Genomic DNA, 56,441 nt, shown 5'->3' on the forward strand with positions numbered 1-56,441 from the left:
CTTCCACACCGCGTAGCCACGCACGCCGTCCCATGTCTGCTGCACGTTGGGCAGGTCACGGGCTGACTGCATGGAAACCGGTGCATCCACAAACACCTGCCGCCCGCCGATAACCCCCATGCCGGCCCCCAGCAACCGCCCCTTTACCTCCAGAATCCCTTGCTGAAGGTCCAGCCGCTCGCGCTGTGTGCCTGCCTGATACCCGTAGTAATTGGAACCCCCGGCCACACCCCACAAAAACTCGGCATAGGCGCGCACATGTTCACCAAGATGCAGGTCTGCACCATACATGTTGCGCAACAGCACGCGGCTGGAATTGGTTTTGCCTGCTGTACCCATCATGGGCTGGTTTTCAAATATATAGCGTAGCCGTTCCTCTCCACTCAGGGAGAGCCAGATACTACCTGTATTATTCAGGCGTATGTATTTAAGACGATTGAACCAGTCCTTGTTTCTTTTTGCCAGCGGAACATTTGCAAGATCGCTCCAGTCCTCCGCCCAGCGGACCTACCCATAGCCTGCCATTGTTCCAAAGCCGCTGGCTGCCTGCTTGCCTGCGTTGAACACCCCCCAATCCTGTGTATGCGGGATACGCTCCGCAGCTTTTACGGGTTTGGGGGTGTTTTTTTTCTCTACCGCCATAATGGTCTGGCGCGCACTCGGGGCGGTATCCTGTGCTGGAACACTGACTGTCTGCGCCAAAGCGGGGTGTATCCCCACAGTGCCCAGCAGCACAGCCGCATGAACCGAGATTGGCCAGCTCTGAAAAAGGACGCACCTGAGGTGCTTACAATTCTTGTTCATGGTCACGTCTTATAATCCATAGCTAAAAGGGAAATCAGGAAATTGCGGAAAAGCCGGTCGTGTCAGTCCCCTGTGCGCCCGCTGGTTTGTTCCAGCTTCTGCGGCAGATGGATACACAGACAAGCGCCACCAGAGCAATACCGGCAAAAGCCAGAAACCCCAGACTATAAGACCCCGTGGCCTGCCGTGCGGCACCCAGCGAAGATGCCAGGTAAAACCCGCCAACCCCACCGCTCATGCCGACCAGCCCGGTCAATATACCCACCTGTTGCGCAAAACGTGTGGGAACCAGTTGAAAAACGGCACCATTTCCCAGACCCAGCACCAGCATGCCCACAAAAAAAGCGGGAAACGCCAGCCAGATCGTAGGCAGTCCAAAACCGATCAGGCCAAAAATAACGGTTGCCGCCCCGTAGAGTATGCATAGCGCGCGCTCGCCCCCAATACGGTCTGCCAGCGCGCCACCCAGCGGGCGGATAAAAGAACCTGCAAACACAACCAGCGCGGTGCAGCTCCCCGCCACTGCGGGGGAAAGACCATACTGGTCATTAAAATAGATGGTCAGGAAGGAGGCCAGCCCGACAAAGCCGCCAAATGTTACGCCGTAAAAGAACATCAGTGCCCAGCAATCGGCTTTTTTCAAAACCGGGAGCCATGCCACAAGGCCGGCACTCGGGTGGCGGGGCGGTTCTTTGGCAAGGTAGATAAAGGCACACAGCACAAGAACAAGCGGCAGCGTGGCCAGCCCGAACACGTTGGTCCAGCCATAAAGGGCCGCAAGCCCGGGCGCGAACAGGGAGGCAAGTGCCGTGCCGGAATTACCAGCCCCGGCAATACCCAGCGCCGTACCCTGATACTGCGGAGGGTACCAGCCCGATGCCAGCGGCAGCGCCACCGCAAAGGAAGCCCCGGCCACACCCAGAACAAAAGCCACCGGGAACAGGCCGATATAACTGTGTGGTGCCAGCATCCATGTTGCCGCAAGACCGGCAATAACAAAGGACTGCATGCCTATGGCAACGCGGCGCGGGCCATAATGGTCAACCAGTGCGCCAGCAACAACCCGCAACAAGGCCCCTGCGAGCACTGGCATGGCCACCAGCAGCCCTTTCTGGGCGGAATTCAGGTGCAGATCATGCGATATGGCTATGCCCAGTGGTCCAAGCAGCACCCAGACCATGAACGACACATCAAAATATAGAAAAGCGGCAAGAAGAGTGCGGGGATTACCAGCTTTGAGGAAACCTCTATCCATAATACCTATACCTAGTGCCGGACTGAACGTCAGACACGCCCACTATGGGCAAGAAGGCCATCATTGGCCCCCAATGTAGATATCATCATGACCTTATGGATCGGATGCCTGCGTTGACATCTACCCTATCTGTTTCAAGGATGACGTCATGTTATTCCGATGTCAAAATGTTTTTATGCGCAGACTGCCCTTCGCTGACCACTGTTCGGTTTTTGCCACACCGAAGGCGCATGTCTGACAAAACTGCAACTTTTCCGCATAGTCTGGAAGGGCCATAGAAGAGTCTGGGAATAATGCGTGTCCTGCACTCTGTTTTTCTACGAAAGTTCACCCTGTGCAATCCTGCGCAACCTGCTTGCATCACGCACAGCCAGCATCTGGCGTGAGCGGGCAAGGAGCCCCGCTTTCTCCCACGCGGTCAGCACGCGGCTGGCGGTATGAAGCGTTGTGCCAGCCAGTTCCGCCACATCCCTGCGGCGTAGGGGCACACAGATCACACCGGTCTCAGCCTGCACGGCACCACTCTGCTCAACCAGCATGAGCAGGGCATGGGCAATGCGCTGTTCTGCACTCTGGGTTGCCATTTCACGCAGGCGATTTTGAACATTGGCAAGCCGCTGCCCGACCATGCCGATAATGTTGATCGCAATTTGCGGGTGGTTCATGGTCAGCGCCAGAAAATCCGCTTTTGACCAGCTTGCAATATGCGAAGGCATCGCTGTTTCAGCGTCCGCCGGGTAATACCCTTCGGTAAACAGCGCGACGGTGCCAAACATTTCCCCCGGCGCAATCATGCGCATCAGTGCCTGCGCGCCATCGCTCCCGATCTGGCGGATACGCACAGCCCCCACAAGCACCGCATAGGCACGCTGCGCCTGCGCCCCCTGCGTGAGAACACTGACCCCACCCGGTAAAACATCAACCCGCGCCAAAGAGATAACATGCGCCTTGACCCCGGACGGCAGTCCCTTCACCAGATCAAGTGCGCAAATGGCCTTGGCCGTATCCTCTGGACGCGTTTTTTGCTCAGACATGCCATGACCTTTACACCCCTTATGCCGCGCAGGGTATTCCTGCCATGCGCACGATCAGAACAGTGACCAGCCATGACTGCCTGCCACGGCACCAAAAATGGTCACAAGACCCAGCACCAGCAGTACAGCATGCACGCGTTGCAGGACGGCAAAAGCAGCCTCCGGGTCGCGCTTTGCCCAGACGTTAAAATGCCGGTGGAGAACAAGAGGCTCCGCAACAAACAGAACAAGGGCAAAAACCAGCCACAGCCCCACCATAGCGTGCATCCACCAGAAACCGGGTTCAGAAAAACGGGACCAGAGGTCCATTTTCATGACCATAAAAAGCCCGCTCAGCCCGACAAGCACCACAGCACTGCGCGCCTGCCACACAAAACGGCGCTCAAAAGCCTGAAAAGCCGCAAGTCTGTCAGGCCCGAACACACCATGACGCAGGGCAGGCAAAGCCGCTGTGGTGGCCATTGAGACCCCGCCAATCCAGATCACGACCCCAATCACATGCAGTGCTCGGGCGATTGCCAGCTCGTCCATCCATTCCTCCTTGGGAAAGTTGCCATTTTTATCAGTCAAACCGCATTTCTAGTGCATTCTTGCCCTGCCGGGTTTGCGCTGGCGCAACCTTTCTGCCAGTCGCATCAGATAGAATATGCTCAACACCCAGTTAAGGAGGCCCATGTCATGAGCAGACCGCCACTGAACGAAGACGGGCTGACGATGCTTGTCGAAGCCTTTTACACGCGTGTCCGGGCCGATCCTGACCTCGGCCCCATTTTTGAAGATGTCGTGACCGACTGGCCGGAGCACCTGCAGACACTAACGGCTTTCTGGTCTTCCGTCATGCTGGGTACCGGGCGCTACAAAGGCCAGCCAGTACCGGCGCATATGCAGTTCCGTGACAGGATCACGCCAGAACTGTTCGATCGGTGGCTGGCCCTGTGGCGCGAGACCACATCCACACACATGCCAGCAGATGTTGCCGCCACTCTTCAGGACAAGGCGGCCAACATTGCCAGAAGTCTGCAATTTGCCCTCTCTTTTTACGCCAGACGTGCTGTACCCCAACACAACACAGTGCCCTGACGCAAAACACTTCAGAAAAGTCACGCCCATGACCGAAGTCGAGCCATATCGTTCCACACCCGTGTTCGATCAGGACACGCTGCCTGCCGCCTTGCGCACGCGCCATAATACCAGAGCAGGTGTGTGGGGAGTGATCCGGGTGCTTGAAGGAGCCCTGAAGCTCACTTACCTCGACCCGCCATCCGAACTCCTGCTGACACCACTCACCCCCGGTCTGATCCTGCCGCAGCAGCCACATTTTGTGACACCCGTCGGCACCATGACAATGAGAGTGGATTTTTACGATCAGTCACCACCCGATGCTCTTTTTTCCCGCCCCGTTCACATATGAGCAACTCCGCTCATACGCGTCATGCTCCACCCGCTCCGCGCGGCTCTGCGCGGCTCTGGCCACCGGCTGCCCTACGGCACCCATTCTACAGAATTGCTTGTTCTATCACCATCTTTCAGGTTTTATTCCTAAAGATGCAGGCGCATATGGGTGCGCAGATCATTACACCGCCTGGCATACTGGGACGCCTTGGATGCCGTGAAATAATTGATCAGAAACGCACCCAGCAGGGAGCCGAACGAAATGACGGTCAGCAGTTCCCCTGTAAACAGGATGGGGGCATCATAATGCAGGGCGGAATACCACAGCAGCCCTATGCTCAGCACCGCGCCACAAAACCCGAGTACGCCGGTTGATTTGAGCAAGGAGTCCTCAACACTTTCAAACGCCGATGTCTCCCGCCACAGGTCGAACAGCTTGCGGTCCACATCATCCACGGCGGCGGCGTGTTCCTTGATTTCGGCTTCGGTACGCTTATTGGGGTTTTTACGATGAATATCGAGTTCCTGCCGCGCCTTGGCAAACACGCGCCGCCGCTCCTTGATGGCGGGCAGGCTGATGTCCACAAAGCTGAGAATAGCCACGTTAAGACCAGCCGATAACTGCACAACGGCCTGAAAATCGCCCCATGTCACACTCATTTTCTGGCACCTTACCCCTGGCTCACCTGCTGATCGGGCTTCTTTTTATAAAGCAGGGTGCGGGAAATAAAGGGGGAGTGCGGGCATGTCCGTCATGCCCGCACCCCTACCACACCATCCCCTATGGCAACGGTGCGGTCTGGTACAACGAAACACGCAGCCCCCCATGGGGCACGGGGGCTTCGGGCGGCAAAAATGGCAGGCCGGTCCCGTGGGCAAGTTTTGCCTCGGTCGTGACAATAGCCACACGCCAGCCCGGAAAATGCGCCAGCATGGTCTGCCCAAACGCACTGTAAAGGGGGAGCAGGCTCTGCTTGTCCCCGATGCGGGTGCCATAGGGTGGGTTGGCAATAACCAGCCCCGCAGGCCCCGGTGGTGGCCGCAGGGCGCTGATTGGGGTCTGTGCAAAGGTTATGTAGTCCTGCACACCCGCGCGTTCGGCGTTGGCGCGGCTCATGGTTATGGCGCCCGCATCCCGGTCGCTCCCATAAAAATGGACCGACGGTGTGCGTTCGCTTTTAACCGCGCGCATCTGCTGCCATGCCTGCGCATCAAAGGTCGCCAGTTGTTCAAAGGCAAAATGGCGCGCCCGGCCGGGGTTAAGGCGGGCGGCAATTTCGGCGGCCTCAATCACAAACGTACCCGAGCCACACATGGGGTCCAGCACTGGCTCCTGCCCGTTATAGCCACACTGGCGCAGGAACAGGGCCGCCATTGTCTCCCGCAGGGGGGCGCGGTTAATCGCCTGTTTGTAGCCGCGCCTGTGCAGCAGATCGCCCGATGTATCCACGCTTATGGTGCAGATATTCTGCTCAATCCGCGCACGCACCAGCACCGGCGCGTCATCCGCCTGTGTGGCACCCAGCGTCTGGGTAATGGCTTTGCCTATGCGTTCAGCCGCAGCACCGGCATGGTACACGCGTGAGCCCGCACAGCTTGCCTCCACCCGAAAGGGCACATCCGGGCGCAGAACGTCCTGCCACGCAACCTGCCGCGCGCGCCGGTCGAGCTGGGACAGATGCAGAGCAGGAAAAGACGCTATGCGCGCCAGAACCCGGCTGCTCCCACGCACCCACAGGTTTGCGCGCCAGACCTCCGGCCACCCGCCGCGGATAACAACCCCGCCGGGCACGGCCACGGGCTGCCTGAACCCTTTAAGCCGCACCTCCGCGCACAACACGGATTCCAGCCCCGGCACGGTGGCTAAAAAGATCTCAAAGTCCTTGTCTTTCGTCATGACGCCTGAATGACAGGAAGCCAGCCCAACGGCAACTTTATCCTTGCCCCATCCGTACGCGGGTCTGTGCGCAAGGGGAGTTGAGATACGGTCAAACCCGTGTATAATTATTGCGCAACCGAACGATTGAGCAGGAGCTTTTCATGAAAAAAACCATTCTGGCTGTGCTGGCAGCGACTGCGGGCCTGTCTGGCCTTGCAGGGAACGCACACGCAGCAGCCGATGGTGCGCAACTGTTCGCAACACACTGCGCCATGTGCCACCAGAGCACCGGCAGCGGCGTGCCCGGGCAGTTCCCTCCGCTTAAAGGCCGTATCAACCAGATTGCAGCCACCCCCGAGGGCAAAACCTACGTCATTCACGTCATGCTCAACGGTCTGGCAGGCAGCCTGAAGGTTGGTGGCATGTCCTATATGGGCTACATGCCCTCCATGGCCGCCATGTCGGATGATGATCTTGCAGCACTGCTGAGCTATGTTTCCGCCCTGTCGGGCGATGCCTCCGCCCCGGCCTTTACTGCGGACGAAATCAAGAACGCACGGGCAACCCCCTTCCAGCCGGGCCAGATTCTGGAAGAACGCAATACGCTTAACGCCGCCCACCCGCTGCCATAAGCCGCTGCCCCATTGCGGGCAGACCACAAAAAAAGCCTCCCGCAGCACTGTGCGGGAGGCTTTTTTTGTTGCCCCCGGCCCGTTCAGGCACCGGGGGTGCAAAATGGTTTACTGGGCCGTGTAACCACCATCAATCACCAGTTCGCTCCCGGTCATGAACTTGGATTCGTCAGACGCCAGATACAGAATACCGTAAGCAATATCGTCCGGTTCACCCAGATGACCAAGCGGGTGCAGGTCCACCAGCTTCTGGCGTGCGTCTGCTGCATCCTTGGTCAGCCCCTGCACCATGGGGGTCCAGATATAGCCCGGATGCACGGAATTGACCCGAATCCTGTAGCCCGACTTGGCACAGTGCAATGCGGCGGATTTGGTAAACAGGCGCACGCCGCCCTTGCTGGCGTTATAGGCTGCAAGGGTGGGGTCGCCGACCAGCCCTTCAATGGAGGACAGGTTGATAATGGACCCGCCCCCCGCTTTTTTCATGGCTTCAACCGCATATTTGGTGCCAAGGAACACACCATTGAGGTTGATGGACTGCACACGCTGCCAGTCTTCCAGGCTCGTGCTTTCCACCGTGCCATTATAGGCGATACCGGCATTGTTGACCGCAATATCCAGTTTGCCAAAAGTCTGCTCGGCCAGATTTACGGCATTCTGCCAGTCCGCTTCCTGCGTAACGTTGAGTTTGACAAAAAGGGCCTCGCCCCCGGCGGCCTTGATTTCGGCTACCGTGTTGTGCCCCGCTTCTTCCTGCAAATCGGCGACGACAACCCTGGCACCTTCCTTGGCCAGCAGAATTGCGGTGGCCTTGCCAATACCGTTGGCGGCCCCTGTCACAATGGCGACTTTTCCTGCTACGCGGGTCATGTATCTGCTCCATGGTTTGTTCTGTCCTGTCATGACAAACGCAAACCGAAGCCTTTGGCCTTGATGCCCGTCAAAAAAATTATTTTCTTCACCATATTTTCAAAAAATCAGGCTTTTACCCTTCACTCCCCGGGTAAGTCAGGCACAAGACCAGTACGGACCTTGTTCATATCCCGCTTTTTTGCGCGTTCCATGCCGCCAGTGCCCGTGCGCGCGCCACGCCATGGTCCACAATGGGGCTGGGGTAGCCGGTCGGCTGCAACAGGGTTGCCTGCCATGGGGTATGAATATCCGGACCATGCAGCCCCGCCAGTTCGGGCACCCATGTCCGGATATACACCCCATCGGGGTCGAATTTCTGCGATTGCAGGATGGGGTTCATAATCCGGAAAAAAGGTGCCGATTCCACCCCGGTCCCGGCATTCCATTGCCAGTTCATAGGGTTGCTTGCGGGGTCATGATCCACCAGCGTATGGGCAAACCAGCGTTCGCCCTCGCGCCAGTCAATCAGCAGGTGTTTGACCAGAAAGGACGCCACAACCATACGCACCCGGTTGTGCATAAGACCTGTCTGCCAGAGCTGACGCATGCCCGCATCAACCAGCGGGTAACCCGTGCGCCCCTTTTGCCAGCATTCCAGCCCCTTAGGGTCTACCCGCCATGGCATTGTATCAAACTCGGGCCTGAGGTTGCGTGTGCTCATATCCGGGTGTTCCCATAGCAAGGACCACGCAAATTCCCGCCACCCGATTTCGGAGAGAAATTTAGCCCCTCCATCCTGCGCATCTGCCGCCGCCACGGCGTGCCAGATCTGTGCGGGTGTTATCTGGCCCGTGCGCAAAAAGGGAGAAAGCTCGGACGTTGCATCCCTGCTGGGAAAATCCCTGTCCTGTGCATAGTTTTGCAGGGCATGGGCCATAAAGTCATGCAGTTGCGCATACGCGTCCTGCTCGGCAAAAGCATGGTAGGGCTGCATGGCCTCCGCCCAGCCCGGCAGGTTCTGCACCGCGGCATCGGGCAATATCTGTGCGTCTGGCAAAGCCGTGCATGGTGCAAACGCCATACTTGGGGGAACCGGCAAGGGGGCCGGGTAATGGGCCGTAGCACTGGCCGCACGCCAGAATGCACCAAAGACCTGAAAAGGCTGCCCGGCCTTGCTCCGCACGGTCCATGGCTCATGCAGCAGGCTGCCCGGCGTACTGTGCACCACCACACCCATCTGTTTAAGCTGGGCCTTGAGCCGGGTATCCGTCGCTTTACCCGCCGGGTCGTAACGACGGTTCCAGAACACCTGCGTACACCCGCCTTCACGCACCAGATCAGGCAGAATCTGCTCCGCCTGCCCCACAAACAGATGCAGGCGGCCACCATATGCGCGCAAGGCATGGTCCAGCGCCTGCACACTCCGGGTCTGCCACCAGTCCAGAGCCGTTGTGCAGGCCGCGCCAGCAGGGCGCACATATACACACCACAGGGGCTGGCCGCTCCGCACGGCGTTGGTCAGGGCAAGGTTGTCGGCCAGTCGCAGGTCATCGCGGAACCAGACCACAACGGGGGGTAGGCTGGTCTTACCCACACCGGCACCTGCTGCGTACATGGTGACCGCGTTAGTTCACCGGACCATCGGACAGACGCACAAGCACCTTGACCGGGTTGCCGTTATCATCTGGTCCTACGTAAAAATCACGCCATGTGTTGCGCGTAAAGATCCATGTTTTGGCAAGGTTAACCCCAAGGGCGCTGCTTTTGCACGGCGGGCTGCCATCCCCCGGCTGACTGTTGGCACACTGGGCACCGCCCCCGTTAGTAGGCAGGTACACATTGGTCTCCAGCGTTGCCGTGCGACCATTCAGGCGGATTGTGCCCTCCACCCCGACTTTTTTACTGACCTCCAGCGGCGCCCCCCCCTGCGGCGGTGCGCCCTGCACCACAACATCGGAAAAATTGGCAGGATTAACCGAGCACACCTCAGACGCCGCAGTGCTGATTGTGTGTTCCACATCGTTCACGGTCACCACCACATGCACATCAATAATGTAAACCGGGCCGGACACACACAATGTGCTCTCACCATCATTGGCGGCATAGGGCGATCGGGGCACAGAAGCCGCCTGGGCGCTGACGGCAGGCAGGAACGCAGCGACTGATGCAATAAACAGGCAGGATGCCACAACAAAAAGTTTCCGCTTCATCACCACTGCCGCGCCCTTTATCCACCGTTTGTAAAAAAGCTGTCCTGAATACCACGCGCAATCTGGCATGAATGGCCGAGAATAAACAGTCTGTCCGCGCGCGAGAAGCACTTACCCGCAGCATAAACAGGGGAGAACAGCCCGGATGGGTCTAACCCAAAACGGGAAAGTGTCTAACCCGGCCTATAAACCGCAGTTTCTGGCTATTTTTACAGGGAAATGGTGGACCCGACGCGATTCGAACGCGTGACCTTTGCCTTCGGAGGGCAACGCTCTATCCAGCTGAGCTACGGGTCCGTTGGCCCATCTCCTAACCTAAAGCGGGGGGCGTTGCCAAGCCTTTATCTTTCATATCCGCCCGAACAGGCCAGCACCGGCAGAATAACCCCTGCAAGGCGCCACCACAGAACTTAGGGAGGAACAACACCATCCAGTCTGGCAGGCAGGAACCATGCCGGGCTGCGCCCACCCAGCCCACTGGCGCCCTGCTCCTGCGCCAGCCATACGGCGGCGGTTATATCGCCCCCCGATGGCAAAAAACGTTCTGGCTGGTTGATCCAGCTGGCAATATCCCCCTGCGCCCGCGCGCCGCGCCGGTCACGCAGCAGCAGGTGGTGCCCTCCGGTTATCAGGTCCAGCCGGGCTGACGGCGGCAGTTTCCCCCATGCCTGCGCCATGGCCTGCGGAGGCACAAACTGGTCCTGATCTCCATACAGGCACAAGACGGGGCCACGCACCTCTGGTGCCGCACCCGCTGCGCTGCGCATGAGGGCCACCAGCCCGCGCAGGGCTTCCAGCCGGGTCTGGCGCAGGGTGAGCGGGTCATAATACAGGCGGATAAGGGCTGCGGGGTTGTCGCTGGCCACAACATGCACCGGCAGTTCGTGCCCCGTTACAAAACGCTTGGGAAAAAATGTGGCTAGAACATCCAGAGGAATATCCGCCCCCACTCCAAGGTCCCACACAGCGGGGGCCAGCAGTATGGTCCCCGCGACCTTGGGAGCATCCGGGCCGGACATGAGCAGCATCAGCACAGCGCCCCCCATGCTCTCCCCCATAAGGTAAAGCGGCACGTTGGGGTGGGTCTGGCGGGTCTGTGCTTCCTCCTCACGCGCATCGGCAACCAGTTGGGCACTTCCTGCCCAGCCCCCACGCAGGGGAGCCGCCCCAAAGCCACGTATGTCGGGGGCGACAAGCGTAATCCCCTGCGCTGCCAGAGCCGGGGCGGAAGACTCCCATGCGTCCCTGCTGTCATTAAACCCATGCAGGGCCAGCACAACCGCGCGTTCACGCCCATGGGCCTGCCACACCCGCACGGGTATGGCCGCACCATCGTGCAGGGTCATCACCCCATCAGGCGGAACAAGGCGGGCAGCGGCGGCATACCGGGGGGGAGGAACAGGTGCGGGGGGTGGCACACTGGCGCAGCCTCCAAGCAGAGTCAGCCCACATGCGAACAGGGGCAAAGCCCTGCTCCAGCGCCGAAGCACGCCTTTGCTCACGCGTATGGGAAAAGATGCCTGCTGCACAACCACGGCTACAATGCGTATCATCCTCCCAGACTTTGCGCCACACCCGTACCTGCCAACCTGATACGAGGCTTTTTGAATCCATGCTTATCCAACCGGCAAACCCCATCCCCCGCCCCCGTCTGGGGCATGTGGAAACCATTCTGGTCGATCAGCGCAAAATTGCCTGCGATGGCGGGCTGGGCCAGTTGGGCCATCCGCGCGTCTGGCTCAGGATCGGTGGGCACCAGACGGTGTGTCCCTACTGCTCACGCCTGTTTGTGCTCCAGCCCGGTGCAGCAGCCGACTCCGGGCATTAATCCGGCGGCGGGCACACGATCCATTTCCCACACAGCCAGGCTTTGCGTATGCTGGCCCTCTGGACCCATACCTGTGCTGAAAGCTGACGTTGATGCGCCGCTCTGCCACCCACCCTCCTGCCCCCAAGGTTGCGTGCTCCGCACCAGCGGCTGCCAGCACGCATGCACCCCGTCCCCTGTTTTTGCGTGGTTCTGAACGGGTGGCACGGCTGGCGGGAGGACTGGCGGGAGGACTGGCAACGGGGCTGGCTGGACTACTGGGGGTAGCACTGGCCTGCACCGGCAGCCTGCCCCATGCCGCACAGGCTGCGCAGAGTGCGCCTGTGGTCAGTGCCCACAGCACCGCCACCCTGATTACGGACGCCAGCACCGCCAGCGCCACTGCCCCGCTCCATGTTGCCCTGCGCCTGCAACTCAGGCCCGGATGGCACACATACTGGCTCAACCCCGGAGATGCGGGGGACCCTGCCAGCCTGAGCGTCACCGCATCGGGCGCATTACAGGGCACCGCCCAGACCATTATCTGGCCCACCCCCCAGCGCATAAGGGATGCCTCCCTTATGTCCTACGCCTATACGGGGGATGTTGTGCTGCCGGTTACGCTGCACCTGCAATCCAGCACGGCAGACGTCCATGGCTGGACAACCCTGAACGCGCAGGCAAGCTGGCTTGTATGCGAGCAGTCCTGCATTCCCGAAGACGGTACGTTTACCCTGACCCTGCCCACAGGGGCTCCGCTGGCCTCTGCTCAGGCATCTCTTTTTGTGCAGGCGGCCCAGCATACGCCTGTGCCTTCCCCCTACCCGGTTACAGTCAGCCCTGACGGTGTCCTGCATGTGCTGGCACCCGGCCTGAACCGGCAATCCGTGGGGAATGCGTGGTTCATGCCCCAAGAACGCGGGCAGATTGCCGAAGCCGCACCACAGGCCCTGACATTTGATGCCAATGGGCTGTCCCTCCGCCTTGAACCCACAACAGGTTTTGCCAGCAACAGGCCTCTGGCGGGTATTCTGGTCCTGCAGGCACCAGACGGAGCCGAACGCGCCCTGAGCATACAGGCCACCCCACAGGCGGAGGCACCAGCCCCGGCACAGACCGCTGCCTTGGGTGGAATGCCACGCGCAATACCGGCGGCAACTCCACCATCAGGCACACCCCAACCCACCCCCACACTGCCCGAAGAGCAAGGTGCCGCCAGTCAGGCCAGCCCCGCCCCCGACACAGCCGCCCCTACAGGTAACGCACTGGCTGAGGGTGGCAACACAACGGGCGACCTGCTCCGCTTTATCGTACTGGGGTTACTGGGCGGGCTGGTGCTGAACCTGATGCCCTGTGTTTTTCCCATTCTGGCGATGAAGGCGCTGGCCGTGGCCCGTATGGGCCAAAGCGAGCGCAAGCACCAAAAACAGAGTGCCATAGCGTACGCTGCCGGGGTTATTGCAGGTTTTACAGCCCTTGGCGCACTGGTCATGGCGCTGCGGGTTGGGGGGAGTGCTACGGGTTGGGGGTTCCAGTTCCAGTCCACCGTGTTTGTGAGCATGATCACCTGGCTGCTGTTTGCCATGGCGCTCAACCTGCTGGATGTATTTGCCTTTCTCCCCCCCGCTCTGGGCAATGCCGCCCCCCGCCAACACGGGCTTGCGCATGATGTGCTGACCGGCCTGCTGGCTGTGGTTGTGGCCTCCCCCTGCACGGCCCCGTTCATGGGGGTTGCCATTGCTGGAGCCCTTGCAGGCCCGCCGCTTACCGGGCTGGTGGTGTTTGCGGCCCTTGGCGTTGGGCTGGCAGCCCCCTACGTGCTGCTGGCCTTTAGCCCCGCACTGGCCAGCCACCTGCCGCGCCCCGGTGCATGGATGGACTATTTACGCCAGTTTCTGGCCTTCCCCCTGCTCGGGACCTGCGTGTGGCTGCTCTGGGTTGCCACGGTAGAGGGAGGCGCCACAACAGTATTGCTGCTGTGTTCGGGCATGGTGTGTCTGGCGTTTGCTGCATGGGTGTATGGCATTGCCCAAAAGCGCCAGCGCCACATGGGCCACAGCCGGAGTTGCACGGCCCTGTATGGTGTGGCCCTGCTGGGGCTGCTGGGGGCCATGGCGCTGCTCCCTGCCCTGCAACAGCAGGCGGCACAGCAGCCCGGCACGGTGCAGGCTTTACCCAGCGGGACAGAGGCTTTTTCGCAAAAGCGGCTGGACGCCCTGCATGCCGCCGGTAAACCCGTGTTTGTGGATATGACAGCGGCATGGTGCATTACCTGCCTAGTGAACGAGCGCGTGGCCCTGAACACCGATGCCACAAAAGCCGCCATGACCCGCTACGGCGTAACGGTCCTGCGCGGGGACTGGACCCGGCGAGACCCGGCCATAACGGCTTTTCTGCACGCGCATGGGCGCGACGGTGTGCCGTTTTATCTGTTTGTGCCCGCACAGGGTGATGCCGTGGTGCTCCCCCAGATTCTGACACAGGGACTGGTGCTCCGCACCATAACCCCCAAACCCTGAGAGCGGCGGCACGGCTCCGGCCTGCACCAAGCCCCTGCCAGCAAAGCTGCGGAAGGCTTAATGCGTGGTGGAGGAAAACAGGTTGATGACCACCACACCGGCCAGAATAAGCGCGATGCCTGCAATGGCCGGGGCATCAAGCGTCTGTTTTAAAAACACCGCGCCAATAACCGAGATCAGCACAATGCCAACGCCCGACCACAAGGCGTACACAACGCCTGCAGGCAGGGTTTTGAGCGGGATGGACAGGAAGTAAAACGCACACCCATAAGCCAGCAGGCTGATGGTCGCAGGCAGCCAGCGCGCAAACCCCTGAGACGCGGCAAGACAGGCCGTGCCAATCACTTCCGCCACAATGGCAATGCCCAACAGCAGCAGGGGTTTATGGGTCATCCCCACAAACCCGAAGCAGGGGTGGCACGCCAGACGTTATGCAATGCGCTCAAGACCACCCATATAGGGGCGCAGAACCTCCGGCACGGTTATGGACCCATCCTCGTTCTGGTAGTTTTCCATCACGGCAATTAAGGTACGCCCTACAGCCAGCCCGGAGCCATTGAGGGTATGCACAAACGCGGGGGCGCTACCGGCCTGCGCACGGTAGCGTGCATTCATGCGGCGGGCCTGAAAGTCGCGCGTGTTGGAGCATGACGAAATCTCGCGCCAGGCGTCCTGCCCCGGCAGCCAGGCTTCAAGGTCAAACGTCTTGGCCGCGCCAAACCCCGTATCCCCCGCGCACAGCAGCATGCGACGGTAGGAAATGTTCAGTTTTTCCAGCACTACCTCTGCACAGCGGGTCATGCGCTCGTGTTCGGCGTCACTCTCCTCCGGCGTGGTCACGCTGACCATTTCCACTTTTTCAAACTGGTGCTGGCGCAGCATGCCGCGCACGTCCCGCCCGGAGGCCCCGGCCTCGCTACGGAAGCACTGGCTGAGTGCGGTCAGGCGCATGGGCAGGGCGGAGCCATCCACAATATCCCCCGCGACCGAAGCACTCAGCGGCACTTCGGCTGTGGGAATAAGCCAGCGACCATCCTCCGTTCTAAAGGACTGGTCGGCAAACTTGGGCAGCTTGTCGGTGCCGTACATGGCATCATCATTCACCAGCACGGGCACCTGTGTTTCCGTGTAGCCATGCTCCGTGGTGTGCAGGTCGAGCATGAACTGGCCCAGAGCGCGCTCCAGCCGTGCCAGTGCGCCACGCAGCACCACAAAGCGCGAGCCCGAAAGCTTGGCCGCCGTGGCAAAATCCATCTGGCCCAGAGCCTCGCCCAACTCAAAATGCTGTTTGGGGGCAAAAGCAAAGTCGGGTCTGGTGCCCCATGTCTGCACCACCACATTTGCGGTTTCATCCGGGCCATCAGGCACGCTCGGGTCCAGCCGGTTGGGCAGGGTGGCCAGCAGGCTGGTGGTCTGGTTGCCCAGAGTGTCCACCGTCTCCTTCAGCCCTTCCATGTCCGTGCGCAGGCAAGCGCCCTCGGCTTCCAGCCCGGCTGTGTCTCCCCCTGTGCGTTTGAGGGTGCCTATCTCCCGCGCAAGGGTTTTGCTGCGGGTCTGCTTGTCCTGCAAAAGGGTCTGGGCCTGCCGTTTTTCCTCATCCCATGCAAGAAGCTGCGCAGAGACGGGGGCCATGCCCCGGCGCGCCAGATCTGCATCAAACGCCGTGGGGTCGGCTCTTAGGGCGCGGATGTCATGCATGGATCAGGGAACCTCCTGCTCGGGGTTGGTCGTATCCGCCAGCGGCCGTTTAGGCTCGATCAGGCGGGCACACAGAATGGAAATTTCGTAAAGCAACACCAGCGGCACAGCCAGACCGAACTGGGTAATGGGGTCGGGCGGCATAAAAATGGCCCCAAGCACAAACGCGCCTACAATGGCGTAGCGGCGGAACTTGCGCAGCATGGCGGAGGTCACAATACCCACACGGGCAAGCAGGCTGAGCACCACCGGCAGTTCGAATGCAATGCCAAACGCCATGATCATCTTCATGACCAGAGACAGATATTCCGACACCTTGGCCTGAAGTTCGATCTGTACCTGATCGCCCCCCGCACCCGGCGTCTGGAACGACACAAAAAACCGCCATGCCACAGGGAAAATAAAGTAATACGCCAGCGCTGCCCCGGCCACGAACAGCACAGGCGTTGCGATTAGGAACGGCGCAAAAGCCCGTTTTTCCGAGCGGTAAAGCCCCGGCGCAATAAACATCCACGCCTGTATGGCCACGATGGGAAAAGACAAAAACGCCGCCCCGAACAGGGCCACCCGGATATAGGTAAAAAACGCCTCGTACAGTGCGGTATAAATCAGATGGGGCTGTTCCCCCCGCTGGCGCATGATCTCGCCTAACGGACGGGCCAGAAAGAGGTAAATATCACCCGCGTAATGATAGCACAGGGCAAAGCACACAATAAACGCCGCCCCCGACCACAGCAGGCGGCGGCGCAGCTCCAGCAGATGCTCCAGCAGAGGCATGGGCTGATCGTGGATCGGGTCTTCCTGATGAGGGGCGTTATCGCTCATACCTGCGGGTCCGTTGTCGTGCTGGCGGGTCCATGTGCTGCCGTAACGGCCTGCGTTCTATTCTCTGCCTCTTCCTCCGCTGGCTCCGCGCCCGCTGGTGCGGGCTGCTCTGGCGTGGAGGGTGATGCAACGGTCTGCTCCGTACCACCGGGCTGGTCCTCCAGCCCGGCAATAACGCCGGGGGCCACGCTATGGCCTGCATGCATAAGCCGCACGGGAGGGAGGATGGCAGGTGGATGCAGCCGGTCCTGCTCACGCAGGATGCGGCGCACGATAATGGGGGGCAGTTCGGGAGGGGCACTGTCCACCTGCCGGTCCTGCACACTCTCCTGCCATGCCGGGGCGGAGCCGTAGTGCTCATGGCCCATAGGCGTGGTGGCGTAGTCCGCTGTTGCGGGGGCGGGGCTTGCCGAGCGGGGTATGGCATCCAGCGCTCTGGGGCCGGAGGGGACAAAACGCTCGGTTACCGGCGGGGCGGATACAGCCCTGTTCAGGCTGCCATCGCCATCCAGCGCCTTCATGATCCGGCCACGCACGTTCAGGTTTTTCAGGTCCCGCACATGCCCGCTCACCTCGGACAGGTCAGCCTCGCGCACCACCTCATCAAGCTGGGACTGGAACTCGCTGGCCAGCGCACGGGCTTTTTTAATGCCTTTTGCAAGCCCGCGAATAGCAACCGGCAGGTCCTTGGGGCCAATAACAACCAGAGCCACCGCGCCGATCAGGGCGAATTCCGACCATGCAAAATCAAACATACCAAGCCCCGTTCACGCCCACCCCATGCACCCCACAACATAGTCCTGCAACACAGTCAGGGCGTGCATCTCTATCACGGACCATCGGGGGCGGGAACCGCAACCTGTGCAACCTGCTCATCTGCCGTGCCGGGTGCAGGCCGAACTTCTGTCTCTTCCCCGGCCTGCTCCGGGGTATCACCCGGAGAGTGCGCGCCCTCATCAGACTCCTGCCCCGCGGCCTGAAACGCCATAGCCGACTGAGGCAGCCCGCCCTCCCCCGGATTTTGGGGCACATCTACCATAAGCTCCTCACGCCGTGGCATGTCGGAGAGTGCACGCAGGCCAAAATGGCGCAGAAAATCAGCCGTGGTGCCCCACAGGACCGGCCTGCCCGGTACCTCCTTGCGACCACGCGGGGCAATCAGTTCCGCTTCGATCAGGGTATCAAGCACATTCTGCCCAAGGCTTACGCCTCGAATTTCTTCTATTTCCACACGGGTGCAGGGCTGGTGGTAGGCAATAATGGCCAGTGTTTCCATCACCGCGCGGGGCAGCCGCCTTGGCCGCTCCAGCACGCGGGTTAACAGTGGCGCCAGATCGGGGGCGGTACGGAACTGCCAGCCACCGGCTACTTCTACGGGGAACACGCCCCTGCCCTCGTAACGGCGGCACAGTTCGGCCAGAACGGCCGCCACAAAAGCCCCCAGGTCTTCCTCCTCCGTGGGCATGATCTGCCTGCCTTCCAGCAGGTCTGCCAGACGGCGGGCACTCACGGGTTCGGTCGAGGCAAAAATAAGGGCTTCGGCCAGCCTTACGGCCTCATCCGGCACAGTCAGGGGGGCGGGGGTGGTCATGCGTCCTGCTTCTTTTCTCTGATGTGCCTATCTCTGGTGTGCCCAGGCGTGGCGTCCTCTGCGGGGATGGGGTCTTCCTCCGCTTCGGGCTGCGGGTCTGTGGTCTCTGCCTGCTCATGCGGGCGGAGCATGATCTGGCCAAAGATTTCATCCTGCCGCAGTTCAAGCCGCCCGGTCTTGGCCAGTTCCAGCCCTGCGATCAGGGTACCAGCCATGGCGGCGCGGCGCTGGCGCAAGGCATCCTCCCCCTCCGCCTGACCGGGCAGGCTGTCGGGCAGAAAAGCGTCCAGCGTGCTCCAGCCCGGTGGGGTTTCACCCAGCAGGCGGGTCAGCCTGCTCAGCGCATCCTGCACAGTCCAGAACCGGATCGTGCGGGGAGCGTAAATCCGCCTGCGTGCGGTGCGCCTGACACAGGCAAGGTAAGCCCGCATAAGCTGGGCCATATCCAGCGCCAGACCGGAACGGTCCACCTCCACCAGACTTTCGGGCAGGCCACGGGCAAACACATCACGCCCAAGGCGGGGCCGCACATCCAGCCAGCGGGCCAGCTCGCCCATACAGGCCAGTTCTATCAGCCTTTCCTGCAACAGTTCGGCGGCTTCCTCCCCCTCCATGGCCAGTTCATCATCGGCAGGGAGCAGCAGGCGGGATTTGAGCCATGCCAGCCACGCGGCCATAACCAGCCAGTCCGCCGCCAGTTCCAGCCGGACACGGCGGGCATTTTCCACCACAGCCAGATACTGTTCGACCAGTTGCAGGATGGAAATCCGGGCGAGATCCACCTTTTGCGCCCGCGCCAGATCGAGCAGAAGGTCCATTGGCCCTTCAAACCCCTCCAGCCGCAAAAGCGGTACACGCGGCACGTGGTCCTGCACCGCATCATGCGGTGCAGTGGTTTGCAGGTCTGCCGGTTGATGGGCAGGAGGGGACTGTGTGCCCTCCCCTGCCGGATGCACAGTCTGGGTTTGCATCAGGCGTTCCACAGGTGGCGTCAGGGACGCACCACCATGCAGGCCATACCACGCTCACGCACCGAAGAGCAGAAATCCTTTGCATCCGCCACGGCACCAAAGCCCAGCACGCGCAGACGGTAGAACGTGGCGTTATTCTGCTCGGTGCGGACAAAAGCGGGGGTCACACCGCCAAACAGGGTTGGGTAACGGGTTTTAAGCCGTGCCCATTCCTTCTGGGCTTCTGCCTCGGTTTGCAGGGCTGCCAGTTGGACCTGATATTTGCCCCCTGCCGTGCCACGTGGAACGGTTGCGGCTTTTTTGGCAGCGGGTTTGGCGACAGGAGCAGCCTCTTCCTCCCCATCGGAAGCATCATCCGTGGGGACGGGCGCTTCCTTGAGTGCTTCGGGGGCTGCGGCCTCGGCTGCGGGAGCTGCCGTCCCCTGCGCGGGCAAGGTAGCGGAGGGCACGGGTTTAAGGGCCGCACCATCGGCCTGCGCGCCCCCCTGCGCCACGGGTCCGGGCGCTGGAGCGGCAGAGGCAGGAGCAGGAGCAGGAGCAGCCGGAGCTGTCGCACCCGCTGCCGGAGTGGTCCCCGCACTATCTCCCGTTATGGGGGCGGTGGCCCCGGCGGGGGAGGCAGGGGCTGGCTGACCACCATACTGGGCGGCAAGCGCTGCGGGGTTGGGCTGCTCCGGTGCTGGCACGGGGTGCCCCTGCGGGTTTGCCTCCGCATCGGGCAGGGCCAGCGTATCAAGCTGCATACCACCCGGATCAACCGGCTTGGTGCGCATGGCAACCGGGGGTGGCCCCATCACGGGAATACCGCTCTGGTGGTGGCCCAGCACCGCCCAGCCGCCAATACCCAGCACCAGCAGCCCACCCAGCCCGGCAGCACCGTAGGCCAGCCGCCGTGTGCCGGACTCACTGCCCAGAAAGCTGGTGAACAGATCCATCAGCCTGCTGCCTGTTGCCGAGCCCGTGGCGGGTCTGTCGTCATAATCCATGCTCATGCGCTCACGCGCACGGCTGATCCGTTCTTCCACCGTAGAGCTGGGGCGGTCATCCTCACTCATCAGCGCATTTCCTCCACCGGGTCCACACCCATCACCGCAAGGCCGGAGCGGATAACCGCCGCCGTAGCCGCCACAAGGGCCAGACGCGCACGCGTGGCTTCCACCGCACCGGCCTGCAGGAACCTCAGGGACGCATCATCACGCCCACGGTTCCACAACGCATGAAAATCACCCGCCAGTTCGGCCAGATAGAACGCAATACGGTGCGGCTCCCGCGCAAAGGCCGCGGATTCCACCATACGCGGCCATTCAGCCAGACGGCGCACCAGAGCCATTTCCGCGTCCGAGGTCAGGCTGTCCAGCGTGGCGGTGGCAAGGGCTGCGTTGTCCACTGCGCCATAAGCCCCTTCTTCTGCGGCACTGCGCAGCACGGAGCGGCAGCGGGCATGAGCATACTGCACATAAAACACGGGGTTATCGCGCTGCTGGGCCACCACAAGGTCCAGATCAAACTCCATCTGGGCATCGCTCTTGCGGGTGAGCATGGTAAAGCGCACGGCGTCACGCCCGACTTCGTCAATCAGGTCCCGCAGGGTAACGAACGTGCCTGCACGCTTGGACATTTTGACCGGCTGACCATCACGCAGAATATGCACGATCTGGCACAGCAGCACTTCCAGCGGTACGGTATCCCCCGTAAGGGCCTTTACGGCGGCCTTCATGCGTTTGACGTAACCGCCATGGTCCGCACCCCACACGTCAATCATGACCTGTGCGCCACGGGCGACCTTGTCCATGTGGTAGCCAATATCGTTGGCAAAGTAGGTGTTGGTGCCATCCGACTTGCGTAGCGGGCGGTCCACATCATCCCCAAAGCCGGTGGAGCGGAACAGGAGCTGTTCGCGCTCCTCCCAGTCTTCTGGCAGCTTGCCTTTTGGGGGCTCCAGCACACCGTTATACAACAGGTCGGCCTTGGCCAACTGGTCTATGGCGGCATCGGTTACGCCACGGGCCAGCACATCGGCCTCGGACGAAAACACATCGTGGTGCACGCCAAGGGCTGCGAGGTCTTCCTTGATCGCGCCCAGCATATGGGTCACGGCAAAGCCGCGCACGGTTTCCAGCCATGTTGCGGCCGGGGCTGGCAGGGGTGCTCCGTCCACGTCCACTTCGGCCAGCTTGTTGCCAAACTCCGCTGCCAGTGCCTCACCCACAGGAATAAGGTACTCGCCCTGATATTGCAGGCCACCGGGGGCAAGGGCCGAAAAATCGTCCTGCGTCACTTTGGTGCCCAGCACCTGCAGGTAGCGCCAGTACGCCGCCCATGCCAGCGCCTTGACCTGATTCCCCGCATCGTTGATGTAGAATTCCTTGGTCACGTCAAACCCGGCCTTGGCCATAAGATTGGCCAGTGCATCGCCCACCACGGCACCACGGCAATGGCCGACATGCATGGGGCCGGTGGGGTTGGCGGATACGTATTCCACATTCACCCGCACCCCCTTGCCTGCTGTGGACTGGCCATAGGCCTCACCCACAGTCAGCACCACGGGCAGCACTGCCCGCAGCACGGCGGGTTGCAGGGTGATGTTGACAAAACCCGGCCCGGCGGCCGCCACGGCGGCAATGCCTTCCACCTTTTGCAGGGCGCTGACCAGATCAGCCGCAATATCGGCCGGTTTGCGGCGCGCAGCCTTGGCCAGCAGCAGGGCGGCGTTTGTTGCCATGTCCCCGTGCGCGGGGTCACGTGTGGGGGTCAGTTCCACACGGGCCAGCGTTTCCTCCGCCACGTCGGGCAACAGTTCGCGCACAACGGCCAGAACATGATGACGGTAACGCTGGAAAACACACTCGGACATAGACGACTCAACCCCGTAATTGGTGCAGCAAACGCGTTTATCAGCCTGCAACGGCCAGGTCCGTCAACCGCCTATGTTCTTCCATGGCGTATCGATCGGTCATGGAAGCCACGTAATCCGCCACGGTGCGGTGCACGGCTGCCTTATCTTTATCCCCCACACGCTGCTGCCATTCGGCTGGCAACAGGTTGGGCGACTCCGTAAGGGTGGAAAACAGCTCCCCCGTGACGTGGCGGGCCTTGTGGGTCATGCGGTTGACCCGCCAGTGCCTGTACAGCTTGGCAAACAGGAACTTGCGGATCCCCTTATTGGCCTCATCCATGGCGGGGCCAAAGGCCACAACGGGCGCACTGGCGGCACGAATATCCTCAACACTGCGCGGGGCCAGATCAGCCAGCCGCGCGCGTGTGCACACCAGCACATCGGTCACCAGAGCATGAATGACACGGCGCACCATTTCGTGCCGGATACGCTGGTGGGTGCGGGTGTCGGTTTTTGGCAGGTCTGCCGCCAGTGCGCGGGCTTCGGCCAGAGCCTGCCCGACCAGTGGCACATCCACCAGATCATCCAGCGACAGCAGACCGGACTTTACGCCATCATCCAGATCATGCCCGTGGTAGGCAATGTCATCCGCCAGAGCGGCCACCTGTGCCTCGGCCGAGGCATAATCGTCCAGTTCCAGCGGGAACAGCGCATCCACCTCCGCCAGTCTGGCGGATGGCCTGCGCACGGGGCCATTGTGCTTGGCCAGCCCTTCCAGCGTCTCCCATGTCAGGTTCAGGCCATCAAACGCCAGATAGCGCCGCTCCAGCAGCATGACCTGCCGCAGCGCCTGCGCGTTATGGTCAAACCCGCCATACTCCTGCATGCGCGCGGCAAGTGCGTCCTCCCCCGCATGGCCAAAAGGGGTGTGGCCAAGGTCATGCGCCAAGGCCACGGCCTCGGTCAGGTCCTCATCCAGCCGCAGGTAGCGGGCCATGGAGCGGGCCACCTGCGCCACTTCCAGAGAATGGGTCAGCCGTGTGCGGAAAAAATCGCCCTCGTGGTTGATGAACACCTGCGTTTTATACTGCAAACGCCTGAATCCGGAGGAATGCACCACCCTGTCCCGGTCGCGCTGCCAGGGGGAGCGGGTCAGGGATTCGGGCTCCGCGTGCAGGCGCCTGCCACGCCCCTCGCCGGGCTGCACGGCATAGGGCATCAACTCATCGCGTTGTGTGGCTTGCAGCATTCCGCACCTCCTGACCTGTCCGGGCGGCACAATGCCCACGAACCATGCCCCCTGATCTTAGGCTATTGGAGGAAAGTTGACCATTGGACGCGTCTTGCCCCTTCAAACCTGCACGCGGGCGGATTATCTATGGGGGTATGATACAGCCAGCCCCCATTTTTTCCGTCTCCGACTCCGCTGCCAACCGCATTGCCAGCGTTATCGCCAAAAAACAGGCCAGTGCCACCAGCGGGCAGGAAGCCCCGGTTGCCCTGCGCGTAGCGGTGGAAGCAGGGGGGTGCAACGGGTTCCAGTATCAGTTCATCCTCACCCCGCCCGGCGGGCTGGCCGCTGATGACGTGCGCATAGAAAAAAACGGCGCACTGGTGGTTGTGGACCCGACAAGTCTGGACCTGCTGGCCGGGGCGGAGCTGATGTTTGAGGACAAGCTGATGGGGGCACATTTTGCCGTGGCCAACCCCAATGCGGCGTCCTCCTGCGGGTGCGGCACGAGCTTTTCCCTCGCATGAAAATCGCGACATGGAACATCAACTCGGTGCGTCTGCGGCAGGATCTGGTGCTGGACTGGCTGGCGCGCGAACAGCCCGATGTGCTGATGTTGCAGGAAATCAAATGCGAGACGCATCTGTTCCCCTCCGAGGTTTTTGCACAGGCAGGCTACCGCAGCGCCGTTGTGGGGCAGAAATCCTATAACGGCGTAGCCACACTGGTCCGTGGGGATTTTACGGTCACAACCGAGCATCTGCCCGGCTTTACCGACCCTGCCGCCCGGTATGTGGAGGTTTGCACCCAAGGGCTGGTGCTGGGCAACCTGTACCTGCCCAATGGCAATTCCGGCGCGGAGCAGGGGTACGCCTCCAAGCTGGAGTTTCTGGCAGCACTCACCGCGCGCGCACAGGGTTTTTTGCAGCAGGATACGGACTTTGTGCTGGCGGGGGATTACAACATCTGCCCCACCCCCGAGGACTGCGCCCCCGGTGCACTAGCCCCGGAGGACGCCCTTGTGCGTCCGCAAAGCCGGGCAGCATGGCGGCAACTGCGCTGGCTGGGCCTGACCGACGCCCTGCGCGCCCTGCACCCCCACGGTGCGGCCTATACGTTCTGGGACTATCAGGCCGGAGCATGGCCACGGGACAGCGGGTTGCGGATCGACCACATGCTGCTCTCCCCCCGTGTGGCCGAACGCCTGCAAACAGCACAGCCCGACCGGGAGGAACGCGGCAAGGAGCGCCCGTCCGACCACGTGCCGCTTATTGTCACGCTGGAAAATGGCGCCCACACACCCGGCTAGGCCCACAGGTCCAACGGGCAACCCTGCCGCGGGTGCCCACCTGCCCTGCACCATCCGCCCCGCCTGTCTGGCGGATGCCCCGCACCTGCCAGCACTGGAGCGCGACGCCGCACAGGCCTTTGCCACCATACCGGGACTGGCCTGGCTGGCCGGGGGTGATGTGCTCCCCCTTGCCGAACATACCGCCAGCATAGCAGCACAAGCCTGCTGGGTTGCGGCCAGTGCTGCGGGGCCGCTGCTGGGGTTTGTCACAGCACGCCCTTACGGGCCGGACCTGCATATTCAGGAAATGTCGGTCACGCGGGCGGCACAGGGCCAGGGGCTGGGCCGCCGCCTGCTGCACGCCGTGTGCATAGAAGCACAGAAGCGGGGATTGCTGCGCGTAACACTCACCACGTTTGTCAACGTGCCATGGAACGCGCCATTCTATGCCTCGGCCGGGTTTTGCCATGTCCCCCCTGCGGCACTGGACGCACGGCTGGCCAGCATACTGGCGCATGAGCACGCCACCGGCCTTGCCGCAATACCCCGCTGCGCCATGCAGTATGCTGTCCCTGCAACGGCTGAATATGTTTCAAAATGAAACAGTTGCGCCGCTCAAAGCGGGCATGCGCCATCACACTGCCGTGATAAGGCCGTGCCTTCCCCCCTTATGGCGGTACCAGCCCTTGCACGTTTGTTTTTTTTCATCACACTAACCATGCTCTGACGCACCGCACGTACCTGCGATGTGTGGCTGCGTTTTGTGCACACCACACCCAATGCCAAGGAGAAACATCATGGCCTGGAACGCACCGAAAGTGACGGAAATTCCGTTGGGCGCAGAAATCAACAGCTATGTCTGCGGTCAGAAAAAATAAGAGAGGGCATGCCCTCTCTCAGCCGTCAGGCGGGTTGGTGCCTCACCGGCTTTCCCCCTGACGGCTTTTTTGTTTAGAAAGCGTCGTATGCTTGATATTGTCGTCCTTGGCGCAGCCGCTGGTGGCGGTTTTCCGCAATGGAACTCCAACGCCCCTGCCTGCCGCCGCGCCCGCGCGGGTGACCCCGCAGCCCCCGCCCGCACACAGGCCTCCATAGCTGTTAGCGGGAATGGCACGTCGTGGTACGTGCTGAATGCCTCCCCCGACCTGCGGACCCAGATCAACCAGACCCCCGACCTGCACCCGCGCACCGGCCTGCGCTCCACCCCCATTGCCGGGGTTGTGCTGACCAGTGGGGAAATTGACGCCATTACCGGCCTGCTCACCCTGCGCGAGCGGCAGGCGTTTGAGCTGTATGCAACGCAGCCGGTGCTGGACCAGCTGGACGCCAACCCCATTTTTACAGCGCTCGACCGCACACTGGTGCCCCGTCTGCCCATGGTGCTTGATCGCCCGATTGCTCTGGACCCACCGGGCTTTTGCATCACCCCGTTTTCCGTTCCCGGCAAAGTCCCCCTTTATGCCGAAAAAGCGGAAAACCCGGCCGAAATCATGACGAATGGTGAAACCATCGGGTTGGAAATAACCGATGGTACCGCCCGCGCCCTGTTCATTCCCGGCTGCGCGATGATGACGGATGAACTGCGCGCCCACATTCAGGGAGCCGACGCCGTATTTTTTGACGGCACGCTCTGGACGGATGATGAAATGGTGCGCGCGGGCCTTGGCAGCAAAACCGGCCACCGCATGGGCCATATGTCCCTCGCCGATCAGCCCGATGGCACGTTCTGCGCTTTTGCGGATTTGAATGTGACCCGCAAAATCCTCATCCACATCAACAATTCCAACCCTGTTCTGCTGGCCGACAGCACCGAGCGCCAGCAGGCCGAAGCCGCGGGCTGGGAAGTGGCCTTTGATGGCATGAAGGTAAGATTATGACAGACCGTATTCTCACCCCCGATGAACTGGAAGCCGCCCTGCGCGCCATTGGCGCCGAGCGCTACCACAACCTGCACCCCTTCCACCGTGCCTTGCACGACGGCAGGCTGAACAAAGGGCAGGTGCAGGCATGGGCGCTGAACCGCTATTACTATCAGGCCAGTATTCCCGCCAAGGATGCTTCCCTGCTGGCCCGCCTGCCCACCACGGAACTGCGGCGTGAATGGCGGCGCAGGCTGGAAGACCATGATGGCACACAGCCCGGCACGGGCGGTGTTGCCCGCTGGCTCAAACTGACCGATGGCCTCGGGCTGGACCGTGCGTATGTGGAATCACTCGAAGGGCTGCTGCCCGGCACGCGCTTTGCCGTGGAAGCCTATGTGCAGTTCGTGCGGGAACGCTCCATTCTGGAAGCCATTGCCTCTTCCCTGACCGAGCTGTTCTCCCCCACCATTATCAGCGAGCGGGTTGCGGGCATGCTCGGCAACTACGATTTTGTCACCGAGGAAACACTCGCCTACTTCAAGCCCCGGCTCACGCAGGCCCCGCAGGATTCCGCCTTTGCGCTGGCCTATGTGCGCGAGCACGCCCGTACGGCAGAGCAGCAGACAGCGGTGCTCAACGCGCTCAGGTTCAAATGCAACGTGCTGTGGTCCATGCTGGACGCACTGGATTACGCCTATGTGGTTCCCGGACATGTTCCCCCCGGTGCATTCCGCCCAGGCCCGCAGGCATGACCGAGGCCACTGGCCCAACCTTATGCGAGACGACCGTGCCACGCTTTGCGCGTGGCACCCGCCTGCACTATGACCGCGTGCGGGAGGTCTGGTTTATTCAGGCCCCCGAGCGCGCTTTTCATGCCGATGCCATTGCCGCCGAAGTGCTGCAACTGGTGGATGGCGCGCGCCCGCTCCACACCATTATAGACCTGCTGGCCGAAAAATTTGCCGCCCCCCGCGCCGTTATTGCGCAGGACGTTCTGGCCATGGTGGCAGAACTGGCCACAAAGCAGGTGCTGCTGCCCGCATGAGTGCGCCCCCTCCCCCCATGAGCCTGCTGGCGGAGCTTACCCACCGCTGCCCCCTGCAATGCCCCTACTGTTCCAACCCGCTTATGCTCGACCCCAGAACGCAGGAACTGAGCACCACGGAATGGCAGCGTGTGCTGGACGAGGCGGCGCTGATGGGCGTGTTGCAGGTGCATTTTTCTGGCGGGGAGCCAATGGCTCGCCCCGACCTGCCAGAACTTGTGCGCCACGCAGCACAGGCTGGCCTGTATTCCAACCTGATCACCTCTGGCGTACTGATCCGCCAGGACACACTGCGCGCTCTGGCCGATGCGGGGCTGGACCATATCCAGCTCTCTTTTCAGGACGTGGACCCCGCCAGCGCGGACCGCATTGCCAACATGGCAGGCGCACACGCCAAAAAGCTGGAAGCAGCACGCCTGATTACCGCAGAGGGTCTGCCGCTCACGCTCAATTTTGTCATCCATCGCCAGAATGCAGAGCGTGTGCCCGCCATGCTGGAACTGGCCGAACAGCTTGGCGCCAGACGGGTGGAAATTGCCCATACCCAGTATTATGGCTGGGGCCTGCTCAACCGCGATGCTCTCCTGCCCGACCGTGCCCAGATAGAGGCCACGACCGAAGCCGTAGCCGCAGCCCGCACCCGGCTGGCAGGGCGCATGAGCATAGATTTTGTCACCCCCGATTATTACGAGGACCGGCCCAAACCCTGCATGGGCGGCTGGGGCCAGCGTTTTTTAAACATTACCCCCACAGGCAAGGTGCTCCCCTGCCACGCGGCGGAAACCATTCCCGACATCACCTTCCCCAATGTGCGCGAGGCAGGTCTTGCCGCCATATGGGAGGATTCCCCCATTTTTAACCTGTTCCGCGGCACGGAATGGATGCCCGAGCCCTGCCAGTCCTGCGCGTTCAAGGAGGAAGACTGGGGGGGCTGCCGCTGTCAGGCACTGGCGCTGGCTGGCAAGGCGGATGCGGCAGACCCGGTCTGCCACAAGGCCCCCGATCACAAACAGGTCACGCAGGCTATTGCCCAGCGCCCCCAAACGCCGCCCCCCTTCCGCTACAGGCGCTTCGGGAACGCCTGAAGCAAAAAGGGTTTTTACAAAACCTGCCACCACCTGACCTAAACAGCACCATAGCCACCACATGCAGGCTCAGGATATGCGAACGAATTGCATCGCAGCCGCACTTATGGCTAAGAGGCACCAGTAACCCGCTCGGACCCGAGCACCCCACCATTTGCCCGGGCCGCATGGCCCCACACCCCGGCCAAGGCGACCAACCCCATGCACCACCCAGCCGCACAGCATAACCTTGGCAAAGGCATTGCCTGCGGTGTTGGGGCGGGCGCGTTATGGGGGCTGGTTTTTCTGGCCCCCGAGCTGATCCGCAACTTCAGCGCGCTGGAAATGGCCTGTGGCCGCTACGTGCTGTACGGCCTGTTTGCCGCCCTTATGGTTGCACCACGCTGGCAGGTGCTCAGCCATACCGTAAGCCTGCGCACATGGTGGACGCTGAGCTGGCTCTCCTTTGCGGGGAATACGGCTTATTATGTGCTACTCTCAAGTGCTGTCAAAAACGGGGGCATTACCAGCACCACTCTTGTGATCGGCTTTTTGCCCGTGCTGGTGACACTGGTTGGCAGCCGCGACAAGGACGCCCTGCCCCTGCGCCAGCTTTTACCTTCCATCCTGCTATGCCTGACCGGGGCTGCGTGCATTGGCTGGCAGGCCATGCATACGCATGCCCATTCTGTGGCCCGCGCGCCTTTTCTGGGCTTGCTCTGCGCTGTAGCGGCCCTTGGCTCATGGACACTTTATGCCGTGGGAAATAGCCGCGCGCTCGTGCGCCAGCGGCATTTTTCCGCCCATGACTGGAACCTGCTGACCGGGCTTGCCACTGGCGCCCAGAATGTGATCCTGCTCCCCCTTGCCCTTCTGCTGGACAGCACAGCCCACGGGCTGGAGCAGTGGCGCAACTTTGCACTGGTGAGTGCGGGCGTTGCCCTGCTGGCCTCCATTGCAGGCAACGCGCTATGGAACAGAATGAACCAGCTCCTCCCGCTGACACTGGTGGGGCAGATGATTCTGTTCGAAACCCTGTTTTCCCTCTGCTACGGCTTCATATGGGAGCGGCGGCTCCCCAGCGGGATGGAAACACTGGCCTTTGGCTGTGTGGTGCTGAGCGTATTGCTGTGTGTACGCGCCCACCGCAAACCGGCAACCCCCGCGTAACTCCGTGCTGCCTCCGCTTTTTGCCTGCCGGGCCAACGCGCACCCCAGTCTGCTTTTCCCCTGCTATTTCTATTACCTGGCGCATGTATTAGGTTGCGCCGCATTGTAACCACGGGGGGATGACCATGAGCGACGAACACAAATGCCCGCAATGCGGCTGTGAACATATTTATCAGGATGGCGAACTGTGGGTCTGCCCCGAATGCGCACATGAATGGAACGAATTCTCCGCCGGTGCAGCGGATGCGGAGGCAGGCGGTTCTGGCGTTATCCATGATGCCAACGGCAACGTTCTGGCTGACGGAGACACCATTACAGTCACCAAGGACCTGAAGGTCAAAGGGTCTTCTCTGGTGGTGAAAAGCGGCACCAAGGTCAAGAACATCAAACTGGTCGATGGCACGGACGGCCACAATATTGCGTGCAAAATAAGCGGCATCGGGGCCATGAACCTGAAGTCGGAATTTGTAAAAAAATCCTGACCTTCTGCGCAAGACCTTCAATCATCCTCTACCGGCCTGGAAGCACCGGATGCCATATGAGGTATCTGAAGGACCATACAGCACAGAAGTATGCCGCGCCTACGCACTGGCCGGGCCAATGTCTTGCTGCGTTTTGCGCCTATGCCCAAAACAAAACAGCCTGCCCTTATGGGGCAGGCTGCATGTAAACCACGACAGGCAAAAAGCTCAGACGGCTTTTTTACCGTTGGCCTTGAAAATACCCGATGTAAATTCCCACACCCGACCCACATTGCGGATCACCTTGGCAATGGCGGGGGTTGTGGTCGGGCGCAGCAGGCGCGGGTCATACCCGGCAAAGCGCCGGTCATCTTCTTCCAGACACAGTTCCATAAAGTCCGGCAGGCTGATCTGGATGTTGGTCACTTCCTTGGTGCCGGTTACGGTAAAGTTGTTGTCCTGCGTATGGACCTGCCCGCTATCGTCCACCGTGCGGGCAAGGCTCATGCGTTCGTAGGCCAGAAAGCCCCAGACAGCCCATACTTTTGCCTCAAAGAACGGGCGACGCCACCACGGCATAACCGCGCGATACCAGGCCAGCCAGTTGGCAAAGAGCAGGATATGGCGGCATTCTTCCTGCATGATCGGCTCGAACGTGTCGGTCAGGGCTTCGGGGAAATAGCCCGAACGCTTGGCCAGTTCGAACATGCCAAACGCAAAAAAGCTGTCCACGCATTCCGAAAAACCGGTGACCAGATAGGCCCATTCCACGTCCTTCGGCTCCACATACGGGGGCTCGGGGGCCATGGGAATGTTGTAGGCCGCCACCATTTTGGCCAGCACTTCCTTATGCCGGTTTTCTTCCCACGCATTGCGCGAGATGGCGTCCTTGACATCAGGATCGGTAACAAGGCGGGCATAGGCGGCCATGCGCAGGCGGGCCTTGCCTTCGGTCTGCACGGCAATATCCCAGATGGGCAGGGAGGTCACGCGGTGCAGGGTTTCGGGGTCGAGCTTGGGCCAGTCAATGACAGATGGCTTGTACGGGTTGAACGTGTCGCGGAACATGGCCGCGAGGGCACGCTTGTGCTCTTCCGAACCCGGTTTGAGCGGCCCGCGAATGGGGCTCAGCCAATGCCGCGCGCGGAAATCCGCTTCGACCACAGCCTCGGCATTAGGGGGTGCTGGAAGGTCATCCATACTTTCCGGCAGATGGGAGTAAATATCGCTCAGAGAACCCATGTGAGGAACCCGTTATCTGGGGACCTCCCCTTTTTGCAACCGGCCCTGACTGGCTGGAACGTCGGAAGGTCCAATAAACCTGAAACATGCCGCCATCCCCATTGCCGGGAATGGCGACGACGCCTCCGTGTTAGTGCAGATCAGCCAGCTTAGAAATGATCTTGGTCACTAAACCGTACTCTATCGCTTCTTTTGCGGACATCCAGTAGTTGCGGTCCGTGTCCTTGACGACCTTTTCGTAAGGCTGGCCCGTTTCACGCGCAAAAAGATGGTTCAGGCGCTCGCGCATTTTAATGATCTCGCGCGCTTCGATATCAATATCGGTTGCCGGGCCACGCACGCCACCCATGGGCTGGTGCAGCAGAAAACGCGTGTTGGGCAGGCAGAATCGGCGGTCCTTGTGACCTGCGGCAAAAATAAGCGCGCCAGCAGAAGCCACCCAGCCCGTGCCGATCATGTTGACCGGAGCAATCGAATCGACAAAGCGGATCATGTCATGGATCGTGTCGCCACTTTCCACGTGCCCGCCGGGGGAGTTGACGTACACATCAATCGGCTTGTCGGATTCACCGGCCAGTGCAAGCAGGCGGCCAGTTACGTCGCGCGCGACCTTGTCGTTTATCCCGCCAAAAATAAGCACCTTACGCTGCTTGAACAGCTTGTGCTCCAGTTCGCCCTGCGGGGCGCCAGAGGACTTGCCTTCCTCTTTTTCGGGGATTTCCGGGGTTTCCGGTTCATCGTCCAGCCTGATGGCGTTACGGGAGAAGATGCCCGTCATTGCTGTCTCCGCACATTGTTCCGTATCAGTGTTCATTCCCTTATCCTGCGCTGCCCGAACGTGCCTGCCAAGGGGCAATCATGCGCTCTCTCGCCACGGGGGAGGGAAAAGGGTAAGGTGCGGGACAATTTTATATCAGGTTTTTCGGAGCATTCCCCCCGCCATGCAGCAGCCCCCTCTGGAGCAGAAGCCGACCAGCCGGACCCACGCCCCCCGGCCAGACCGCTTTTTGCAGGCTGCCAGCATGGCTGCTCTTGTCGCACTGGGTGGCACACTGAGCGCCTGCCAGCACCGCGACGCCATAGATACGGCTCTGGACTGGTCACGCGGCATGCGCGGCGGAGCCATTGCCGCGCAACGCCCCCCACCACCCGGGCGCTACGACCCCTACCCCAAAGTGGGCCTGACCCCGACGGATGTGCCCGAAGTGCCCTCCCCCGATGCGCGCGCCCTGTTAAGCGAACAGCTGACCCGCGACCGCAACCTGACCTACCGGACCGTGGCCGCCAACGGGACCATGATCCCCAACATTCCGCCCCCCCCCAATGCAGGCGGCAGAACCAGTGCGCAAAAGGCCCAGCCGACCCTGCCCGCAGGCGTAAGCGGCGCGATTATGGATGCAGCCGACAGCGCCCCCCAGCCCGTGCGCGCCCCCCTGCGTTCGGCCGTATCCAGCCTGCCAGCAGGCACCGTGGCCTCCTCCCCCGCGCCGGAGGAAGCCGAGGCGGAAGTGGCCATGCCCGAAGTGCACAAAAAAGCGGATATTCCCGAATTACGCCCCGACCAGATTCCGCAGATACCTCAAACCCCGCCCACGGCCCCCAGCTTCCCCGGTTTTGATGTCCCAACGGATGCAAACCTGCCCGATGCCGTACGCCCCAACTATGACCTGACCGATATAAAAGGGACGGCCTTCCATTTTGTGCCCCAGTCCGACCAGCTATCCAGCGGGCAGGACGCGGCGCTGGCCAGAATTGTGCAGAAATGGCCAAACGGCCCCCTGACCATTCGCGGGTTTGGTGATGCCGCATCCATGAGCCCGCAGGATCAGGCCGACGCCGTGCGCCTTGGCCTGCTGCGGGCCCAGCGCCTTGCGGTGGAACTGAGCAGGCTGGGTATTCCCTCCAGCGCCATAACCGTGCGCGGCGATGCCTTTGGCACGGGGGCAAAGGTGGTTACCCCGCCCTGATCCCCCGCGCATACCCCTTCTGCTCCGCCCGGCATGCGGTAAAAACGCGCCCTCACGGTGGTTTTGCATCCAGAGGAGTTGCCTGTTCCATTCAGGCGATTACTATGCTCACTCCCTTCATCCTACAGGGGCTATGTTCCCTGTCCTTTCAGAGCACCCAAAGTCCATGACCGAAGAGTTCCATCGCATCCGCCGCCTGCCGCCCTATGTGTTCGCCTCTGTCAATCAGGCCAAGGCAGCAGCGCGCGCACGGGGCGAGGATATTATCGACCTTGGCATGGGCAACCCCGATACCCCCACCCCGCCCCATATTGTCAGCAAGCTGATTGAAACGGTGAACGACCCACGCTCGCACCGTTACTCGGTCAGCCGTGGCATTCCCGGCCTGCGCAAGGCCGTGGCGGGGTATTATGACCGGCGCTTCAACGTCAAACTCAACCCCGACAGCGAAGTGATTGTTACCCTTGGCTCCAAGGAAGGGCTGGCCAATCTGGCCTCCGCCATAACCAGCCCGGGGGACACCATTCTGGTGCCCAACCCGTCCTACCCCATTCACCAGTTCGGGTTTATTATTGCGGGCGCGTCCGTACGCTCTATCCCCGCCACCCCGAACGAGGACATGCTGCGCGCACTGGACCGTGCGGTGCGCCACTCCGTGCCCAAGCCCACGGCGCTGATTGTCAACTTCCCCTCCAACCCCACGGCGTATCTGGCTGATCTGGATTTTTACAAGGAACTGGTCGCCTTTGCCCGGCGTGAGGAAATCTGGATTCTGTCCGACCTTGCCTATGCCGAAATCTATTTTGGCGATCTGGTGCCTCCCTCCATTCTGGCCGTGCCGGGGGCGCGTGACATTGCGGTGGAATTTACCTCGCTGTCCAAGACCTATTCCATGGCTGGCTGGCGCGTGGGCTTTGCCGCAGGCAACGAACGGCTGATTTCCGCACTCACCCGCATTAAGTCCTATCTGGACTACGGGGCGTTCACCCCCATTCAGGTCGCAGCCGTAACCGCGTTGAACGGCCCGCAGGACTGCGTGGCCGACCTGCGCAACCTGTATAAGGAACGGCGCGACGTGCTGATCAAGGGCCTGCATTCCGCCGGATGGGACGTCCCCTCCCCCGAAGGGTCCATGTTTGCATGGGCTCCCATTCCCGAACCCTTCCGCGAGATGGGGAGTGTTGCCTTCTCCAAACTCCTGCTGGAAGAAGCCGGTGTTGCCGTAGCACCGGGCCTTGGGTTTGGTGAATATGGTGATGACCACGTCCGTATCGGGCTGGTGGAAAACACCCACCGCCTGCGGCAGGCCCTGCGCTCCATCAAGGGCTTCATGGCCGCCCATGGCGTCAAGGCCCCTCCCTCCTCCAACCCAGCCTCAAAACCGGAGTCTGTTACACCGTGACATCCTGTTCCTCTTCTTCTCCTCTTCGTCTTGGCATTGCCGGGCTCGGCACGGTTGGCGCGGGCGTTATCAAACTGCTGCGGGCCAATGCGGACCTGCTGAGCACACGGGCTGGCCGCCCGCTGGAGGTTGTGGCCGTTAGCGCGCGCGAGCGCACGCGCGACCGTGGGGTGGATGTGTCCGCCCTGCGCTGGTACGACAACGCCGCCGATCTGGTAAACGACCCCGATGTGGACGTGGTGGTGGAACTGATTGGCGGGGCAGAAGGCACCGCCCGTACGCTGGTCGAAGCAGCTCTTAAGGCTGGCAAACCTGTGGTTACCGCCAACAAGGCGCTACTGGCCCTGCATGGCTCCACCCTTGCCCGCCTGAGTGCTGACAACAACGCCCCCCTGCTGTTTGAAGCAGCGGTTGCTGGCGGTATTCCCGCCATTAAAACCGTGCGCGAAGGACTGGCAGCGGACCGCCTGCTGCGCGTGGGCGGTATTCTTAACGGCACCTGCAACTACATCCTCACCGTCATGCGCGAGACGGGCAAGGATTTTGCAACCGTGCTCAAGGACGCGCAGGACCTCGGCTACGCCGAAGCCGACCCCTCCACCGATGTGGACGGGCTGGACGCAGCCCACAAACTGACCATTCTGGCGGGTCTGGCCTTTGGTCAGCCCGTAGCGTTTGACAGTGTGCATGTAGAGGGCATCCGCCGCATTGGTGCGGTGGACCAGAGTTTTGCCCGCGCCCTTGGCTACCGGATCAAGCTGCTGGGTCTTGCCAGCATGACCGATGCCGGGCTGCACGCCCGCGTAACCCCCTGCCTTGTGCCCCAGCAGGCGCCGCTGGCGCAGGTGGATGGCGTCTTTAACGCCGTGGTGGCGGAAGGCGAGTTTGTTGGCCGGATCATGATCGAAGGACGCGGGGCCGGTGCTGGCCCCACGGCCAGTGCGGTCACGGCGGATCTGGTGGATATTGCCCGTGGCAACACCATTGCCGTGTGGGGCGTGCAGACCAGCACCCAGCCCCCGCTGCGGGCCTGCCCCATTTCCAGCGGGGAAGGTGCCTTCTACCTGCGCCTGATGGTGGAAGACCGCCCCGGCGTTATTGCCGACATTACCGCCATCCTGCGTGATTGTGGCGTATCGCTGCGCAGCATGCTCCAGCACCCGGCGGAAAATGACAGCACGCCTTATGTTCCCCTTGTTCTGGTCACACATCGGACATCCGAGGCGGCTATGCAGGACGCCGTCACCCGGATTGACGCTTTGACTGTTGTGACAGACTCCACAGTTGTGATCCGGATCGAGGCTGCCTGAAGCAACCCGCCAGCCCCGCCCGATCAATTGTGTAATTAAGGATCCCGCTTTCTCATGTCTGATTCTATTGGCCCCTCTCCTTTCGTTGTTTCCGACCGCAATCTGGCTCTTGAGCTGGTGCGCGTGACCGAAGCGGCGGCCCTTGCCTCTGCCCGCTGGACGGGCCGCGGCCGTAAGAACGATGCAGACGGTGCCGCGGTGGAAGCCATGCGCATTGCCTTTGACACCGTGGCCATTGATGGCACCGTGGTCATTGGCGAGGGCGAAATGGACGAAGCGCCCATGCTCTATATTGGCGAGAAAGTGGGCTCCGGCGGCCCGGCCATGGACATTGCCGTGGACCCGCTGGAAGGCACCAACCTGTGCGCAAAGGACATGCCAAACGCCATTACGGTGGTGGCACTGGCCGAACGCGGCAACTTCCTGCACGCACCCGATGTGTACATGGACAAGATTGTGGTTGGCCCCAACCTGCCCGCAGGTGTGGTGGACCTTGAAAACACGATTGAAACCAACCTGAAGAACCTTGCCAAAGCCAGAGGCAAAAGCGTGCAGGACCTGCTGCTGTGCACGCTCGACCGCGAACGGCACGAGGAAATGATTGCCCGCGCCCGTGCAGCCGGTGCCCGTGTGCGCCTGCTGAGCGATGGCGACGTAGCCGGTGGCATTGCTGCCTGCCTCGATAGCAGTCAGGTCGATATTTACGTCGGCTCCGGCGGTGCGCCCGAAGGGGTGCTGACCGCCGCCGCCGTGCGCTGCGTGGAAGGCCAGATGCAGGGCCGCCTGCTGTTTGAAGATGATGCCCAGCGCGAACGCGCCCAGAAGATGAACCCCGGCAAAAACCCCGACCGCAAGCTGGACCTGCATGATATGGCAGCAGGCTCGGTGCTGTTCTCGGCCACTGGGGTCACCACCGGTGCGCTGCTGCGCGGCGTGCGGCAGTACCCGCATCAGGCGGTGACGCACTCGCTGGTCATGCGTTCCAAATCTGGCACGTCCCGCTTTATTGAAGGGCACCACAACTTCAAAACCAAAACATGGACGCCGCAATAACAGGCGTTTTTTAACCCCATGCTCTCGACCGCATCACCAGAGGGGGCGCACGCCCCCACCCCGGCCGCAACACCAGCCGTGCTCAATGTGGAGCACAGCGTGAACGCACGACGCTGGTCCTGGCGGGAGGGAGCAGACAACCCGACCACCAACCGGCTGGGGGCCGCACTGGCCCAGCAGCTTGGCATACCCGAAATTGTGGGCCGCCTGCTAGCCATGCGCGGAGTCAGCCCCGAGCATGCACCGCATTTTCTGGCCCCCACCCTGCGCGCCCTTATGCCCGACCCGTCCTGCCTGACGGATATGGACAAAGCCGCCGCCCGCATGGCGCAGGCCGTACAGGCGGGGGAAACCATAGGTATTTTTGGCGATTATGACGTGGACGGCGCATGCGCCAGTGCCGTGCTGGCCGCTTTTTTTGAACAGCTTGGCTGCTCCGTACTCACCCATATTCCCGACCGCATGACCGAAGGGTATGGCCCCAACCTGCCAGCACTTGAGGCCCTGGTGGCCCAGGGCGCCAAACTGCTGGTCTGTGTGGACTGTGGCACAGCCTCTGCCGATATTCTGAACCAGCTTGCAGGCAAGGTCGATGTGGTGGTGCTGGACCACCACAAGTCGGAAGATGCCCTGCCAGCCATTCTGGCCACGGTTAACCCCAACCGGGCGGACTGCTCATCGGGTCTTGGGCATATCTGCGCTGCGGCACTGAGTTTTCTGGCCACTGTTGCGACCAGACGCACCCTGCGCGAGAACGGTTTTTTTAACGCAAACCACCCCCAGCCCGACCTGCGCCCCCTGCTGGACCTTGTTGCGCTGGCCACGGTGTGTGACGTCATGCCCCTGCAAGGGGTCAACCGCCTGTTTGTGGCCGAGGGGCTAAAGGTTATGGCGGCCCGGCAGCGTGTAGGGGTTGCCGCCCTGCTTGAAATTGCAGGTGTCAGCAAAGCGCCTGATGCGTTTTCGTGCGGGTTTGCGCTGGGGCCGCGCATTAATGCGGGCGGACGCATAGCCGAAGCCGCACTTGGCCTGCGCCTGCTCCGCTGCCCGGATGTGCATGAAGCAAAGCAGATGGCCGAGCGGCTGGACGCCGTCAACCGCCGCAGGCAGGATGTGGAAGCCGATATTCTGGACCGCGCCATGGAGCAGGCCGCAGAGCAGAAGGACGCTGGCCACGGCGTTATTCTGCTCGCTGGCAAGGACTGGCACCCCGGCGTCGTGGGGATTGTGGCAGGGCGCATAAAAGAACGCTTCAACCGCCCCGCTCTTGTTGGCGCGCAGCAGGAGGACGGAAGTATAAAAGGCTCTGGCCGCTCGGTTGCCGGGCTGGACCTTGGTACGGTCATTATTGCCGCACGTCAGGCCGGGCTGCTTAAAACGGGGGGCGGGCACGCCATGGCTGCGGGCTTCTCGCTCCATGCAGACAGGCTGGCGGAGTTCCACTCTTTTCTCGATACCCGCCTGCCACAGGCGGCGGAACTGCCGCCCACCGTGGACCTGACCATAGATGCCGTTGTGGCCGTAACCGGGGCCACGGCAGAACTGGCGACCGACATGGCAGCCCTGGCCCCCTTTGGCGCAGGCAACCCCGAACCACTGATTGCACTGCCCAATGTGCATATTGTCCGCACCGACCGCATAGGGCGGGACAGCAACACCCTGCGGGTGCTGATCCGCGCCAGCAATGGCAGCAGGCTCAAGGCACTTCTGTTCAAGGCGGATAACAACCCGCTCGCCGTTGTGCTGGAGGATGCAACGCGCCCCGCCCTGCATCTGGCAGGCTACCTGCGGGCAGAAAGCTGGAACGGGCGCACGGACGCCACATTTTTTGTTCAGGACGTCGCCCGCGCCTGAGCGGCCCTCCCCTGTGCTGGCACAGGGTGACACAGGGTGACACACCACGCACCAGACATAATGACACCAGATACGGCTTGTGGCTTGTGGCTTGTGGCTTGTGGCTTGTGGCTTGTGGCTTGTGGCTTGTGGCTTGTGGCTTGTGGCTTGTGGCTTGTGGCTTGTGGCTTGTGGCCCCACATGCCCCCCGCATTACTGTGTGTAAAGCGGGTGCGAACACCACAGGGGGGATTATTCCCCCTGTGCGGCGCTGCGACGGGCTGCGATTTCCTGCTTCATGGCGTCCTGCACTTTTTCGAACGCGCGCACTTCAATCTGGCGCACCCGCTCGCGGGAAATGCCGTAGTCATGGGCGAGTTCTTCCAGCGTTGCCGGGTCATCCTTGAGGCGACGTTCGGTAAAGATGCGGCGTTCACGCTCGTTCAGGGTTTCGAGTGCTGTGGCAAGCAGTGCCTTGCGACCCGACATTTCCTCATTTTCGGCGTAAACTTCTTCCTGATTAACCTGATCGTCCACCAGACGGTCCTGCCACTCACTTTCCTGATCCGCTTTAAGCGGGGCGTTCAGGCTGTGGTCAGGTGCCGCCATGCGGCGGTTCATGTCCACCACATCCTGCTCGGACACACCAAGGGATGTGGCGATCTTGTTGACCTGTTCGGGCTGGAGGTCACCATCATCAATCGCCTGCATCTGCCCTTTAAGGCGGCGCAGGTTGAAGAACAGCTTTTTCTGGGCCGCCGTTGTGCCCATTTTGACCAGGGACCAGCTATGCAGGATGTATTCCTGAATGGCAGCGCGGATCCACCACATGGCGTAAGTAGCCAGCCGGAAGCCTTTTTCGGGGTCAAAGCGGCGTACGGCCTGCATCATCCCCACATTGCCTTCGCTGATCAGTTCATTGATCGGCAGACCATAACCCCGGTAGCCCATGGCAATCTTGGCAACCAGACGCAGGTGGGATGTCACCAGCCGATGGGCTGCCTTGACATCCCCCTGATCGCGCCATTTGCGTGAAAGGGTGAGTTCTTCTTCTGGCGTAAGCAGGGGATATTTGCGAATTTCCTGAAGGTACCTTGAAAGATTGCCTTCAGGCCCAACATCAATGACGGAAGCCATGATTTGAGTACTCCTTCCTGAGATGGAAACTCCCTCGGATGCATTTGGTTCCTGTTCCGTTAACAGGTGCATCCAGACTTGCAGCGGCGAGTCCCATTACCCGATGGAAAATTACGACGGCCCTTGCATCTACCCTCGACATGAGCAGCAGAGACCAAAGACCCCTTCCCGCTTTACGGAAAAGTGAGCGGTATGAACCCAGAAGGTGCGCCTGAAAAATACACCCTGTCAAGAAAACAGGTGTGGATGGTAGCAAAACTGCCACAGTTAGAAGACCATAGCGGTCCCCTTTAACGCAGACTCGGAGCGGCCCTGCGCCATTACGAATCGCTCAGGGCCTGTTCCAGTTCCTGCATGTCGAGCGGCATTGGAGTTTCAAACAGCAGGTGTTCGCCCGTTCTGGGGTGGGTAAAGCCCAGCCGCGCCGCATGGAGCGCCTGACGGGGGAAGTCCAGCCCGGCTCCCTTGCCCGCCGGGGACAGGCCGCGGGCCGCGGCAGGCACGCGCCGCAGGTAGAGCGGGTCCCCCATAAGCGGGTGGCCATTGGCCGAAAAATGCACCCGGATCTGGTGCGTGCGCCCGGTTGCCAGCTTGCACGCGACAAGGGCGGCCGAAGCACTGAACACCCTGAGCGTGCGGTAATGGGTCAAGGCCCATTTGCCACCATGGGTAACCTGCGCCATGCGTTTGCGGTCGCGCTTGTCGCGGCCTATTGCGCCTTCATAATCCCCCTCCGCAGGGGTGGGTACCCCCCAGCAGAACGCCAGATAGGCACGGTCTATGCGGCGGGCGGCAAAATCATCCGAGAGCGCCAGATGCGCTTTTTCCGTTTTGGCAACCACCATAACGCCCGACGTATCCTTATCCAGCCGGTGTACAATGCCGGGGCGGCGCTCCCCGCCAATGCCCTTAAGGCTATCGCCGCAATGGGCGATCAGGCCGTTGACCAGCGTCCCCGTCTCGTTCCCCGGTGCGGGGTGGACCACCAGCCCGGCGGGCTTGTCCAGCACGATCAGGTCGTCATCTTCATACAGGATGTTAAAATCCATGGCCTCGCCCTGCGGGGTGGCGGGGGCTGCGGCGGGCAGGTCCAGCACCACCACCATTCCTGCCCGGACCGGCGTGGCAGGTTCACGCAGCACCACGCCATTGCACAGGAGGTTCCCGCCCTCGATCAGCCCTTTAATACGTGAGCGCGAAGGGGCTCCGGGGCAGGTGGATAAAAACCGGTCCACCCGCTCGCCCGCCTGCGCGGCCTCCACCGTAAAGGCCAGCGTGGTGCCGTGGGTAGGGGCCAGGCCGGGCGCGGCTTCGCCTTGAGGGGGAACTGTGTGTGCCAAACCCGTTTGTCTCATTCACGCTTACTGGGTGGAATTGCGTGTACAAAGCCTGCTTGCAGGCCGTGCGTCAAGCAGCAGGATAAACCACCAGCCCTGCCTGCGGCATGGTCTGCGCATCTTTTGGTGTGTCCATACGCCGTGCCCCCTTGCCCTGCGCCATATACGGCGGAATAGTGTGCGGGTATGACCCACTACCCCGCCATTGCCCGCTCCTACCAGACCGCCCTGCGCCACCGCAGCCTTGTACTGGCCGGGCTTGTAGGCGTGCTGGCCTTGTCTGTCCTGCTGGATTGCGCGATGGGGCCAGCCGAGCTTTCCCCCACAACAATACTCCATGCCATTTTTGCCCCTGCCGGAGTGGATGAGCAGACAAGCCTGATTATCTGGCAGATCCGCCTGCCCTACGCGCTTATGGCGGCCTGCGTGGGGGCTGCACTGGGGCTGGCAGGGGCGGAAATGCAGACAATTCTGGCCAACCCGCTGGCCAGCCCGTTTACGCTGGGCCTGTCCGCCGCCGGGGCGTTTGGCGCATCCCTTGCCATTGTGCTGGGCTGGCACGTAGCACATGTGCCCGACATGTGGCTGACCGCGGGGAGCGCTTTTGTCTGCGCGGCCCTGTCTGTATGGATTCTGGACATGCTGGTACGGCTGCGCCAGGGCGGTACGGGCACGGTTATCCTGTGCGGGGTGGCACTCGTGTTTTCGTTTCAGGCGTTGGTTGCCCTCATGCAGTTTGTGGCGAACGAGGACACCCTGCAAAATCTGGTGTTCTGGACCCTTGGCAGTCTGACCCGCGCAACATGGGGCACGCTTGGCCTGCTGGCCGGGGCTCTGGCCTGTATCCTGCCATTTTCGCTCCGGGCCGCATGGCCACTTACCACCCTGCGTATGGGGGAGGACCGGGCCGCAAGCCTTGGGGTGGATGTGCCGCGCCTGCGCCGCGCGGCCTTGCTGCGCATAAGCCTTTTATGCGCGCTGGCCGTAGCCTTTGTGGGAGTTATTGGCTTTATCGGGCTGGTGGCCCCCCATATCGCCCGCCGCCTTGTGGGGGAGGACCACCGATTTTACCTGCCTGCCAGCCTGTTGAGCGGGGCGTTCATTCTCTCCCTCGCAGCCCTTGTCGCGCGGGTGCTGGTGCCCGGGGTTGTGGTGCCAACAGGTATTGTAACCGCTCTGGTGGGCATACCGTTTTTTCTGGTCATTGTGCTGCGCCGTGGGGAAGGGTTGCCATGACTGCCCCTGTGCCAGCCGGGCTGACACTGCATAACCTGACTGTGCGTTACGGGCGCAAATCCGTACTCTCTGAACTGGATGCAGGGCCGTTCCCCCACGGGGCGGTCTGTGCCGTTCTTGGCCCCAATGGCAGCGGCAAATCCACCCTGCTGCGCGCTACAGGGGGGCTCCTGCACGCCACAGGCACACTCATGCTGGATGGGGTGGACCTTACCCCCCTGCCCCGGGCCCAACGGGCGCAGCACTGCCTGTACCTGCCCCAGACCCTGCCAGAGCCCGTGCGCCTGAGCGTGCTGGATGCCATGCTGGCCGCCCGCCACGCCATAGGCAGGCAGGGCAACACCAGCACGGCAGCGGACATAGACGCCGCCATGGCCTGTCTGGCCGATGTGGGCATTGCCCAGCTTGCCACGCGAAGCCTGCATGAACTCTCCGGCGGGCAGCGCCAGCTTGCTGGGCTGGCGCAGGCCCTTGGCCGCAAACCCCGCGCCCTGCTGCTGGATGAACCCCTGAGCGCGCTTGACCCGTACTACCAGCAGACCGTTATGGCCCTGATCCGGCGTGAGACCGCACAGCGTAATCTGATCACCCTGATTGTGCTGCATGACCTGAACATGGCACTCAACCAGTGCGATCTGGCCTGCCTTTTGCACAATGGCCATATTCTGGCCTACGGCCCTCCGGCGGAAGTTTTAACCCCCGAACACCTGCGCACCGTGTACCGGATTGATGCACGGGTGGATACAGGGCGGGACGGGCAACGCTTCATCAGCACCGCAGGTGTGGTGTAACGCCCCTTACGTGCCACAATAGGTATAGGGTACCACCTCGTCAGGTGTGGGTGGTGCTGTGTAGCCTTCCATGCCCGGCTGCTCCACATAAGGGGTGGCCAGCACGCTCAGCATTTCCCTGAATGGTGCGTAATCGTGCTGTTTTACGGCGGCCTGAATCATGGCCTCCACCTTGTGGTTGCGTGGAATATAGCACGGGTTGACCTGCTGCATGGCGCTGGCACGGGCGGCATAGTCCGCACTCCCCTGCTGCGCCACACGGGCGCGCCAGCGGGCCAGCCACGGGCTGGTACTGGCAGGCAGCCCGGCTGGCAGGCCGGGACCGCGCAAAGCCTCTTCATGACTGAGAGCGCGGAAGGTGTTGGTCATGTCCATCTTTTCCGCCTCCATGTGGTCCAGCAGGGTTTTGAACAGGGTTTCATCCCCCTCATCATCCCCCACCAGCCCCAGCTTTGCGCGCATGCCAGCAAAATAGGCTGCATGAAAATGCAGATGGAACGCCTCCAGCGCCTGCTGGGCCAGACTGATGGCCTGCCCATCCTCCTCCGCCAGCAGAGGGAGCAGGGCCTCGGCAAAACGGGTCAGGTTCCACAGGGCTATGGTCGGCTGGTTGGTATAGGCGTAACGGCCACGCTTATCTATGAAGCTGAACACGGTGGCCGGGTTGTAGGTGTCCATAAAGGCGCAGGGGCCGTAATCTATGGTCTCGCCCGATATGGCCATGTTGTCGGTGTTCATGACCCCATGAATAAAGCCGACCAGCATCCACTGCGCCACAAGGGCCGCCTGCGCCGCCACCACAGCCTGTAGCAGCGCCACATAGGGCTGCGCGTCCTGTGCCGCCTGCGGGTAAAGACGGGCAATGGCGAAATCGGCCAGAGCGCGCAGGCCCTGCGTGTCCTGCCGGGCGGCAAAGAACTGGAACGTACCAACGCGGATATGGCTGCGCGCCACACGGGCCACAATGGCACCGGGCAAGGGTGTTTCACGGTAAACGCGCTCACCCGTTGTCACGGCGGCCAGCGCGCGGGTGGTGGGGATGCCAAGGGCTGCCATGCTCTCGCTCAACAGGTATTCGCGCAGGACAGGACCAAGGGCGGCCCGGCCATCCCCACTGCGTGAATAGGCTGTGGGGCCGGAGCCTTTGAGTGCAATTTCGCGCATATGCCCGTTGCGGTCCTCAACCTCCCCCAGAAGCAGGGCGCGGCCATCCCCCAGCTGAGGGGAAAAATGGCCGAACTGGTGCCCCGCATACACGGTTGCCAGCGGGTCCATGCCCTGTGGTATCTGGTTGCCTGCCAGCATGGCCAACCCTTGTGGCCCGGCCAGCCATGCCGCATCCAGCCCCAGTTCTGCGGCCAGTGGCATGTTCAGGGCAATCAGCTCAGGCCGGGCAACCGGGGTGGGCTGCGTGCGGGTATAAAAGCTGGAGGGCAGCGTTGCATAACCCTGCCGGATAGAAGAATGAGGCATTGTTACACCACCTTGCAAAAAAGCTCTGACACTCTGGCGCGGGGCTCCAGCCCTGCCGCAGCCGCACAACACACAGGAGCGGACCACATACGCCATGGTTTGCACCTGTCTGGCACAGACACGGCGAACATGATAGGAAAGAGCTTAACCGGGCCACCGGAAGGCTGCCTTATGGCATGCCTGAAGCAACAGAATGAACCCGTACAATCGGAGCAACCAGGCCCCTGGTCCCCACACCAGCGCCGCGGAAAACGCGAGAACAGCATGACCACCGTAGCCGACAACATTGCCTTCAAGATCACCCGCAAAACGGATGGCACCCCCGCCGCCGAGCGTGAAAGCCTGGTCGCCAACCCCGGTTTTGGCCGCGCTTTTACCGATCACATGGCTGTTGTTACCTATACGGAAGGCAAAGGCTGGCATTCGGCCGAAATTCTGCCCCGCCAGCCGCTCATGCTCGACCCCGCCGCCTCCGTACTGCACTATGCGCAGGAAATCTTTGAAGGCATGAAGGCTTACCGCGCCCCCAATGGCGGCGTGCAGCTCTTCCGCCCCGAAGCCAATGCCCGCCGGTTCCAGAAATCGGCCGAACGCATGGCCATGGCCGAACTGCCCGAAGACCTGTTTCTGGAAGCCGTGACCCAGCTGGTCAAAATCGATCAGGACTGGGTTCCCGCACCCGAGGTGGGCACGCTTTACATCCGCCCCTTCATGATTGCGACGGAAGCAGCCCTTGGGGTCAAGCCTGCCTCCGAGTTCAAGTTCATTGTCATTGCCTGTGCGGCGGGGGAATACTTCTCCAAGGATGCCGGTCCGGTTTCGGTCTGGGTGGAAACGGAAACCGTGCGCGCCTCCCGCGGGGGCACGGGCACAGCCAAATGCGGCGGCAACTACGCCGCCAGCCTGACCGCACAGATGGAAGGCAAGCACCACGGCTGCCAGCAGGTTCTGTTTCTGGACGCGGAAGAACGCCGCTGGCTGGAAGAAATGGGCGGCATGAACGTGATGATGGTGTTTGAAGACGGCACCCTGCTGACCCCCCCGCTGGAAGGCGGCACCATTCTGCACGGCATTACGCGTGACAGCCTGCTGACACTGGCGCGCGATGCGGGGCTGAATGTCAAGGAAGAGCGCTACGCGCTTGACCAGCTTTTTGCCGATGCCAAATCCGGCAGACTCAAGGAAGTGTTCGCCTGCGGCACGGCGGCTGTTGTGTCCCCCATCGGGGCGTTCAAGAGCAAGACGGATAGCTGCACCATCAACAACAATCAGGTGGGTGACGTCACGGCAAAGCTGCGCCAGAAGCTGTGCGACATCCAGTTTGGCCGCGCGGCTGACCCACATAACTGGATCAGCACCGTAGCGTAAGGCCACCTCAGGGCACCCTGCTCAGACACCCCGGTCTTTGCCGGGGTGTTTTTGTCCAGCCCCCCGGCAGAGATGCTGGACAGACCGGCCCAAGCGGCATATCCCCAGAACATGCTTGCTTTTTTACCCGCCCTCCCCTGCACACGGTTCCCCCAGCCATGACCAACACGCCGCATCTGGTTCTTGTGGATGGCAGCGGCTTTATTTTCCGCGCTTTTCATGCCCTCCCCCCCATGACCAACCCCGAAGGGGTGCCGGTCAATGCGGTTTATGGCTTTACCAACATGCTGGCCCGCCTGCTGCGCGACCATGTGGGCACGCATCTGGCCGTGCTGTTTGATGCAAGCCGCCAGACCTTCCGCTCCGAAATTTACCCCCAGTACAAGGCTCACCGCCCCGAACCACCGGAGGACCTGCGCCCCCAGTTCAGCCTGATCCGGGATGCCACGCAGGCTTTTAACGTCCCCGGCATAGAACTGCCGGGCTGGGAGGCGGACGACCTGATTGCCTCTTACGCAGTGGCCGTGCGCAAAATGGGGGGCACCTGCACCATTATTTCCTCCGACAAGGATCTGATGCAGCTTGTGGGGCAAGGCGTGTGCATGCTTGACCCCATCAAGCAGACCCCCATAGGCCCGGTGGAAGTGGAAACCAAGTTTGGTGTCCCGCCCGAAAAAGTGGTGGATGTGCAGGCCCTTATGGGCGACCCGACGGATAACGTGCCCGGCGTGCCCGGCATTGGCCCCAAGACGGCCTCTGCCCTGATTAACGAATTCGGCACGCTGGAAAACGTGCTGGCCAGCGCCCCGGACATGAAAAAATCCAAAAAGCGGGACATGCTGATCGAGCATGCACAGGCGGCCCGCCTTTCGCTCCAGCTGGTCACACTGGCAACGGACGTACCCCTGCCCGTACCGTTAGAGGAACTGGCCACGCGCGAGCCGGACACGCTGGTACTGGCCGACTGGCTGGACAGCATGGGCTTCCGCTCCGTCATGTCCCGCATGGGTATGGGCAGCCCGGCTGGCGCACATGCCCACCGCGCCGCCCGTGCCTCCGCCCATGCCAGCGCAAACGGGCAGGACACCCCCAACCCGGCCCAGACAGCCCCGGCCCAATCCACCGGCCCGGCCGACCTGCTGAGCACGCCCTATGCGGAGTACGAAACCGTGCGTACCGCCGAGGCCCTGCAAAAATGGGTCAGCATGGCGCAGGAAGCAGGTGTATGCGCCGTGGATACGGAAACCGACGGGCTGGACCCGCTGGCCGCCAGCATGCTCGGCTTTTCCCTTGCCACCGCGCCCGGCAAAGCCTGTTACGTGCCCGTGCGGCACGAGGGCACGCTGGAAGCCCTGACCGGCGAACAGCTTGACGCCACACAGGCGCTGAATCTGCTGCGCCCGCTGCTGGAGGACAGGAGTGTTCTCAAGGTCTTCCAGAACGCCAAGTTCGACCTGCTGGTGCTGGACCACGCAGGCATAGACCACACCAGCATTGCGCCGGTGGATGACACAATGCTGATCTCCTACAGCCAGTCTGCCGGGCTGCATGGGCAGGGCATGGATGAGTTGTCTGCCCTGCACCTCAACCACACGCCCATAACGTATGACAGCGTAACCGGCACGGGCCGTAACCGTATTCCCTTTGCCATGGTGCCGGTGGAAAAAGCCACCACCTACGCCGCCGAGGACGCAGACGTCACCCTGCGCCTGTGGCATGTGCTGCACCCCACCTTGCGCACCAACAAGGCTCTGGCCCTGTACGAGCAGGTGGAGCGCCCTCTGGTGCAGGTGCTTGCTACCATGGAAAAAAACGGCATTGCAGTGGACCGCGCGGAACTGACCCGCCTTTCCGCCGATTTTGAAAGCCGCATGAAAAACATGGAACAGGGCATTTACGCCGCGGCTGGCCGGGAGTTCAACATTGCCTCCCCCCGCCAGCTTGGTGAAATCCTGTTTGATGAAATGGGACTCAAGGGCGGCAAACGCGGCAAGGCCGGGGCGTGGAGTACGGATTCCTCCGTATTGCAGGACCTCGCCGATCAGGGCCACGACCTGCCGGTACGCGTGCTGGAATGGCGGCAGCTTGCCAAGCTCAAATCCACCTATACGGATGCCCTGCTCAAGCTGACCAGCAAGGAAAGCCGGGTCCATACCTCGTTCCAGATGGCCATTACCACCACGGGCCGCCTGTCCTCCTCCGACCCGAACCTCCAGAACATTCCTGTCCGCACGGAGGAAGGCACACGCATCCGTCAGGCATTTGTGGCCCCGGCCGGGCGCAGGCTGATCTCGGCCGACTATTCCCAGATCGAACTGCGGCTGCTGGCCGATGTGGCCAACATTCCCACCCTGCGTGAAGCCTTTGAACTGGGGCAGGACATTCACGCCCGCACGGCCTCCGAAGTGTTCAACATCCCGCTCGAAGGCATGGACGCCCTGACCCGCCGCCGCGCCAAAGCCATTAACTTTGGGATTATTTACGGCATTTCCGCCTTTGGGCTGGGCAAGCAGCTTGGCATTCCCGCAGGGGAGGCCAAAAGCTACATAGATGCCTATTTTGCCCGTTACCCCGGCATCCGGGATTACATGGAGCAGATCAAGGCCGAAGCCCGCACCAACGGCTATGTCATGACCCCGTTTGGCAGACGCTGCTATGTACCGGGCATTCATGAAAAAAGTGCCGTGCGCCGCCAGTATGCGGAGCGGCAGGCCATTAACGCCCCCCTTCAGGGTGGTGCTGCGGACATTATCAAGCGCGCCATGGTGCGCCTGCCCGAAGCGCTGAAGGCCGCAGGGCTGGACAGCGCACGCATGCTGCTACAGGTCCATGACGAACTGCTGTTTGAAGTGGATGCAGAGCAGGCCAGTGCCGTGGCCGAAAAAGCCAAGGCCATTATGGAAGCAGCGGCACAGCTCAAGGTGCCGCTGGTAGTAGAAACAGGCATTGCCCAGAACTGGGCGGAGGCACACTGACCCATGACACCCGCAGGAAAACGCATTGCCCTGATCAGTGTGGGTATTCTGGCTCTTGCCGGGGGCGGTAGCCTGCTGGCCACCAAGCTGGCACTCAGGCACAGCATTACCCTTAATTCCTACGGTAACCCCGTTGGGGGCTCCTTCCGCCTGATGGACGCCACAACCGGCACCATGACGGACAAGAGCTTTCAGGGCCGGTGGATGCTGGTGCTGTTCGGGGCGACCCATTGCGGGCAGGACGCATGCACCCCTGCCCTACAGGCCATGTCCGCCGCCATGGATGAGGTTGATCCGGGCAAGCGCAAGATGGTTATTGTTTTTGTCAGTCTGGACCCCGACCGGGACGATGCCGAGCGCCTGCGCCAGTATGGCGAGAGCATAAGCCCCCGCGTGGTGGCTGGCACGGCAGCCCCTTTTGCTCTGGCTGATCTGGCGAAGGAATACCATGCACCGGTTGAAAAAATGAGTGACCCGGAATGGGATTATGCCATGCGCATGTCCCCCCTGTTTGTGGTCATGGACCCGCAGACACGCTACCGGGGCACCATAGATGCGCAGGCTGACAAAGCCAGTATGACCGCAAACCTGCGCCAGATCATGGCGGCGGATGCTCCGGCCCCCTGATCAGGCTCCCCCGCCTTAACTTCTGTTCTGTGTTCCTGCAGGTCTGTTCCGTCGCCCCATGCCGCTATCCCCCTCCGCCATAAGTGCTTCGGCGCGCTTTTATACCTCCCTGCTGGTAACAGGAGGGGTTTTTGTGGTGCTGGACGCAGGGGCGTTCGTGCTGCGCCATACCATGCCCGAAGGGGCACGCCGCAGGCGTGTGGCCCGGCGCTGGCTGTGCACCATGGCCAAGATGGCCGTAAGCTACCTGCATGCCGCCGGTATTCTGGACTGTGACATGGCGGAAGTGGCGGCCATTGCCCAGCGCCGGAACCTTGTACTGGTTGCCAACCACCCTTCCCGGCTGGACTGCCTGCTGCTGGCCGCGGCCATGCCGCATATGGTGTGCGTGACCAAAGCCTCCATATGGGAGCGGGGCGTGCTGGGCAGCACTCTGCGCACCGCAGGCTATGTGCGGCACGATACGTTGCTCAGGATTATTGGCCCGGCATCCCAGGCATTGCATGAAGACTGCCAGCTTCTGCTGTTCCCCGAAGGAACACGCTCCCGCGCTGGCGCAGAGCCCGGCCCGGTGCAGCCCGGCTTTGCCGCCATTGCCCAGCGCACACGCTCGGACGTGCAGGTGGTGCTGATAGAAACACCATCACCCTATCTGTCACAGGGCTGGCCGTTTTTAAAACGCCCTCCCCTGCCCATGCGCTACAGTATAAAGCTTGGACCGCATTTTGCCGCCCCCAAACGGGACGAGGCCAGCGGGCGGGCCCTGATTGAAGCCGTGGACAACTGCTTCAGGTCCTCCCCGCAGGGCGGGGAGGGTTTTTGAACACGCCTAGTAGATTTCTGGAATAATCATGTTTCCAGGTGTAGGCAGGCGTTCATAGTCCGCATGATGCACACGCGGGGGTAGGGCGACCTCGGGGTGAGACACAGGCTGGTAAGGCACCTGTGCCAGAAGATGGTTGATGCAGTTCAGCCGTGCGCGCTTTTTATCCACCGCCTGCACAACCCACCACGGGGCCTCGGCAATGCTGGAGCGCTCGAGCATGGTTTCCTTGGCTTTGGTGTAGGATTCCCACCGGCGGCGGCTCTCCAGATCCATCGGGCTGAGCTTCCACTGCTTAAGCGGGTCTTCTATTCTGGCACGGAAGCGGGCTTCCTGCTCATCATCCGTGATGGAGAACCAGTATTTGACAAGCTGGATGCCACTGCGCACCAGCATGCGCTCAAACTCTGGCACGGAGCGGAAGAACTCCTCGTATTCCTCATCCGAGCAGAACCCCATGACCCGTTCCACACCAGCACGGTTGTACCAGCTACGATCAAACAGAACGATCTCGCCCGCAGCGGGAAGCTGGGCTACGTAACGCTGGAAGTACCACTGTGTTTTTTCGCGGTCTGTGGGAGCGGGCAGCGCAGCCACACGGCAGATGCGCGGGTTGAGCCGCTGGGTAATGCGCTTGATCGCCCCACCCTTGCCTGCGGCATCGCGCCCTTCAAACAGCACCACCAGACGGTGGCCTGTTTCCTTCACCCAGTCCTGCAAACGCACCAGTTCGCCCTGCAGGCGGACCAGCTCGCTAAAATAGGTGTGGCGGAAGCCGCGGTCAGACACGGAGGCCTCACCCCCCAGTCCCTCTTCCTGCAATTCGAGTTCGATCTCTTCATCCAGATCGTCAATGATCTCCTGCCGGATACGCTCGCGTTCACGCTCGGCGGCAGAAAGGCTGTTCACATTGGCATCAGACATGATCTTGCCTTCGCAGTTTGGCAGAAACAGTGTCTGGCGTGGTGCATAACCACGCCAGAGCGGCGGTTTTTTAGAAAATGTGGCGGAACACCACATACAGCACGCCACTGATCAGCATGGCGGCAGGCAGGGTGGTAATCCATGCCATGCCCATGGCACGCAGGGTGCCCCACTGCAAGCCACCACCACCGGCAGCCATTGTGCCAGCCACACCGCTGGAGAGGATATGCGTGGTGGAAACCGGCAGGCCATACCCTTCGGCCAGACCAATGGTGCCCATGGCCACGAACTCGGCGGAAGCACCCTGAGCGTAGGTCAGGTGGCTTTTGCCAATTTTTTCACCCACGGTCACAACAATGCGCTTCCAGCCGACCATGGTGCCAAGACCCAGAGCAACGGCCACCGCAATTTTAACCCACACAGGAATAAAGCGTGTGCCTGCGTTAAGCTGCTTCATGAACTTGGCGAGTTCGCTGTCTTCTTCCGCGCTAAAGCTTGTTCCCTTGCCCATGTTGTGAATGGCTTCCGCCACCAGATACATGTCGGTACGCACGTTGGGTACGGTTGCTGCGGGGATTTCGTGCAAGGAGTGGTACCCACTTACGGCCTGCGCAATATCAGCCGACAGGACGGAGAGTGCGGCATACACTTCTGGGCGGGCTACGGATTTGACGCGCAGCGCATCTGTTACCTGCGCGCGGGCTTCTTCCGCCGTGGGCTGCCTGAGCATGGGCTGGGCATGCACGTCAAACACATGGGCGGCCTGCTGTGCGGTTTCCACAAAGCCGGGCATCATGCTGTCAGGCATGGCGCGGTTCAGGGCGTAGGCGGTAGGCGCAGCACCAATCAGGATCAGCATGATCAGGCCCATGCCCTTCTGCCCGTCATTGCTGCCGTGGAAGAAGGAAACGCCCGTGCAGGTGCCAATCAGTAGACCACGGATCCACAGAGGAGGCGGGGCATCGCCTTCAGGCGCACGGTAGAGGGCGGCATTGCGCACCACCACCCGCAGCACCATGAACAGGCCCGCGGCAAGAATAAAGCCACACAGGGGGCTGAACAGCAGGGCGGAAAACACCTTTTTAACCTGCATCCAGTCCACGCCATACAGCGCGCTGCCAGAAGGCGACATAAGCTGATTTGCAAGACCCACACCCAGAATGGAGCCAACCAGAGCGTGGGACGAACTGTTGGGAATACCCAGCGCCCATGTAGCCAGATTCCACACAATGGCGGACAGCAGCAGGGCAAAGATCATGGCATGGCCAGCACCACTGCCCACCTGCAGGATCAGTTCCACCGGCAGCAGCGTTACAACACTATACGCCACCGCCCCCGATGAGGTCAGAACCCCAAGCAGGTTCCACATACCAGACCAGACTACCGCAACCAGTGGCGGCAGGCTGTTGGTGTAAATAACAGTGGCGACCGCATTGGCCGTATCGTGAAAACCGTTTACGAATTCAAAGCCCAGAGCAATAAGCAACGCCAGAGCCAGCAGGGCGAAGGCCCCGGTTGCTATGCCACTGGTACCAACAGCGTGCAGGTCAGCCAGCACGCTGTAACCAACAAACGCCAGAGCTGCTGCAATCACTCCCAAAAAGAACATGCGGAAAGCCTGATGCTCCCCTTTACGCATATTCGGACGTCCTCCAACCGGAGAACTCAGCATTGTATCTGACATGAAAGCACCCTGCGCAGAAAAAGATGAGCGCAAGATAAAACTCTTTTTATTCAGGTTGCGTTAAGAAATTGTGAAACAAAAATCCCTTTCCCATCAACTCTATAATCTAAATATCACCCCTATTGGTGCAGTATTGAAACAAATTCAGCGCTCATCCTGCGCAATCCATTTTGTTTCCTGCGGGGGGTGCCATTGGGCCAGCCCGTCCAGCAGGTCTTCGGGTGTCTGGCCAACCTGCAAAATGGCTCTGTGCGCGGGTTTAAGAAAACCTTCCGCCACCACGTGGTCCAGAAACGTGCCGAGCGTGCTGTAAAACCCGTTGACATTCAACACACCGCAGGGTTTGGCGTGGTTGCCAAGCTGGGTCCATGTCCAGACCTCGAACAGTTCCTCCAGAGTGCCAATGCCGCCGGGCAGGGCAATAAAGGCGTCGGACATATCCGCCATAAGGGCTTTGCGCTCGTGCATGGACCCTACAATCCGCAGGTCCTCCAGCCCGTTATGCGCCACCTCCCGCGCGACCAGTGCCTGCGGGATAACGCCCGTAACCTGCCCGCCACCAGCCAGCACGGCATTGGCCACAGCCCCCATAAGCCCGACCGAAGCCCCCCCATACACCAGCCCTATGCCGCGCCGGGCCATAAGCAGGCCAAGCTGCTCTGCCGCATGCCGGTAAGCAGGCCCACGCCCGGCACTGGAACCACAAAAAACACAAATCCGTCGCACGACCGCTTATTCCCCCCGTAAACCCCGGTGCATGATGCGCCCATTCCGCCCGCGCACGCACAGGTGCGGGGGCGAACATACAACAGTGTCGTTTTTTTCATGCCCCGGATAAGGGGACAACCCTTTCCAAACTGCAACAAGTGGGAGTAGCCTACCCCCTGCTTACACCGAGAGGCTTGATATAACAGAATAACTTTTCGCCAACGCCCATTGCGGACGCCAAAACAAAAACAATAAAAACAGAAAGATAACCAGCGTGCTTCCCTCTACTGCTCCCCTTTCCAGTTCACACCAGCGGTTCCTTTATCTTCAGGTTCTCGTAGCCGTGGCGGCAGGTATTCTTGTCGGCGCCCTGTTCCCCTCCGTTGCAACGTTGCTCAAACCGTTGGGAGACGGGTTTGTCAAACTGATCAAAATGGTCATTGCGCCAGTTATCTTCCTGACTGTCAGCACCGGCATCGCAGGCATGGCGGACCTTAAACAGACCGGCCGCGTGGCGGGTAAGGCCATGCTGTATTTCCTGTGCTTTTCCACGCTGGCACTGGCTGTGGGCATGGTGGTGGCCAATATCGTGCGCCCCGGCGCTGGCATGCACATCCACCCGCAAAGTCTGGACAGCGCCTCTGTTGAGCAGTTTGTGCAGGCAGCGCACGGCCATTCCTTTACCGACTTCCTGCTCCAGATCATTCCCTCCACCACGGCGGGGGCTTTTACCTCGGGCGAGATCCTGCAGGTACTTCTGGTCGCCATTCTGTTTGGCATCAGCATGGCGCAGATGGGTCAGGCGGGGGAAACTGTGCTGAACCTGTTCCGCAGCCTGACGGAAATGGTGTTTGGCGTGGTCCGGCTGGTTATGTATCTGGCACCAGTGGGCGCATTCGGGGCCATGGCATTTACCGTGGGCAAGTTTGGCCTTGGCTCCATTGTGCATCTGCTCGGGCTGGTGCTGACCTTTTATTTTACCGCAGGCGTGTTTGTGCTGGTTATTCTGGGTATTGTTGCCCGGCTGGCGGGCTTCAGCATTCTGCGGCTTCTGGTGTTCCTCAAGGAAGAACTGCTGATTGTGCTGGGTACCAGCTCGTCCGAATCAGCCCTGCCGGGGCTTATCAGCAAGCTTGAGCAGGCCGGGTGCAAGCCGGGCATTGTGGGGCTGGTGGTGCCTATGGGCTATTCCTTCAACCTTGATGGCACCAATATCTACATGACCCTTGCAGCCCTGTTTATTGCGCAGGCAACAGACGTGCATCTGGGTTTTGGTGAACAGCTTGCCCTGCTGCTTGTGGCTATGGTCAGCTCCAAGGGAGCTGCGGGGGTTACAGGGGCAGGCTTTATTACACTGGCGGCCACCCTGTCCGTTGTACCAAGTGTGCCGGTGGGGGGTATGGCGCTCATACTGGGGATTGACCGGTTTATGTCCGAGTGCCGCTCGCTCACCAACCTTGTGGGCAACGCCGTGGCGACCATTGTCGTAGCCCGGTGGGAAAACGCACTAGATACGGAGCAGCTCAATAAAACCCTGCATGCCTCCCCGAAGGGCATGCCTTCCGCCTGACCGCACGACCGCACGGCCTCCCTCCCAACGGAAGGCTTCTACAGGCTGGGAAAAACTGGCAGGGATAGCACATGGCGACGCGGAACTGACACGCCGCCAGCACCGGTCAGGCCGATGCGCCGGGGGGAACGCCTGCGTTGCCGGATGGGGCTGACTGGTAAAATACCTGTATGGGCAGCCCTACACCCCTTGCGCACAACCCCGCAGCAAGCTGGTTGTGCCGCGCCACCAGCCCGTGCAGGTCCAGCCGGGCAAAATATCCGTCCTGTATCAGAACATTCCCGTTAACCATGCTCATGGAAACCTGCGTGGGGGAGCAGAACACAAGGGCTGCCACCGGGTCGGTCTGGGCACCGGCATGGGCCAGACCGCGCACATCAAACGCAACAATATCCGCCGCCATGCCCACGGCAATCTGGCCAATATCATCCCGCCCCAGCACGGCCGCACCACCCCGCGTGGCAAGGGCCAGTGCATCCCGCGCGCTCATCATCCCCGGTGTTTGCGGGGTTTCGGGGAGCAGGCGGGAGAGCAGCATGGCCTGCCGTGTCT

54 protein-coding genes, 1 tRNA gene and 1 pseudogene (2 of these 56 running past the window's edge) are annotated in these 56,441 nt (G+C 61.4%); 27 read left to right on the forward strand and 29 right to left on the reverse strand.

Annotated features, from left to right (window positions below; translation table 11 throughout):
* The 4 genes and pseudogenes from HNR55_RS04005 to HNR55_RS04020 all read right to left on the reverse strand — a co-directional run.
* Window positions 1-804: pseudogene (locus tag HNR55_RS04005) on the reverse strand (alginate export family protein); it reaches 873 nt to the left of the window's first position.
* A 34-nt stretch (window positions 805-838) separates the two neighbouring features.
* Window positions 839-2,059 carry a nitrate/nitrite transporter gene (locus HNR55_RS04010; protein WP_166111675.1) on the reverse strand — a complete coding sequence of 407 codons (1,221 nt, stop codon included), beginning with the start codon at window positions 2,057-2,059 and terminating at the stop codon, window positions 839-841.
* A gap of 317 nt (window positions 2,060-2,376) precedes the next feature.
* Window positions 2,377-3,093, reverse strand: coding sequence for a Crp/Fnr family transcriptional regulator (locus HNR55_RS04015; protein ID WP_166111678.1), 717 nt, complete (start codon window positions 3,091-3,093; stop codon window positions 2,377-2,379).
* Window positions 3,094-3,147: 54 nt separating this feature from the next.
* Window positions 3,148-3,624, reverse strand: coding sequence for a hypothetical protein (locus HNR55_RS04020; RefSeq protein ID WP_166111681.1), 477 nt, complete (start codon window positions 3,622-3,624; stop codon window positions 3,148-3,150).
* 147 nt (window positions 3,625-3,771) lie between these two features.
* On the opposite strand from HNR55_RS04020, the gene HNR55_RS04025 reads away from it, so the two are divergent.
* Both HNR55_RS04025 and HNR55_RS04030 read left to right on the forward strand, forming a co-directional pair.
* Window positions 3,772-4,173, forward strand: a complete 402-nt coding sequence (locus tag HNR55_RS04025; protein ID WP_166111684.1) for a group III truncated hemoglobin — start codon at window positions 3,772-3,774, stop codon at window positions 4,171-4,173.
* A 28-nt stretch (window positions 4,174-4,201) separates the two neighbouring features.
* Entirely contained in the window at window positions 4,202-4,504 is a 303-nt protein-coding gene (locus tag HNR55_RS04030; protein WP_166111688.1) for a DUF1971 domain-containing protein, read from the forward strand.
* Window positions 4,505-4,632: 128 nt separating this feature from the next.
* Here HNR55_RS04030 and HNR55_RS04035 read toward each other — a convergent pair whose 3' ends face one another.
* Together HNR55_RS04035 and HNR55_RS04040 are read right to left on the reverse strand one after the other, a co-directional pair.
* Entirely contained in the window at window positions 4,633-5,145 is a 513-nt protein-coding gene (locus HNR55_RS04035) for a hypothetical protein (protein WP_166111691.1), read from the reverse strand.
* A 121-nt stretch (window positions 5,146-5,266) separates the two neighbouring features.
* On the reverse strand, window positions 5,267-6,382 hold the full coding sequence (locus HNR55_RS04040; protein WP_166111694.1) for a THUMP domain-containing class I SAM-dependent RNA methyltransferase: 1,116 nt from the start codon (window positions 6,380-6,382) through the stop codon (window positions 5,267-5,269).
* Between the two features lie 143 nt (window positions 6,383-6,525).
* Between HNR55_RS04040 and HNR55_RS04045 the strand changes: the two genes are divergently transcribed.
* Entirely contained in the window at window positions 6,526-6,996 is a 471-nt protein-coding gene (locus HNR55_RS04045; protein ID WP_166111697.1) for a c-type cytochrome, read from the forward strand.
* 108 nt (window positions 6,997-7,104) lie between these two features.
* On the opposite strand, the gene HNR55_RS04050 is transcribed toward HNR55_RS04045, so the two are convergent.
* From HNR55_RS04050 to HNR55_RS04070, 5 genes are all read right to left on the reverse strand, one after another.
* Window positions 7,105-7,866, reverse strand: coding sequence for an SDR family oxidoreductase (locus HNR55_RS04050; RefSeq protein WP_166111700.1), 762 nt, complete (start codon window positions 7,864-7,866; stop codon window positions 7,105-7,107).
* Window positions 7,867-8,032: 166 nt separating this feature from the next.
* Window positions 8,033-9,463 carry a cryptochrome/photolyase family protein gene (locus HNR55_RS04055; protein ID WP_166111703.1) on the reverse strand — a complete coding sequence of 477 codons (1,431 nt, stop codon included), beginning with the start codon at window positions 9,461-9,463 and terminating at the stop codon, window positions 8,033-8,035.
* Window positions 9,464-9,473: 10 nt separating this feature from the next.
* The gene (locus HNR55_RS04060) at window positions 9,474-10,058 is read right to left on the reverse strand and encodes a hypothetical protein (RefSeq protein WP_166111706.1); all 585 of its coding nucleotides are present in this window, start codon (window positions 10,056-10,058) and stop codon (window positions 9,474-9,476) included.
* A 220-nt stretch (window positions 10,059-10,278) separates the two neighbouring features.
* Window positions 10,279-10,355, reverse strand: a tRNA-Arg gene (locus HNR55_RS04065).
* Window positions 10,356-10,468: 113 nt separating this feature from the next.
* Window positions 10,469-11,611, reverse strand: a complete 1,143-nt coding sequence (locus HNR55_RS04070; protein ID WP_166111709.1) for an alpha/beta fold hydrolase — start codon at window positions 11,609-11,611, stop codon at window positions 10,469-10,471.
* A 59-nt stretch (window positions 11,612-11,670) separates the two neighbouring features.
* On the opposite strand from HNR55_RS04070, the gene HNR55_RS04075 reads away from it, so the two are divergent.
* A complete protein-coding gene (locus HNR55_RS04075; RefSeq protein ID WP_086646640.1) occupies window positions 11,671-11,886 on the forward strand; it encodes a zinc-finger domain-containing protein in 216 nt (71 codons plus the stop codon).
* 92 nt (window positions 11,887-11,978) lie between these two features.
* Window positions 11,979-14,384, forward strand: a complete 2,406-nt coding sequence (locus tag HNR55_RS04080) for a protein-disulfide reductase DsbD family protein (protein ID WP_166111712.1) — start codon at window positions 11,979-11,981, stop codon at window positions 14,382-14,384.
* A gap of 57 nt (window positions 14,385-14,441) precedes the next feature.
* Here the strand turns inward: HNR55_RS04080 and HNR55_RS04085 are convergent, their stop codons facing one another.
* From HNR55_RS04085 to HNR55_RS04125, 9 genes are all read right to left on the reverse strand, one after another.
* Window positions 14,442-14,777 carry a DMT family transporter gene (locus HNR55_RS04085; RefSeq protein ID WP_166111715.1) on the reverse strand — a complete coding sequence of 112 codons (336 nt, stop codon included), beginning with the start codon at window positions 14,775-14,777 and terminating at the stop codon, window positions 14,442-14,444.
* A 36-nt stretch (window positions 14,778-14,813) separates the two neighbouring features.
* On the reverse strand, window positions 14,814-16,082 hold the full coding sequence (gene serS, locus HNR55_RS04090) for a serine--tRNA ligase (protein WP_166111718.1): 1,269 nt from the start codon (window positions 16,080-16,082) through the stop codon (window positions 14,814-14,816).
* A gap of 3 nt (window positions 16,083-16,085) precedes the next feature.
* The gene (gene tatC, locus HNR55_RS04095; RefSeq protein WP_095349286.1) at window positions 16,086-16,907 is read right to left on the reverse strand and encodes a twin-arginine translocase subunit TatC; all 822 of its coding nucleotides are present in this window, start codon (window positions 16,905-16,907) and stop codon (window positions 16,086-16,088) included.
* Entirely contained in the window at window positions 16,904-17,662 is a 759-nt protein-coding gene (gene tatB / locus HNR55_RS04100; RefSeq protein ID WP_166111721.1) for a Sec-independent protein translocase protein TatB, read from the reverse strand. Before tatB ends, tatC begins: the two co-directional genes overlap by 4 nt.
* A 74-nt stretch (window positions 17,663-17,736) precedes the next feature.
* Entirely contained in the window at window positions 17,737-18,498 is a 762-nt protein-coding gene (scpB, locus tag HNR55_RS04105; RefSeq protein ID WP_166111724.1) for an SMC-Scp complex subunit ScpB, read from the reverse strand.
* The gene (locus HNR55_RS04110) at window positions 18,495-19,469 is read right to left on the reverse strand and encodes a segregation and condensation protein A (protein ID WP_242005429.1); all 975 of its coding nucleotides are present in this window, start codon (window positions 19,467-19,469) and stop codon (window positions 18,495-18,497) included. Before HNR55_RS04110 ends, scpB begins: the two co-directional genes overlap by 4 nt.
* 20 nt (window positions 19,470-19,489) lie before the next feature.
* Window positions 19,490-20,524, reverse strand: a complete 1,035-nt coding sequence (locus HNR55_RS04115; protein ID WP_166111727.1) for an SPOR domain-containing protein — start codon at window positions 20,522-20,524, stop codon at window positions 19,490-19,492.
* Entirely contained in the window at window positions 20,524-22,323 is a 1,800-nt protein-coding gene (gene argS / locus HNR55_RS04120; RefSeq protein ID WP_166111730.1) for an arginine--tRNA ligase, read from the reverse strand. Before argS ends, HNR55_RS04115 begins: the two co-directional genes overlap by 1 nt.
* A 40-nt stretch (window positions 22,324-22,363) precedes the next feature.
* Complete coding sequence (locus HNR55_RS04125) at window positions 22,364-23,554, reverse strand: deoxyguanosinetriphosphate triphosphohydrolase (RefSeq protein ID WP_166111733.1); 1,191 nt, start codon at window positions 23,552-23,554, stop codon at window positions 22,364-22,366.
* A 137-nt stretch (window positions 23,555-23,691) separates the two neighbouring features.
* On the opposite strand from HNR55_RS04125, the gene HNR55_RS04130 reads away from it, so the two are divergent.
* The 10 genes from HNR55_RS04130 to HNR55_RS04175 all read left to right on the forward strand — a co-directional run bounded on the left by HNR55_RS04130 (window position 23,692) and on the right by HNR55_RS04175 (window position 30,450).
* Window positions 23,692-24,063 (forward strand): HesB/IscA family protein, encoded by a 372-nt coding sequence (locus HNR55_RS04130; RefSeq protein WP_166111736.1) that lies wholly within the window; start codon window positions 23,692-23,694, stop codon window positions 24,061-24,063.
* Window positions 24,060-24,845 carry an exodeoxyribonuclease III gene (locus HNR55_RS04135; RefSeq protein WP_166111739.1) on the forward strand — a complete coding sequence of 262 codons (786 nt, stop codon included), beginning with the start codon at window positions 24,060-24,062 and terminating at the stop codon, window positions 24,843-24,845. The genes HNR55_RS04130 and HNR55_RS04135 overlap by 4 nt, the downstream gene beginning before the upstream one ends.
* On the forward strand, window positions 24,823-25,428 hold the full coding sequence (locus tag HNR55_RS04140) for a GNAT family N-acetyltransferase (RefSeq protein WP_166111742.1): 606 nt from the start codon (window positions 24,823-24,825) through the stop codon (window positions 25,426-25,428). Before HNR55_RS04135 ends, HNR55_RS04140 begins: the two co-directional genes overlap by 23 nt.
* A 196-nt stretch (window positions 25,429-25,624) precedes the next feature.
* A complete protein-coding gene (gene pqqA / locus HNR55_RS04145; RefSeq protein ID WP_035370857.1) occupies window positions 25,625-25,705 on the forward strand; it encodes a pyrroloquinoline quinone precursor peptide PqqA in 81 nt (26 codons plus the stop codon).
* A gap of 87 nt (window positions 25,706-25,792) precedes the next feature.
* Window positions 25,793-26,704, forward strand: coding sequence for a pyrroloquinoline quinone biosynthesis protein PqqB (pqqB, locus tag HNR55_RS04150; RefSeq protein ID WP_095349295.1), 912 nt, complete (start codon window positions 25,793-25,795; stop codon window positions 26,702-26,704).
* The gene (gene pqqC / locus HNR55_RS04155; protein ID WP_166111745.1) at window positions 26,701-27,441 is read left to right on the forward strand and encodes a pyrroloquinoline-quinone synthase PqqC; all 741 of its coding nucleotides are present in this window, start codon (window positions 26,701-26,703) and stop codon (window positions 27,439-27,441) included. The genes pqqB and pqqC overlap by 4 nt, the downstream gene beginning before the upstream one ends.
* Window positions 27,438-27,734, forward strand: a complete 297-nt coding sequence (gene pqqD, locus HNR55_RS04160) for a pyrroloquinoline quinone biosynthesis peptide chaperone PqqD (RefSeq protein WP_166111748.1) — start codon at window positions 27,438-27,440, stop codon at window positions 27,732-27,734. The genes pqqC and pqqD overlap by 4 nt, the downstream gene beginning before the upstream one ends.
* Window positions 27,731-28,819, forward strand: coding sequence for a pyrroloquinoline quinone biosynthesis protein PqqE (pqqE, locus tag HNR55_RS04165; RefSeq protein ID WP_166111751.1), 1,089 nt, complete (start codon window positions 27,731-27,733; stop codon window positions 28,817-28,819). Before pqqD ends, pqqE begins: the two co-directional genes overlap by 4 nt.
* 201 nt (window positions 28,820-29,020) lie before the next feature.
* Window positions 29,021-29,968 carry a DMT family transporter gene (locus HNR55_RS04170; protein ID WP_166111754.1) on the forward strand — a complete coding sequence of 316 codons (948 nt, stop codon included), beginning with the start codon at window positions 29,021-29,023 and terminating at the stop codon, window positions 29,966-29,968.
* A gap of 125 nt (window positions 29,969-30,093) precedes the next feature.
* Entirely contained in the window at window positions 30,094-30,450 is a 357-nt protein-coding gene (locus HNR55_RS04175; RefSeq protein ID WP_166111757.1) for a zinc ribbon domain-containing protein YjdM, read from the forward strand.
* Between the two features lie 207 nt (window positions 30,451-30,657).
* On the opposite strand, the gene HNR55_RS04180 is transcribed toward HNR55_RS04175, so the two are convergent.
* Both HNR55_RS04180 and HNR55_RS04185 read right to left on the reverse strand, forming a co-directional pair.
* Complete coding sequence (locus HNR55_RS04180; RefSeq protein ID WP_166111760.1) at window positions 30,658-31,671, reverse strand: ferritin family protein; 1,014 nt, start codon at window positions 31,669-31,671, stop codon at window positions 30,658-30,660.
* Between the two features lie 130 nt (window positions 31,672-31,801).
* Window positions 31,802-32,485 carry an ATP-dependent Clp protease proteolytic subunit gene (locus HNR55_RS04185; RefSeq protein ID WP_184382565.1) on the reverse strand — a complete coding sequence of 228 codons (684 nt, stop codon included), beginning with the start codon at window positions 32,483-32,485 and terminating at the stop codon, window positions 31,802-31,804.
* A 127-nt stretch (window positions 32,486-32,612) separates the two neighbouring features.
* Here HNR55_RS04185 and HNR55_RS04190 point away from each other — a divergent pair, with 127 nt between their 5' ends.
* The 5 genes from HNR55_RS04190 to recJ all read left to right on the forward strand — a co-directional run bounded on the left by HNR55_RS04190 (window position 32,613) and on the right by recJ (window position 39,257).
* Window positions 32,613-33,638, forward strand: a complete 1,026-nt coding sequence (locus HNR55_RS04190; RefSeq protein WP_242005430.1) for an OmpA family protein — start codon at window positions 32,613-32,615, stop codon at window positions 33,636-33,638.
* A gap of 166 nt (window positions 33,639-33,804) precedes the next feature.
* Window positions 33,805-35,040 carry an LL-diaminopimelate aminotransferase gene (locus HNR55_RS04195; protein WP_166111763.1) on the forward strand — a complete coding sequence of 412 codons (1,236 nt, stop codon included), beginning with the start codon at window positions 33,805-33,807 and terminating at the stop codon, window positions 35,038-35,040.
* On the forward strand, window positions 35,037-36,350 hold the full coding sequence (locus HNR55_RS04200; protein ID WP_166111766.1) for a homoserine dehydrogenase: 1,314 nt from the start codon (window positions 35,037-35,039) through the stop codon (window positions 36,348-36,350). The genes HNR55_RS04195 and HNR55_RS04200 overlap by 4 nt, the downstream gene beginning before the upstream one ends.
* A 54-nt stretch (window positions 36,351-36,404) precedes the next feature.
* Entirely contained in the window at window positions 36,405-37,403 is a 999-nt protein-coding gene (glpX, locus tag HNR55_RS04205) for a class II fructose-bisphosphatase (protein WP_166111769.1), read from the forward strand.
* A gap of 18 nt (window positions 37,404-37,421) precedes the next feature.
* Entirely contained in the window at window positions 37,422-39,257 is a 1,836-nt protein-coding gene (gene recJ, locus HNR55_RS04210) for a single-stranded-DNA-specific exonuclease RecJ (protein WP_166111772.1), read from the forward strand.
* Window positions 39,258-39,488: 231 nt separating this feature from the next.
* Here the strand turns inward: recJ and rpoH are convergent, their stop codons facing one another.
* On the reverse strand, window positions 39,489-40,373 hold the full coding sequence (rpoH, locus tag HNR55_RS04215; RefSeq protein WP_166111775.1) for an RNA polymerase sigma factor RpoH: 885 nt from the start codon (window positions 40,371-40,373) through the stop codon (window positions 39,489-39,491).
* A 320-nt stretch (window positions 40,374-40,693) separates the two neighbouring features.
* The gene (locus HNR55_RS04220) at window positions 40,694-41,671 is read right to left on the reverse strand and encodes an RluA family pseudouridine synthase (RefSeq protein WP_242005448.1); all 978 of its coding nucleotides are present in this window, start codon (window positions 41,669-41,671) and stop codon (window positions 40,694-40,696) included.
* Between the two features lie 225 nt (window positions 41,672-41,896).
* Here HNR55_RS04220 and HNR55_RS04225 point away from each other — a divergent pair, with 225 nt between their 5' ends.
* Window positions 41,897-42,946, forward strand: a complete 1,050-nt coding sequence (locus HNR55_RS04225) for a FecCD family ABC transporter permease (protein ID WP_166111781.1) — start codon at window positions 41,897-41,899, stop codon at window positions 42,944-42,946.
* Window positions 42,943-43,737: an ABC transporter ATP-binding protein gene (locus HNR55_RS04230; protein WP_166111784.1), complete on the forward strand. Its 795-nt coding sequence runs from the start codon at window positions 42,943-42,945 to the stop codon at window positions 43,735-43,737. The genes HNR55_RS04225 and HNR55_RS04230 overlap by 4 nt, the downstream gene beginning before the upstream one ends.
* A 6-nt stretch (window positions 43,738-43,743) precedes the next feature.
* Here the strand turns inward: HNR55_RS04230 and HNR55_RS04235 are convergent, their stop codons facing one another.
* Window positions 43,744-45,210 (reverse strand): protein adenylyltransferase SelO, encoded by a 1,467-nt coding sequence (locus tag HNR55_RS04235; RefSeq protein WP_166111787.1) that lies wholly within the window; start codon window positions 45,208-45,210, stop codon window positions 43,744-43,746.
* 264 nt (window positions 45,211-45,474) lie between these two features.
* On the opposite strand from HNR55_RS04235, the gene HNR55_RS04240 reads away from it, so the two are divergent.
* From HNR55_RS04240 to HNR55_RS04255, 4 genes are all read left to right on the forward strand, one after another.
* A complete protein-coding gene (locus HNR55_RS04240; RefSeq protein WP_166111790.1) occupies window positions 45,475-46,578 on the forward strand; it encodes a branched-chain amino acid aminotransferase in 1,104 nt (367 codons plus the stop codon).
* A 158-nt stretch (window positions 46,579-46,736) separates the two neighbouring features.
* Window positions 46,737-49,553 carry a DNA polymerase I gene (gene polA, locus HNR55_RS04245; protein WP_166111793.1) on the forward strand — a complete coding sequence of 939 codons (2,817 nt, stop codon included), beginning with the start codon at window positions 46,737-46,739 and terminating at the stop codon, window positions 49,551-49,553.
* 3 nt (window positions 49,554-49,556) lie between these two features.
* Window positions 49,557-50,180 carry an SCO family protein gene (locus HNR55_RS04250; RefSeq protein ID WP_166111796.1) on the forward strand — a complete coding sequence of 208 codons (624 nt, stop codon included), beginning with the start codon at window positions 49,557-49,559 and terminating at the stop codon, window positions 50,178-50,180.
* A gap of 58 nt (window positions 50,181-50,238) precedes the next feature.
* Window positions 50,239-51,003 (forward strand): lysophospholipid acyltransferase family protein, encoded by a 765-nt coding sequence (locus tag HNR55_RS04255; RefSeq protein ID WP_166111799.1) that lies wholly within the window; start codon window positions 50,239-50,241, stop codon window positions 51,001-51,003.
* 6 nt (window positions 51,004-51,009) lie between these two features.
* Here HNR55_RS04255 and ppk2 read toward each other — a convergent pair whose 3' ends face one another.
* The 3 genes from ppk2 to HNR55_RS04270 all read right to left on the reverse strand — a co-directional run bounded on the left by ppk2 (window position 51,010) and on the right by HNR55_RS04270 (window position 54,337).
* Window positions 51,010-51,927, reverse strand: a complete 918-nt coding sequence (gene ppk2, locus HNR55_RS04260) for a polyphosphate kinase 2 (RefSeq protein ID WP_166111802.1) — start codon at window positions 51,925-51,927, stop codon at window positions 51,010-51,012.
* 70 nt (window positions 51,928-51,997) lie between these two features.
* Window positions 51,998-53,611, reverse strand: a complete 1,614-nt coding sequence (locus HNR55_RS04265; RefSeq protein WP_166111805.1) for an inorganic phosphate transporter — start codon at window positions 53,609-53,611, stop codon at window positions 51,998-52,000.
* 144 nt (window positions 53,612-53,755) lie between these two features.
* Complete coding sequence (locus HNR55_RS04270) at window positions 53,756-54,337, reverse strand: LOG family protein (RefSeq protein WP_166111808.1); 582 nt, start codon at window positions 54,335-54,337, stop codon at window positions 53,756-53,758.
* 256 nt (window positions 54,338-54,593) lie between these two features.
* Between HNR55_RS04270 and HNR55_RS04275 the strand changes: the two genes are divergently transcribed.
* Window positions 54,594-55,889, forward strand: coding sequence for a dicarboxylate/amino acid:cation symporter (locus HNR55_RS04275; RefSeq protein ID WP_166111812.1), 1,296 nt, complete (start codon window positions 54,594-54,596; stop codon window positions 55,887-55,889).
* A gap of 106 nt (window positions 55,890-55,995) precedes the next feature.
* Here the strand turns inward: HNR55_RS04275 and HNR55_RS04280 are convergent, their stop codons facing one another.
* Window positions 55,996-56,441, reverse strand: the final stretch of a protein-coding gene (locus tag HNR55_RS04280; RefSeq protein ID WP_166111816.1) for an 8-oxoguanine deaminase. The gene runs 1,003 nt beyond the window's last position; only the last 446 of its 1,449 coding nucleotides appear in the window; its start codon lies beyond the right edge, outside the window; its stop codon occupies window positions 55,996-55,998.

This window comes from Acetobacter lovaniensis (assembly GCF_014207635.1).
In the GTDB taxonomy this organism is placed as follows: domain Bacteria; phylum Pseudomonadota; class Alphaproteobacteria; order Acetobacterales; family Acetobacteraceae; genus Acetobacter; species Acetobacter lovaniensis.

Bases quoted from the DNA above. Each gene is read 5' to 3' on its own strand.
- HNR55_RS04170 (WP_166111754.1), top strand. From the start codon at position 29,021: ATGCACCACCCAGCCGCACAGCATAACCTTGGCAAAGGCATTGCCTGC.
- HNR55_RS04075 (WP_086646640.1), top strand. From the start codon at position 11,671: ATGCTTATCCAACCGGCAAACCCCATCCCCCGCCCCCGTCTGGGGCAT.
- HNR55_RS04010 (WP_166111675.1), bottom strand. From the start codon at position 2,059: ATGGATAGAGGTTTCCTCAAAGCTGGTAATCCCCGCACTCTTCTTGCC.
- HNR55_RS04040 (WP_166111694.1), bottom strand. From the start codon at position 6,382: ATGACGAAAGACAAGGACTTTGAGATCTTTTTAGCCACCGTGCCGGGG.
- argS (WP_166111730.1), bottom strand. From the start codon at position 22,323: ATGTCCGAGTGTGTTTTCCAGCGTTACCGTCATCATGTTCTGGCCGTT.
- ppk2 (WP_166111802.1), bottom strand. From the start codon at position 51,927: ATGTCTGATGCCAATGTGAACAGCCTTTCTGCCGCCGAGCGTGAACGC.
- pqqC (WP_166111745.1), top strand. From the start codon at position 26,701: ATGACAGACCGTATTCTCACCCCCGATGAACTGGAAGCCGCCCTGCGC.
- pqqE (WP_166111751.1), top strand. From the start codon at position 27,731: ATGAGTGCGCCCCCTCCCCCCATGAGCCTGCTGGCGGAGCTTACCCAC.
- HNR55_RS04060 (WP_166111706.1), bottom strand. From the start codon at position 10,058: ATGAAGCGGAAACTTTTTGTTGTGGCATCCTGCCTGTTTATTGCATCA.
- HNR55_RS04255 (WP_166111799.1), top strand. From the start codon at position 50,239: ATGCCGCTATCCCCCTCCGCCATAAGTGCTTCGGCGCGCTTTTATACC.
- HNR55_RS04045 (WP_166111697.1), top strand. From the start codon at position 6,526: ATGAAAAAAACCATTCTGGCTGTGCTGGCAGCGACTGCGGGCCTGTCT.
- HNR55_RS04230 (WP_166111784.1), top strand. From the start codon at position 42,943: ATGACTGCCCCTGTGCCAGCCGGGCTGACACTGCATAACCTGACTGTG.
- HNR55_RS04035 (WP_166111691.1), bottom strand. From the start codon at position 5,145: ATGAGTGTGACATGGGGCGATTTTCAGGCCGTTGTGCAGTTATCGGCT.
- HNR55_RS04110 (WP_242005429.1), bottom strand. From the start codon at position 19,469: ATGCAAACCCAGACTGTGCATCCGGCAGGGGAGGGCACACAGTCCCCT.
- HNR55_RS04175 (WP_166111757.1), top strand. From the start codon at position 30,094: ATGAGCGACGAACACAAATGCCCGCAATGCGGCTGTGAACATATTTAT.
- HNR55_RS04080 (WP_166111712.1), top strand. From the start codon at position 11,979: ATGCGCCGCTCTGCCACCCACCCTCCTGCCCCCAAGGTTGCGTGCTCC.
- recJ (WP_166111772.1), top strand. From the start codon at position 37,422: ATGCTCTCGACCGCATCACCAGAGGGGGCGCACGCCCCCACCCCGGCC.
- rpoH (WP_166111775.1), bottom strand. From the start codon at position 40,373: ATGGCTTCCGTCATTGATGTTGGGCCTGAAGGCAATCTTTCAAGGTAC.
- tatC (WP_095349286.1), bottom strand. From the start codon at position 16,907: ATGAGCGATAACGCCCCTCATCAGGAAGACCCGATCCACGATCAGCCC.
- HNR55_RS04070 (WP_166111709.1), bottom strand. From the start codon at position 11,611: ATGATACGCATTGTAGCCGTGGTTGTGCAGCAGGCATCTTTTCCCATA.
- HNR55_RS04140 (WP_166111742.1), top strand. From the start codon at position 24,823: ATGGCGCCCACACACCCGGCTAGGCCCACAGGTCCAACGGGCAACCCT.
- HNR55_RS04050 (WP_166111700.1), bottom strand. From the start codon at position 7,866: ATGACCCGCGTAGCAGGAAAAGTCGCCATTGTGACAGGGGCCGCCAAC.
- HNR55_RS04015 (WP_166111678.1), bottom strand. From the start codon at position 3,093: ATGTCTGAGCAAAAAACGCGTCCAGAGGATACGGCCAAGGCCATTTGC.
- polA (WP_166111793.1), top strand. From the start codon at position 46,737: ATGACCAACACGCCGCATCTGGTTCTTGTGGATGGCAGCGGCTTTATT.
- HNR55_RS04125 (WP_166111733.1), bottom strand. From the start codon at position 23,554: ATGCTGCAAGCCACACAACGCGATGAGTTGATGCCCTATGCCGTGCAG.
- HNR55_RS04180 (WP_166111760.1), bottom strand. From the start codon at position 31,671: ATGGGTTCTCTGAGCGATATTTACTCCCATCTGCCGGAAAGTATGGAT.
- HNR55_RS04240 (WP_166111790.1), top strand. From the start codon at position 45,475: ATGACCACCGTAGCCGACAACATTGCCTTCAAGATCACCCGCAAAACG.
- HNR55_RS04135 (WP_166111739.1), top strand. From the start codon at position 24,060: ATGAAAATCGCGACATGGAACATCAACTCGGTGCGTCTGCGGCAGGAT.
- glpX (WP_166111769.1), top strand. From the start codon at position 36,405: ATGTCTGATTCTATTGGCCCCTCTCCTTTCGTTGTTTCCGACCGCAAT.
- HNR55_RS04030 (WP_166111688.1), top strand. From the start codon at position 4,202: ATGACCGAAGTCGAGCCATATCGTTCCACACCCGTGTTCGATCAGGAC.
- tatB (WP_166111721.1), bottom strand. From the start codon at position 17,662: ATGTTTGATTTTGCATGGTCGGAATTCGCCCTGATCGGCGCGGTGGCT.
- HNR55_RS04130 (WP_166111736.1), top strand. From the start codon at position 23,692: ATGATACAGCCAGCCCCCATTTTTTCCGTCTCCGACTCCGCTGCCAAC.
- HNR55_RS04055 (WP_166111703.1), bottom strand. From the start codon at position 9,463: ATGTACGCAGCAGGTGCCGGTGTGGGTAAGACCAGCCTACCCCCCGTT.
- HNR55_RS04185 (WP_184382565.1), bottom strand. From the start codon at position 32,485: ATGAACACTGATACGGAACAATGTGCGGAGACAGCAATGACGGGCATC.
- pqqA (WP_035370857.1), top strand. From the start codon at position 25,625: ATGGCCTGGAACGCACCGAAAGTGACGGAAATTCCGTTGGGCGCAGAA.
- pqqD (WP_166111748.1), top strand. From the start codon at position 27,438: ATGACCGAGGCCACTGGCCCAACCTTATGCGAGACGACCGTGCCACGC.
- HNR55_RS04085 (WP_166111715.1), bottom strand. From the start codon at position 14,777: ATGACCCATAAACCCCTGCTGCTGTTGGGCATTGCCATTGTGGCGGAA.
- HNR55_RS04025 (WP_166111684.1), top strand. From the start codon at position 3,772: ATGAGCAGACCGCCACTGAACGAAGACGGGCTGACGATGCTTGTCGAA.
- HNR55_RS04190 (WP_242005430.1), top strand. From the start codon at position 32,613: ATGCAGCAGCCCCCTCTGGAGCAGAAGCCGACCAGCCGGACCCACGCC.
- HNR55_RS04225 (WP_166111781.1), top strand. From the start codon at position 41,897: ATGACCCACTACCCCGCCATTGCCCGCTCCTACCAGACCGCCCTGCGC.
- HNR55_RS04020 (WP_166111681.1), bottom strand. From the start codon at position 3,624: ATGGACGAGCTGGCAATCGCCCGAGCACTGCATGTGATTGGGGTCGTG.
- HNR55_RS04195 (WP_166111763.1), top strand. From the start codon at position 33,805: ATGACCGAAGAGTTCCATCGCATCCGCCGCCTGCCGCCCTATGTGTTC.
- pqqB (WP_095349295.1), top strand. From the start codon at position 25,793: ATGCTTGATATTGTCGTCCTTGGCGCAGCCGCTGGTGGCGGTTTTCCG.
- HNR55_RS04265 (WP_166111805.1), bottom strand. From the start codon at position 53,611: ATGTCAGATACAATGCTGAGTTCTCCGGTTGGAGGACGTCCGAATATG.
- HNR55_RS04250 (WP_166111796.1), top strand. From the start codon at position 49,557: ATGACACCCGCAGGAAAACGCATTGCCCTGATCAGTGTGGGTATTCTG.
- HNR55_RS04115 (WP_166111727.1), bottom strand. From the start codon at position 20,524: ATGAGTGAGGATGACCGCCCCAGCTCTACGGTGGAAGAACGGATCAGC.
- serS (WP_166111718.1), bottom strand. From the start codon at position 16,082: ATGCATGACATCCGCGCCCTAAGAGCCGACCCCACGGCGTTTGATGCA.
- scpB (WP_166111724.1), bottom strand. From the start codon at position 18,498: ATGACCACCCCCGCCCCCCTGACTGTGCCGGATGAGGCCGTAAGGCTG.
- HNR55_RS04235 (WP_166111787.1), bottom strand. From the start codon at position 45,210: ATGCCTCATTCTTCTATCCGGCAGGGTTATGCAACGCTGCCCTCCAGC.